The organism is Sphaerisporangium sp. NPDC005288 (genome assembly GCF_040607475.1).
Classification (GTDB): Bacteria; Actinomycetota; Actinomycetes; order Streptosporangiales; family Streptosporangiaceae; genus Sphaerisporangium; species Sphaerisporangium rhizosphaerae.
The window spans coordinates 56,879-112,610 of record NZ_JBEXGT010000030.1; the positions used below are offsets into that span (position 1 = coordinate 56,879).

Annotated in this window: 54 protein-coding genes (1 of these 54 only partly in view); 21 read left to right on the forward strand and 33 right to left on the reverse strand. The window is 71.7% G+C overall.

Going from position 1 to position 55,732, the window contains the following annotated elements; all coding sequences use genetic code 11:
* Nucleotides 1-40: 40 nt before the first annotated feature.
* The 3 genes from ABZU32_RS26150 to ABZU32_RS26160 all read right to left on the reverse strand — a co-directional run bounded on the left by ABZU32_RS26150 (nt 41) and on the right by ABZU32_RS26160 (nt 2,014).
* Nucleotides 41-502, reverse strand: a complete 462-nt coding sequence (locus tag ABZU32_RS26150; RefSeq protein WP_354926027.1) for a hypothetical protein — start codon at nt 500-502, stop codon at nt 41-43.
* Complete coding sequence (locus ABZU32_RS26155) at nt 499-1,410, reverse strand: YegS/Rv2252/BmrU family lipid kinase (RefSeq protein WP_354926029.1); 912 nt, start codon at nt 1,408-1,410, stop codon at nt 499-501. Before ABZU32_RS26155 ends, ABZU32_RS26150 begins: the two co-directional genes overlap by 4 nt.
* A gap of 100 nt (nt 1,411-1,510) precedes the next feature.
* On the reverse strand, nt 1,511-2,014 hold the full coding sequence (locus tag ABZU32_RS26160; protein WP_354926031.1) for a MarR family transcriptional regulator: 504 nt from the start codon (nt 2,012-2,014) through the stop codon (nt 1,511-1,513).
* Nucleotides 2,015-2,132: 118 nt separating this feature from the next.
* On the opposite strand from ABZU32_RS26160, the gene ABZU32_RS26165 reads away from it, so the two are divergent.
* A complete protein-coding gene (locus ABZU32_RS26165) occupies nt 2,133-3,326 on the forward strand; it encodes an FAD-dependent monooxygenase (RefSeq protein WP_354926033.1) in 1,194 nt (397 codons plus the stop codon).
* A 21-nt stretch (nt 3,327-3,347) separates the two neighbouring features.
* On the opposite strand, the gene tatC is transcribed toward ABZU32_RS26165, so the two are convergent.
* From tatC to ABZU32_RS26190, 5 genes are all read right to left on the reverse strand, one after another.
* Nucleotides 3,348-4,133: a twin-arginine translocase subunit TatC gene (gene tatC, locus ABZU32_RS26170; protein ID WP_354926035.1), complete on the reverse strand. Its 786-nt coding sequence runs from the start codon at nt 4,131-4,133 to the stop codon at nt 3,348-3,350.
* 118 nt (nt 4,134-4,251) lie between these two features.
* Entirely contained in the window at nt 4,252-4,635 is a 384-nt protein-coding gene (gene tatA / locus ABZU32_RS26175; RefSeq protein WP_354852802.1) for a Sec-independent protein translocase subunit TatA, read from the reverse strand.
* Nucleotides 4,636-4,701: 66 nt separating this feature from the next.
* Entirely contained in the window at nt 4,702-4,890 is a 189-nt protein-coding gene (locus ABZU32_RS26180) for a hypothetical protein (protein ID WP_354926037.1), read from the reverse strand.
* A 170-nt stretch (nt 4,891-5,060) separates the two neighbouring features.
* On the reverse strand, nt 5,061-6,017 hold the full coding sequence (locus ABZU32_RS26185; RefSeq protein ID WP_354926039.1) for a WYL domain-containing protein: 957 nt from the start codon (nt 6,015-6,017) through the stop codon (nt 5,061-5,063).
* A 79-nt stretch (nt 6,018-6,096) separates the two neighbouring features.
* Nucleotides 6,097-7,041, reverse strand: a complete 945-nt coding sequence (locus tag ABZU32_RS26190; protein ID WP_354926041.1) for a WYL domain-containing protein — start codon at nt 7,039-7,041, stop codon at nt 6,097-6,099.
* Nucleotides 7,042-7,134: 93 nt separating this feature from the next.
* Here ABZU32_RS26190 and ABZU32_RS26195 point away from each other — a divergent pair, with 93 nt between their 5' ends.
* Nucleotides 7,135-8,376, forward strand: coding sequence for a DUF3866 family protein (locus tag ABZU32_RS26195; protein WP_354926109.1), 1,242 nt, complete (start codon nt 7,135-7,137; stop codon nt 8,374-8,376).
* 143 nt (nt 8,377-8,519) lie between these two features.
* On the opposite strand, the gene ABZU32_RS26200 is transcribed toward ABZU32_RS26195, so the two are convergent.
* Together ABZU32_RS26200 and ABZU32_RS26205 are read right to left on the reverse strand one after the other, a co-directional pair.
* Nucleotides 8,520-8,747, reverse strand: coding sequence for a DUF397 domain-containing protein (locus tag ABZU32_RS26200; RefSeq protein ID WP_354926043.1), 228 nt, complete (start codon nt 8,745-8,747; stop codon nt 8,520-8,522).
* A gap of 19 nt (nt 8,748-8,766) precedes the next feature.
* Entirely contained in the window at nt 8,767-9,621 is an 855-nt protein-coding gene (locus ABZU32_RS26205) for a helix-turn-helix transcriptional regulator (protein ID WP_354926045.1), read from the reverse strand.
* A gap of 299 nt (nt 9,622-9,920) precedes the next feature.
* Here ABZU32_RS26205 and ABZU32_RS26210 point away from each other — a divergent pair, with 299 nt between their 5' ends.
* Both ABZU32_RS26210 and ABZU32_RS26215 read left to right on the forward strand, forming a co-directional pair.
* Entirely contained in the window at nt 9,921-10,145 is a 225-nt protein-coding gene (locus tag ABZU32_RS26210; RefSeq protein WP_354926047.1) for a hypothetical protein, read from the forward strand.
* A 311-nt stretch (nt 10,146-10,456) separates the two neighbouring features.
* Entirely contained in the window at nt 10,457-10,843 is a 387-nt protein-coding gene (locus tag ABZU32_RS26215; protein WP_354926049.1) for a hypothetical protein, read from the forward strand.
* 131 nt (nt 10,844-10,974) lie between these two features.
* Here the strand turns inward: ABZU32_RS26215 and ABZU32_RS26220 are convergent, their stop codons facing one another.
* The 10 genes from ABZU32_RS26220 to prcB form a co-directional block, all read right to left on the reverse strand.
* Nucleotides 10,975-11,418: a phage tail protein gene (locus ABZU32_RS26220; RefSeq protein WP_354852793.1), complete on the reverse strand. Its 444-nt coding sequence runs from the start codon at nt 11,416-11,418 to the stop codon at nt 10,975-10,977.
* Nucleotides 11,419-11,525: 107 nt separating this feature from the next.
* On the reverse strand, nt 11,526-13,097 hold the full coding sequence (locus ABZU32_RS26225) for a D-aminoacylase (RefSeq protein WP_354926051.1): 1,572 nt from the start codon (nt 13,095-13,097) through the stop codon (nt 11,526-11,528).
* Complete coding sequence (locus ABZU32_RS26230) at nt 13,097-14,506, reverse strand: alanine racemase (RefSeq protein ID WP_354926053.1); 1,410 nt, start codon at nt 14,504-14,506, stop codon at nt 13,097-13,099. Before ABZU32_RS26230 ends, ABZU32_RS26225 begins: the two co-directional genes overlap by 1 nt.
* A 151-nt stretch (nt 14,507-14,657) precedes the next feature.
* Nucleotides 14,658-15,926, reverse strand: coding sequence for a VCBS repeat-containing protein (locus tag ABZU32_RS26235; protein WP_354926055.1), 1,269 nt, complete (start codon nt 15,924-15,926; stop codon nt 14,658-14,660).
* A gap of 186 nt (nt 15,927-16,112) precedes the next feature.
* Nucleotides 16,113-16,607, reverse strand: a complete 495-nt coding sequence (locus ABZU32_RS26240) for a DUF3291 domain-containing protein (RefSeq protein WP_354926057.1) — start codon at nt 16,605-16,607, stop codon at nt 16,113-16,115.
* Between the two features lie 32 nt (nt 16,608-16,639).
* On the reverse strand, nt 16,640-17,293 hold the full coding sequence (locus ABZU32_RS26245) for a transcriptional regulator (protein WP_354926059.1): 654 nt from the start codon (nt 17,291-17,293) through the stop codon (nt 16,640-16,642).
* 453 nt (nt 17,294-17,746) lie between these two features.
* On the reverse strand, nt 17,747-18,694 hold the full coding sequence (locus ABZU32_RS26250; protein ID WP_354926061.1) for an FKBP-type peptidyl-prolyl cis-trans isomerase: 948 nt from the start codon (nt 18,692-18,694) through the stop codon (nt 17,747-17,749).
* 436 nt (nt 18,695-19,130) lie between these two features.
* Nucleotides 19,131-20,489 carry a Pup--protein ligase gene (gene pafA / locus ABZU32_RS26255; RefSeq protein WP_354926063.1) on the reverse strand — a complete coding sequence of 453 codons (1,359 nt, stop codon included), beginning with the start codon at nt 20,487-20,489 and terminating at the stop codon, nt 19,131-19,133.
* A 208-nt stretch (nt 20,490-20,697) separates the two neighbouring features.
* A complete protein-coding gene (gene prcA, locus ABZU32_RS26260) occupies nt 20,698-21,498 on the reverse strand; it encodes a proteasome subunit alpha (RefSeq protein ID WP_354926111.1) in 801 nt (266 codons plus the stop codon).
* Nucleotides 21,499-21,537: 39 nt separating this feature from the next.
* Nucleotides 21,538-22,356, reverse strand: coding sequence for a proteasome subunit beta (gene prcB / locus ABZU32_RS26265; RefSeq protein WP_354926113.1), 819 nt, complete (start codon nt 22,354-22,356; stop codon nt 21,538-21,540).
* 250 nt (nt 22,357-22,606) lie between these two features.
* On the opposite strand from prcB, the gene ABZU32_RS26270 reads away from it, so the two are divergent.
* From ABZU32_RS26270 to ABZU32_RS26295, 6 genes are all read left to right on the forward strand, one after another.
* A complete protein-coding gene (locus ABZU32_RS26270; protein ID WP_354926065.1) occupies nt 22,607-23,980 on the forward strand; it encodes an extracellular solute-binding protein in 1,374 nt (457 codons plus the stop codon).
* A gap of 116 nt (nt 23,981-24,096) precedes the next feature.
* Entirely contained in the window at nt 24,097-24,981 is an 885-nt protein-coding gene (locus tag ABZU32_RS26275; RefSeq protein WP_354852778.1) for a sugar ABC transporter permease, read from the forward strand.
* Nucleotides 24,978-25,862 (forward strand): carbohydrate ABC transporter permease, encoded by an 885-nt coding sequence (locus ABZU32_RS26280; RefSeq protein WP_354926067.1) that lies wholly within the window; start codon nt 24,978-24,980, stop codon nt 25,860-25,862. Before ABZU32_RS26275 ends, ABZU32_RS26280 begins: the two co-directional genes overlap by 4 nt.
* Nucleotides 25,859-26,935, forward strand: coding sequence for an ABC transporter ATP-binding protein (locus tag ABZU32_RS26285; RefSeq protein WP_354926069.1), 1,077 nt, complete (start codon nt 25,859-25,861; stop codon nt 26,933-26,935). Before ABZU32_RS26280 ends, ABZU32_RS26285 begins: the two co-directional genes overlap by 4 nt.
* On the forward strand, nt 26,932-28,167 hold the full coding sequence (locus ABZU32_RS26290) for a CehA/McbA family metallohydrolase (RefSeq protein ID WP_354926071.1): 1,236 nt from the start codon (nt 26,932-26,934) through the stop codon (nt 28,165-28,167). Before ABZU32_RS26285 ends, ABZU32_RS26290 begins: the two co-directional genes overlap by 4 nt.
* A 49-nt stretch (nt 28,168-28,216) precedes the next feature.
* Nucleotides 28,217-31,294 carry an alpha-mannosidase gene (locus ABZU32_RS26295; protein ID WP_354926073.1) on the forward strand — a complete coding sequence of 1,026 codons (3,078 nt, stop codon included), beginning with the start codon at nt 28,217-28,219 and terminating at the stop codon, nt 31,292-31,294.
* Between the two features lie 72 nt (nt 31,295-31,366).
* Here ABZU32_RS26295 and ABZU32_RS26300 read toward each other — a convergent pair whose 3' ends face one another.
* Complete coding sequence (locus ABZU32_RS26300) at nt 31,367-31,825, reverse strand: MarR family winged helix-turn-helix transcriptional regulator (protein ID WP_354852769.1); 459 nt, start codon at nt 31,823-31,825, stop codon at nt 31,367-31,369.
* Between the two features lie 97 nt (nt 31,826-31,922).
* Between ABZU32_RS26300 and ABZU32_RS26305 the strand changes: the two genes are divergently transcribed.
* Complete coding sequence (locus tag ABZU32_RS26305; RefSeq protein ID WP_354926075.1) at nt 31,923-32,687, forward strand: SDR family NAD(P)-dependent oxidoreductase; 765 nt, start codon at nt 31,923-31,925, stop codon at nt 32,685-32,687.
* Between the two features lie 536 nt (nt 32,688-33,223).
* On the opposite strand, the gene ABZU32_RS26310 is transcribed toward ABZU32_RS26305, so the two are convergent.
* A complete protein-coding gene (locus ABZU32_RS26310; RefSeq protein ID WP_279787070.1) occupies nt 33,224-33,433 on the reverse strand; it encodes a ubiquitin-like protein Pup in 210 nt (69 codons plus the stop codon).
* A gap of 380 nt (nt 33,434-33,813) precedes the next feature.
* Between ABZU32_RS26310 and ABZU32_RS26315 the strand changes: the two genes are divergently transcribed.
* Entirely contained in the window at nt 33,814-34,695 is an 882-nt protein-coding gene (locus ABZU32_RS26315) for a serine/threonine-protein kinase (RefSeq protein WP_354852765.1), read from the forward strand.
* Nucleotides 34,696-34,863: 168 nt separating this feature from the next.
* Here ABZU32_RS26315 and dop read toward each other — a convergent pair whose 3' ends face one another.
* The 3 genes from dop to ABZU32_RS26330 all read right to left on the reverse strand — a co-directional run bounded on the left by dop (nt 34,864) and on the right by ABZU32_RS26330 (nt 39,405).
* Nucleotides 34,864-36,381, reverse strand: coding sequence for a depupylase/deamidase Dop (gene dop / locus ABZU32_RS26320; RefSeq protein ID WP_354852763.1), 1,518 nt, complete (start codon nt 36,379-36,381; stop codon nt 34,864-34,866).
* A 179-nt stretch (nt 36,382-36,560) separates the two neighbouring features.
* Nucleotides 36,561-38,324, reverse strand: a complete 1,764-nt coding sequence (gene arc, locus ABZU32_RS26325; RefSeq protein WP_354852762.1) for a proteasome ATPase — start codon at nt 38,322-38,324, stop codon at nt 36,561-36,563.
* A gap of 220 nt (nt 38,325-38,544) precedes the next feature.
* Nucleotides 38,545-39,405: a tRNA (adenine-N1)-methyltransferase gene (locus ABZU32_RS26330; RefSeq protein ID WP_354926077.1), complete on the reverse strand. Its 861-nt coding sequence runs from the start codon at nt 39,403-39,405 to the stop codon at nt 38,545-38,547.
* Nucleotides 39,406-39,556: 151 nt separating this feature from the next.
* On the opposite strand from ABZU32_RS26330, the gene ABZU32_RS26335 reads away from it, so the two are divergent.
* Entirely contained in the window at nt 39,557-40,687 is a 1,131-nt protein-coding gene (locus ABZU32_RS26335; protein ID WP_354926079.1) for a GNAT family N-acetyltransferase, read from the forward strand.
* A gap of 120 nt (nt 40,688-40,807) precedes the next feature.
* Here the strand turns inward: ABZU32_RS26335 and ABZU32_RS26340 are convergent, their stop codons facing one another.
* The gene (locus ABZU32_RS26340) at nt 40,808-42,040 is read right to left on the reverse strand and encodes an aminotransferase class III-fold pyridoxal phosphate-dependent enzyme (RefSeq protein WP_354852758.1); all 1,233 of its coding nucleotides are present in this window, start codon (nt 42,038-42,040) and stop codon (nt 40,808-40,810) included.
* A 4-nt stretch (nt 42,041-42,044) separates the two neighbouring features.
* A complete protein-coding gene (locus tag ABZU32_RS26345) occupies nt 42,045-43,004 on the reverse strand; it encodes a sugar kinase (RefSeq protein ID WP_354926081.1) in 960 nt (319 codons plus the stop codon).
* 116 nt (nt 43,005-43,120) lie between these two features.
* On the opposite strand from ABZU32_RS26345, the gene ABZU32_RS26350 reads away from it, so the two are divergent.
* Together ABZU32_RS26350 and ABZU32_RS26355 are read left to right on the forward strand one after the other, a co-directional pair.
* Complete coding sequence (locus ABZU32_RS26350; RefSeq protein ID WP_354926083.1) at nt 43,121-43,711, forward strand: TetR/AcrR family transcriptional regulator; 591 nt, start codon at nt 43,121-43,123, stop codon at nt 43,709-43,711.
* A 76-nt stretch (nt 43,712-43,787) separates the two neighbouring features.
* Nucleotides 43,788-44,411, forward strand: a complete 624-nt coding sequence (locus ABZU32_RS26355; RefSeq protein ID WP_354852753.1) for a class II aldolase/adducin family protein — start codon at nt 43,788-43,790, stop codon at nt 44,409-44,411.
* 67 nt (nt 44,412-44,478) lie between these two features.
* Here the strand turns inward: ABZU32_RS26355 and ABZU32_RS26360 are convergent, their stop codons facing one another.
* Together ABZU32_RS26360 and ABZU32_RS26365 are read right to left on the reverse strand one after the other, a co-directional pair.
* Nucleotides 44,479-45,927: an FHA domain-containing protein gene (locus tag ABZU32_RS26360; protein WP_354926085.1), complete on the reverse strand. Its 1,449-nt coding sequence runs from the start codon at nt 45,925-45,927 to the stop codon at nt 44,479-44,481.
* A 334-nt stretch (nt 45,928-46,261) separates the two neighbouring features.
* Nucleotides 46,262-47,398, reverse strand: coding sequence for a site-2 protease family protein (locus tag ABZU32_RS26365; protein ID WP_354926087.1), 1,137 nt, complete (start codon nt 47,396-47,398; stop codon nt 46,262-46,264).
* 113 nt (nt 47,399-47,511) lie between these two features.
* Between ABZU32_RS26365 and ABZU32_RS26370 the strand changes: the two genes are divergently transcribed.
* Nucleotides 47,512-48,372, forward strand: coding sequence for a RecB family exonuclease (locus tag ABZU32_RS26370; RefSeq protein WP_354852748.1), 861 nt, complete (start codon nt 47,512-47,514; stop codon nt 48,370-48,372).
* Between the two features lie 3 nt (nt 48,373-48,375).
* Here ABZU32_RS26370 and ABZU32_RS26375 read toward each other — a convergent pair whose 3' ends face one another.
* Nucleotides 48,376-48,606 carry a hypothetical protein gene (locus ABZU32_RS26375; RefSeq protein WP_354926089.1) on the reverse strand — a complete coding sequence of 77 codons (231 nt, stop codon included), beginning with the start codon at nt 48,604-48,606 and terminating at the stop codon, nt 48,376-48,378.
* Between the two features lie 239 nt (nt 48,607-48,845).
* Here ABZU32_RS26375 and ABZU32_RS26380 point away from each other — a divergent pair, with 239 nt between their 5' ends.
* Both ABZU32_RS26380 and ABZU32_RS26385 read left to right on the forward strand, forming a co-directional pair.
* Nucleotides 48,846-49,670 (forward strand): helix-turn-helix transcriptional regulator, encoded by an 825-nt coding sequence (locus ABZU32_RS26380; RefSeq protein ID WP_354852744.1) that lies wholly within the window; start codon nt 48,846-48,848, stop codon nt 49,668-49,670.
* Nucleotides 49,658-49,873, forward strand: coding sequence for a DUF397 domain-containing protein (locus ABZU32_RS26385; protein ID WP_354852742.1), 216 nt, complete (start codon nt 49,658-49,660; stop codon nt 49,871-49,873). Before ABZU32_RS26380 ends, ABZU32_RS26385 begins: the two co-directional genes overlap by 13 nt.
* A gap of 111 nt (nt 49,874-49,984) precedes the next feature.
* On the opposite strand, the gene ABZU32_RS26390 is transcribed toward ABZU32_RS26385, so the two are convergent.
* A complete protein-coding gene (locus ABZU32_RS26390; RefSeq protein WP_354926091.1) occupies nt 49,985-50,887 on the reverse strand; it encodes a helix-turn-helix transcriptional regulator in 903 nt (300 codons plus the stop codon).
* 196 nt (nt 50,888-51,083) lie between these two features.
* Between ABZU32_RS26390 and ABZU32_RS26395 the strand changes: the two genes are divergently transcribed.
* The 3 genes from ABZU32_RS26395 (at nt 51,084) to ABZU32_RS26405 (ending at nt 53,962) form a co-directional block, all read left to right on the forward strand.
* Nucleotides 51,084-51,893, forward strand: coding sequence for a HAMP domain-containing sensor histidine kinase (locus tag ABZU32_RS26395; protein WP_354926093.1), 810 nt, complete (start codon nt 51,084-51,086; stop codon nt 51,891-51,893).
* 174 nt (nt 51,894-52,067) lie between these two features.
* Complete coding sequence (locus ABZU32_RS26400) at nt 52,068-53,282, forward strand: sensor histidine kinase (protein ID WP_354852737.1); 1,215 nt, start codon at nt 52,068-52,070, stop codon at nt 53,280-53,282.
* The gene (locus ABZU32_RS26405) at nt 53,279-53,962 is read left to right on the forward strand and encodes a response regulator transcription factor (protein WP_354852735.1); all 684 of its coding nucleotides are present in this window, start codon (nt 53,279-53,281) and stop codon (nt 53,960-53,962) included. The genes ABZU32_RS26400 and ABZU32_RS26405 overlap by 4 nt, the downstream gene beginning before the upstream one ends.
* A 47-nt stretch (nt 53,963-54,009) precedes the next feature.
* On the opposite strand, the gene ABZU32_RS26410 is transcribed toward ABZU32_RS26405, so the two are convergent.
* Together ABZU32_RS26410 and ABZU32_RS26415 are read right to left on the reverse strand one after the other, a co-directional pair.
* The gene (locus ABZU32_RS26410; RefSeq protein WP_354852733.1) at nt 54,010-54,597 is read right to left on the reverse strand and encodes a Uma2 family endonuclease; all 588 of its coding nucleotides are present in this window, start codon (nt 54,595-54,597) and stop codon (nt 54,010-54,012) included.
* 155 nt (nt 54,598-54,752) lie between these two features.
* A protein-coding gene (locus tag ABZU32_RS26415; protein WP_354926095.1) for a dipeptide ABC transporter ATP-binding protein crosses the window boundary here: on the reverse strand, nt 54,753-55,732 show its 3' portion. 73 nt of this gene lie beyond the right edge of the window; 980 of the gene's 1,053 nt are visible here — the last part of the coding sequence; its start codon lies beyond the right edge, outside the window — the gene reads right to left on this strand; it ends in the stop codon at nt 54,753-54,755.

Sequence of the window (55,732 nt, forward strand, 5' to 3'; positions counted from 1 at the left end):
CAGCGCCCGCTTGCGCCACGGACTCACCCACAGGCCGTGTTCAGCCGCACTCGGGCAGATGCCAGATCTTCAGCAGGGCCTTCGGCACCTTGAACGGGCAGCCGCCCGAGTCGCCGCGGTAGGACCAGGCGCCGTGGCCGCGCTTGCGCCAGACGTGCGGCCCGTCCTGGTAGCTGATCGGGTCGCCCTTGACGCCGATGGACCCGACCGCCCAGTACACGTCCTTCCCGGCGGTGGCACCCTTGATCTTGCCGTAGTAGACCCTCTTCGGCCCGTCCACCTTCGTACGGACGGCACGCGGATGGTTCGCCTTGTAGTACTGCTTCCAGTACGCGTCGGCGAGCTGATGCCGGATCCTCTCGGTGATCTTGAGGTTGACGGCCTTTCCCGCGGCCTGTGACGCCGAGGACGACGGCGCGGCGCCCGCCGTCGCCGGGAACAACACGGTGACGGTGACCGCCGTCGCCGCGGCGACCGACACTTTGCCTGCCCACTTGATCATGCGTGTCCACTCCCTGGTGGCGAAGAACGGCCCGGGGCGATGACATGGAGAGCCCCCGGGTGGATGGCGCAGGTGAGGGGCAGGGCCGCGACGCGCTCGCCGTCGGCGTAGGCGACGACGTCGGGAGCCTCGATCGTGACCGTGCGGGCCCGGCGCAGGGTGATGGCCGGGTGGCCGAGGTGGGTGCCCCGGTAGACGCGGGGGAAGGCGCGCAGGAAGGCGCCGGTGGGCAGCGGGCCGACGATCAGCACGTCCAGCAGCCCGTCGTCCGGCTCGGCGCCCGGGCACACGCGCATCCCGGCGCCGTAGGAATGGGTGTTGCCGACGGCGACCATCATGGCCTCCTGCTCGAACGGCTCGCCGCCGTCGACGGTGAGCCGGAACGGGATGGGAGCGAAGGACCGCAGCTCCTGGAGGGTGGCCAGCAGGTACTTCGCCATGCCCGCGGGGCGGGTCATCCCGTTGGCCCGCTCGTTGACCTTGGAGTCGAAACCGCAGGCCACCACGCCGGCGAACCACTCCTCGCCGATGGTGCCCGCGTCCACCGTCCGCACCGCGCCCCCGGCGACGATGGCCGCGGCGGCCAGCGGGTCCTTGCGGGGGATCCCGAAGGCGCCGGCGAGGTCGTTGCCGGTGCCGGCCGGGATGATGCCGAGGGGGACGTCGGTGCCGGCGACGGCCTGGACGGCCAGGTGGACCAGACCGTCCCCGCCGAACGCGACCAGCGCCTCCGGCCCCTCGGCGACGGCCGTGCAGGCGCGTTCCAGGGCGTCCTGGGCGGAGGTGCCCACGATCACCGAGACCGGCCGCCCGCCCTCCTTCAACCGCCGCACCACCGGGTCGAGCAGGCGCAGGGAACGGCCGCCGCGCGCCGCCGGATTCACGAGAACGACCAGCTCACCAGCCACACTCGGAACCTATAGGTATAGATCTCGTCAAGCTAGGGTGAAGCGCGGGGAAAGTCCGCGTACCCGCCGCACGGTCCCCGCGCGAGGAACGTCCGGCCGGTCATTCCTCGTCGAGGGCCTCCAGCCGGGCGGTGAGGTCGCTCGCGAAGCGGTCGAGAAGGCGGCCGAAGGCCTGGCGGTCCTGCGCGGACCACTCTGCGAGGGCGTCTCCGAACCACCCGAGGACGGTCTGCAGGTAGCGGCCGACGACGGCGGCCCCCTCGGGGGTCTGCTCGACCAGCCGGGCTCGCTGGTCGAGCGGATCCGGGACCCGGCGGGTCAGGCCGCGCCGCTCCAACTCGTGCAGTTGCCGGGTGACGTGCGGTCCTACGACCTGCATGCGCGTGGCGATCTCGCCGACGCGCAGCGGCCGGGCGGCCATCTGCAGCGTGACCAGGACCGACATCGCGGGCCGGTCCAGGGCGATACCGGCTCCCTCCATGGCGCGTTCGAAGAGCCGGCCGCGGTTCAGCACGTTGCCCAGCTGGATCAGGCGGGGCAGCACCGAGAGCAGGTCGAGGTCACCATCGTTCTCCCCTGCGGTCGACGACCGTGTGTCAGTCATCACACTCCATTAGATACCTAACTTAGGTATATAGTTGCCTCAGTGGTCGGGAACGGGCACTCACCCGTTCCCGAGAAAAGGCTACCTAAGGTAGCTATCCATTATGGAGGAGGAGCGAATGAGCACGACGACGAAGGGCCGGGTGCTGGTCTCCGGCGCGAGCATCGCCGGTCCCGCGCTGGCCTACTGGCTGAACCGGTACGGTTTCGAGGTCACGGTCGTGGAGAAGGCGAGCGCGGTGCGCGGCGGCGGATATCCCATCGACATCCGCGGCACCGCGCTCGAGGTCGTCCGGCGGATGGGCGTGCTTCCCGCCCTCCAGGCGGCTCACGTCGATACCCGCCGGATCACCTTCCTCGCCCCGGACGGCAGCGTGATCGCCGCTGTCGACGCCCAACCCGTGGCGGGCGGAGCCGCGGTCCGGGACCTGGAGGTACGCCGCGGCGACCTCACCGAGATCCTCTACGGCGCCATCCGCGACGAGGTCGAGTTCCTGTTCGACGACACCATCGCCGCCCTCGACGACCGCGCGGACGGCGTCGACGTCACCTTCCGCAGCGGGGAGCAGCGCGTGTTCGACGTGGTCGTCGGCGCCGACGGTCTGCACTCGCACACCAGGGGCCTCGTCTTCGGCCCCGAGGCGCGGTTCCACCGGTATCTCGGTTACTGCTTCGCCGGCTTCACCATGAGCAACGACCTGGGGCTCTCACGCGAGGGCGTCGTGTGGAACACCCCCGGCCGGGGAGCGGCCCTCTATGCCGTCGGCGACGGCGACACGGTGCACGGGTTCCTGAGCTTCAGCCGGCCGGAACCGCCGTTCGAGGCCTTCCGGGACCCCGCCGCGCAACGCGACCTCGTCGCGTCGATCTTCGCCGGCGACCAGTGGGAGGTGCCGCGGCTGGTCACGGCCATGCACGCGGCCGACGATCTCTTCTTCGACGTCGTCAGCCAGATCCGGATGCCCCGGTGGTCCGCCGGCCGGGTCGCCCTCGCCGGCGACGCCGCCCACGCCCCCTCGTTCCTCACCGGACAGGGGTCGAGCCTCGCCCTCGTCGGCGCCTACCTGCTCGCCGGGGAACTGGCCACCGACCGTGACCACACGGCCGCGTTGATCGCCTACGAACAGCGCGCCCGGGCATTCGTCGAGATGAACCAGGCGCTCGTCACCGAAGGCGACGCCACTCTCATCCCCGGTACCGAAGAGGCCTTGGCGCGACGCAACCGGATGCTGCGCGGCCTGACCGTCATGCCCGCCGCGGAGGGACGACCCGCCTACTCGGCGCTCACCCTGCCGGACTTCGTCGACGCCTAGAAGCTCGCTGAGCAGGTGGCCTCAGTCGAGCGGGGTGGAAGCGGTGCCGTCGAGTTCCTCTTCGATCTGCCGCTGGCGTTCGGCCTCGAGCTGGTCCTTCTTGCGGTCGTGGAAGTACATGAACACCTCGGCGATCATGAACATGCCGACCATGGGGACCGCCAGCGCGAGCATGGTGATCGGGTCCTGGCTCGGCGTCGCGACGGCCGCGAAGACGAACATCAGGAACACGACCATGCGCTGGTGCTTGCTCACCAGCTTGAACGGCAGCACGCCGATCATGTTGAGGAACACCATGAGCAGCGGCAGCTCGAACGACAGACCGAAGATCACCAGCATGGCCATCATGAACCCGACGTACTGGTCCATGCTGATGAGCGGGATCACGTTGCCGGGCGCGAAGCCGAGCAGCAGCGCCAGCCCCTTGTCCATCGTGTAGTACGCCAGTGCGGCGCCCGCGGCGAACAGCGGGACGGCCAGGGCCACGAACGCCAGGGAGTAGCGCCGCTCGTTGCGGTACAGGCCCGGCGTCACGAACGCCCAGAGCTGATAGAGCCAGATCGGCGCGCTGACCACCGCGCCGAACATGAGCGCCACCTGCAGGTTGACCATGAAGCCCTCGAACACGCCCTGCACGACCAGGGAGCACTCGCCGTCCTTGAGCTTGTGGGCGGCGGGCAGGCGGCAGTAGGGCCCCGTCATGAAGACCCAGAGACGGTCGAAGAAGACGAAGCCGACCACGGTGCCCAGGGTGAGGCCCAGGATGGCCTTCACCAGGCGGTTGCGAAGCTCACGGAGATGATCCATGAGCGACATGCGGCCCTCGAGATCGGGGACCTGCGGGCCGTCATCGGCCGGGCTTGACCGTTTCAGCAATGCCATCGGGCGTCCTGGTCTCTGCGGTCGGTCAGGGCAAGGGGGCGTGTCAGGCGGAGCCCTGGTCCTTCTGCGCCTGCGAGAGCGGAGCCCCGTTCACCGCGTCGGCCGGACGAGCATCGGCCGGACGTGCGTCGGCCGGGCGGGCCTGGGAGGTGCGCAGGCGGGAGTTCTCCTCTTCCAGCAGGCGCAGGCGGTCCTCGACCGAGGGGGTCGCGGGCGGCAGCGGCTGCGGAGTGGCGACGACCGGCTGGGCGGTGGCCTGCGCGGCGGCCCTGGCGTCGTCCTCCTCGTGCAGCTTGGTGGTCTCCTTCTTGAACAGCCGAAGCGACTGGCCCAGCGCCTTGGCCGTGTCGGGGAGCTTCTTGGCGCCGAAGAGCAGCACCAGGACCAGCCCGATGATGAGCAGTTCGGGTACACCGAAGTTGGACATGTCACACCCTTACGCCGAGCGACGTGCGTTCTCAGCCTCGATCGTACGCTGCCACCACTACTTGATTCACCCCTCAGTGCGCACGGATGCGCCGATGGCGGCCTTGAGCCGTCCTTGGACGGGAGCCAGACGGCCGTTGGCCCGCTCGATTTCACGCGACAGCCCCCGGGCGGCCACCACCACGCGCGCCGAGAGCACGGCCAGCGGGACCAGGCCGGCGACGGCGAGGCCCACCGCGACGAAGATCCAGGTCATGACCGGGCACTCTACCCAAGCCCGCGCGGACGCGCGCGGCGTCCCCGCGAACCGGACGGAGGACGGGGACGGCGGCGTCGTCCCCGCGCAACGGCGGCGCGGGTATCAGGCGGAGGACTACGAGGGCAGGATGCGGGACTCAGGCGACCCCCGGTGTGAACACCAGAGCACTAGCCCGCATTGAAGTAGCGGGCCAGCGCGGCCGAGGCCGCCTCGCGCACCCGGTCGGCCAGCGACACCGGGGAGACGACCCGCCCGCTGTCGCCCAGCCGCAGCGCCAGCCGTACCAGCCAGCCCTGGTCGCGGGCGCGCAGGGTGACCCGCAGGCGGCCCTCCCCCAGCTCGGTGACCTCCTCGCACGGGTAGTACTCGGCGACCCAGCGGCCCACGGGGGTCAGCTCCAGCTCCACCAGCTCGTCGGAGGGCGAGGGCCGGAACACCCCGTCGGTGACGTCGATCGGCTCGGCCTCGGCGGGCGGGGAGGCGGTGACCTCCAGCATCTCGACCCCGATGATGCGGTCGAGCCGGAACAGCCGCATGCCGTCCGCGCGGTAGCACCAGCCCTCCAGATAGGAGCGGCCGTCCACCACGACCAGGCGCGTGGGGTCGACCTCGCGCGGGGTGATCTCGTCACGGCCGGGCACGTAGTAGCGCAGGGACAGGCGCCGGCCCTCCCGCAGGGCCTGCCGGACCGTCGTCGTGGCGTCGGGGGCGGCGTCCAGCTCGAAGGCCACCTGGGTGCTGACCGCGGCGGCGCCCTCGCCGGCCGCCCGCTCGAGCTTGGCGATCACCCGGGCCAGGGCGTCGCCCTCGGCGAACTCGGGCAGCTCGGCCAGCATGCGCAGCGCGACGAGCAGCGCGCTGGCCTCGTCGATGCCGAGCCGCAGGGGCCGTGCGATGGTGTCGGCGTTGTCGATGAGGATCTCGCCGCCGTCCCAGGAGACGTCGATGAGGTCGCCGGGGGTGTGCCCGGGCAGGCCGCACATCCACACGAGTTGCAGGTCGTCGACGAGCTGCTTCTCGGTCAGCCCGAACAGCCGGGCGACCTCGGGCACCTGGGCGCCGGGGTGGGACATGAGGTAGGGCACCAGGGCGAGCAGCCTGGGCAGCCGGTCGGCCGTGCTCACGCGAGCGTTCCCTTCAGGCGGGGCGCGACGGCCGCGCGGGCGTCCTCGGCACCGGGGTGGACCGTTCGTCCGGCCGCGTTCACGCGATGGCTCCCTTCAGGCGGCGGATCACCGCGTCGCGGACGTCCGGCGGGTCGATCACCTCGGCGTCGGCCCCGAACGCCACGACCGAGCCGGCCACCCACTCCGGATCGGCGAACTCCACGGTGACCTCGTCCCAGCCGTCCTCGCCGGGCCGCACGGCGCCGACCTGCCGCAGCCACTGGCAGGTGTCGCGGCGGACGCGGACGGTGGCGGTGCGCTCGGGCAGCAGGCTGTCGCGGTGGCCGACCATCGAGCGGATGTCGACCCCCTCGGGCACGACCACCGCGCCGGAGCGGCCGACCGGCGCGACCGGGCCGCTGATGCGGCTGAGACGGAACACGCGGGGGGCGCCGCGCTCGCGGTCGTGGCCGACGACGTACCAGCGGCCGCGCCGGCTCACCACGCCCCACGGCTCCACCGTGCGGGTGAGCATGACCTCGCTGCCGGCGGCGCGGTAGTCGAAGCGGACGACCCTGCGGTCGCGCACGGCCTCCCACAGGGCGGGGAAGGCGGGGTCGCGGGTGTCGACCCGCAGCTCCAGCGGCCCGGCGGCGGACTCGTCGGTCTGGACGCCGGCGGCGCGCAGCTTGAGCAGGGCGCCGCCGGCCGCCTCGGCCAGGTTGGCCCGCTGCCACACCTGGGCGGCCAGGCCGAGCACGGCGGCCTCGTCGGCCTCCAGCGTGATCTCGGGCAGCTCGTAGGCCTGGCGCATGATGCGGTAGCCGGGCTCGTCCTCCCAGGGGTCGCGGTGGACCTCCACCGGGATGCCGATCTCGCGCAGCTCGTTCTTGTCGCGCTCGAACATGCGCTGGAAGGCCTCGTCGTTGCCGGCGTCGTAGCCGGGCACGGCGTGACGGATCTGCTCCGCACTGAGCGGGCGGCGCGTGGCCAGCAGGCAGATGACCAGGTTCAGCAGCCGCTCGGTCTTCCGCCGAGACATCGGGCCTCCCTTCTCAGGTGACGCTACCCTTGCCCCGTGATCAGATGGCGCAAGGGCGAGGTGGTCGCGGTCCGGCGCGAGTGGCCGGGCGCGATGGAGCTGGACGTGACCCTCCCCGAGGGGAGCTGCCGGGCCCTGGCCTACCCCCCGCTGGTGGGCCGCCCCGAACCGGGTGACACGGTGCTGCTGAACACCACAGCGCTCGCCATGGGCCTCGGTACGGGAGGTTACGCCATGGTAGTGGCCGTGCCGGACCGATTGCCGGAAGATCCGCAAGGTCCCGGCCACCTGGTCAAGGCACGATACACGCCCCTGCAGGCCACGGTGCTCGGCGCCGACGAGCAGGACTCCCCCCACCACGAGACGCTGCGCGAGGCCGACTCCGTGGACGGCATGCCCGTGGTGGTCGCCGACCTGCACTCCGCCCTCCCCGCCATCCTGTGCGGCCTGTACGGCTCCCACCCTGAGCGGGCCCCGGAGACGCGGGCCCCGGCCGCGCGGACGGACGGCCCACGCCCGCGGACGGCCCCGGAGGCGGACGGCCCGCGCCCTGAGGTGGCCCGGGAGGTGGACGGCCCACGCCAGGAGGTCTCCCGGGAGGTGGATGGTTCACGTCAGGAGGTGGCGGACCCGCGTCCAGAGGGGGGCGCCCAAGGAACGGACGGCTCGCGCGAAGACCCCGCGAGTGCCAGGCGCCCGCTCCGGGTCGCCTACGTGATGCTGGACGGCGGCGCGCTGCCGGCGTGGTTCTCCATGTCGGCCGCGCGGCTGCGCGAGCTCGGCTGGCTGTGCGGGGTGGTCACCACCGGCCAGGCCTTCGGCGGCGACGTGGAGGCGGTCACCGTCCACACCGGGCTGCTCGCCGCCAGGCACGTGCTGTCGGCCGACGTCGCGATCGTGACCCAGGGCCCCGGCAACCTGGGCACCGGCACCCGCTGGGGGTTCTCCGGAGTGTCGGCGGGCGAGGCGGTCAACGCGACGGCCGTGCTGGGCGGGCGTCCCGTGGGGGCGCTGCGCGTGAGCGAAGGCGACCTGCGCGCGCGCCACATCGGGGTCTCACACCACTCGCTCACCGCCTACGGCCGGGTGGCGCTGGCCCCCGCCCAGGTCGTGGTGCCCGACCTTCCCGGCGCGTTCGGCGAGCGGGTGCGTCAGCAGGCCGCCGCGCTGGGCGACCGGCACGAGCTGGTGAACGTGCCGGTGGACGGCCTGGCGAAGCTGCTCGAGGACAGCCCGGTCAAGCTGTCCACCATGGGCCGCGGCCTGGACCGCGACCTGGCCGGCTTCCTCGCCTCCGCCGCCGCCGGCCGCCACGCCGCCTCACTGCTCGGCTGATGGGAACTGCCGGGTCGCCTGGTCGGGCGCGCACTCGGCACCCGACACCATCCTGTCCGCCCCGGCGCCCGGGTGATCGCCATCCGGCCCGGCGGCAGGTCACCCTTTCCATGGCGCCCACCTCTGCGGCATGGGCGAGAGACTCAGTCCGCGAAGAAGTCGAACTCGCCGGCTTTGACCCCGGCGAGGAAGGCTTCCCACTCGCCGCGGGTGTAGACGATCACCTCACGGTCCGGACGACGGCTGTGCCGCACCGCGACCCGCCCGCTCCCATCCCCTAACGGCCCCGCCTCGACGCACTGGGCGTCCCCATTGGGACTGTAAGTGCTGATGTGCCAGGCGACACTGGCCAGTTCCTCAGGTGTGGCCATGGAGGGCGTCTCCGTTCATTCAAGCCATGCGGTCCGCCGCAGCGGCGATGAGTTCCGCCGACTCTTCTCGAGTTAGTGCGGCTTTATCCAGATAATCGTATGTCGTAGTGAAATTTCCTACTCCATCCGATTCGACGTACATGCATCCCGCCCCAGTCTCAGTGAAGGCTATGTCCGGATATGGAGCTGGCATGTTGAAGATCATGAAGGGCCCGCGCGGGCTGGCATGAGCGCCAGCACTGAAGGGCAAGACCCGAATCGAGATATGCGGGCGCGTCCCAAGCTTCGTGATGTGCTCAAATTGAGCACGCATCACCGGCGCGCCACCGACGACACGACACAGCAGTGCCTCGTCCAGAATCGCCGCCAGTTGGATGGGCCTCTCTCCAGCGAGCACCCGCTGACGGATCATGCGAAACTGCACCCAACGAGAGATGTAGGCGTTGCCGGCCTCTGGATCGGCCGCCCTGATCACCGCTTCAGCGTACTCAGGCGTCTGAAGGAGGCCCGGGATCACCAACATGTCGAACGAGCGGAGGACCTCAGCCCGGGACTCCAGCCACGCATGGTCGATCACTCTTCCAGAGGCCTCGCCCGCATAGTCGTCCCACCACCCCTTCTGCCAGATGTCACGGCTGAGCCGTTCAAGACCGTCACGGACATCTGGGTCATCGACCCCATAGAGGTTGAGCAACGCGAGCACATCCGGCGCCCGGGCAGGAGTGAGGCCCTGTTCCCACCTGCTGATGGCGGCCTGGTCGCGTTGGACGTAGTCCCCGGCCTCCCGGAGAGTCAACTTGGCCGCTTCACGTAGCTCGCGGAGTTGCTTACCGAGCCACTGAGCACGAAGTGTCGGGCCTTTCCGCGGTGCCACATCGCCTCCTTAGCTGTCCGAATGGGACAACCTAGCTCATTAGCCTATTTCTCAATTTTATTTTCGCTCAATATTGCGCTGAACTCACTCAGCTGTCACTCTACTGCGGAGAGTTCAACTACGCACTGCGATAGCACGAACTCATACAGATACATGGAAGCCGGGACGGGCATGCATGCGATGGCTGTGCCCGTCCCGGCCGGGGTGGAGAAAGGGGTGGTCCGATGGATCAGCGGCCCGATTCCAGCGTGCGCACTGTCTGTCACGACAGGAGTGCAGAACGGGCAGCCGTACCTCGGTTGAGGAGAGAGGAGCGAGCGCGGCTGTTCGCGCTGCTGCGTGACGCGGACGAGGAGTGCGGGGACCACGGCGGGGTGGAGCTGTACGGGGTGGAGTTGCCCGGCGGTTCCGCGGCGACGATCACCGTGAACGGGCGGCCTCACGGAAGCTGGACGAGCTGCGAGCGGGTGGCCGACCGGCTCGGCCTGCACCTGGTCTGGCTCGACCCAGAGCCCGGTCTCTGAGACGGGCGGCCGGGCCCGCGCCCCGGCTGTCGTCGCCACCGCTGCCGCCGTGATCCTCGTGCCCCGGACCCTCGCCCGCCTGTCCAGGACGATCTCTGTCGTGCGATCGGGCACTCCGCCGCGGGAGGCCGGCCTGTTGCGATGGGCCAGGCCGCCTGTCGCAGAGGTTGAGAGACTCATCAGCATCTCTCAGTCTGATCACAGGCGGCGCCGTGGATCCTACGGCCATGACGCAAACAGCGGTTCCTCCACCACCCCGCTGGGCGCGTGTCGCCGGGACGGTGGGCTGGGCGGCTCCCATCTTCGGATTCGTGCCATTGCACATCCCTTGGATGCTCGGCATCCCGTTCCTGGCCCACGAAGCAAGCTTCGACGCCTGGTATCACGGCCGCGGTAACGGCACGGAAAGCTACCCAGAGGACGGAATCCTGGGTATCCCCGCGGGTGCCATGTACCTCGGGGTGCTTACGCTTCTCGCCGTCCTCGGCGGAATCCTGTCACTCGGTCTGATCAGCGGCTGGGGACTGGTCTATCCCCGGTGGATCCCCGTGCTGGGCGGACGCCGGGTGCCCCCATGGTTTCCGCTCACCCCGACCATTCTGGGCTCCGTCCTGCTGGTGGGCTACTCGCTCACCCTGCCCGTGCGAATATCCCTCGTGCCATCGCCGAGGCGAGTACGGACGATCCGTTCACCCTGACCGGCGCCTTCATCGGCCTGCCCCTCTTCCTCGCATGGATGATCGCGTTACCGGTGGCCGGTTGGTCCTACTACCGGCGCATCCGGCGAGTCACTCCGGCCGCCGCCGGCTGACCAGGGTCTGGCCGCGGTTCACTCCACTTCCATCTGCTCGTAGGTGACGACGAGCTTCTCGGTGAGCACGCTCGTGTCACCGGACCTCAAGGAGGTGATCTCCAGGCTCTTCGGCCAGACACCGGCCAGGTTGTACCGCTTGATCGGCGCGCCCTCGACGTCGAAGACGATGATCGCCCCGTTCTTCCGGGCGTCGCCGGCCCGGACGGAGCGGGCCTCCTTCATCCAGGTGTCGAAGCCGTCGTCCGAGGTGAGGGCTCGGGTGAGCGTCATCTCGCCGGGCTTCGGGCGTCCGGGGAGCTTCCTGACGACCACCTTGCCGTCGGGGGTGTTCTCCTTCACCTCGATGACGTCCTGCTCCATCTTGAGCCCGGAGATCTCGTCGATGCGCTTGACGACGATGCCGTCCACCTCCAGGCCGAAGGAGTGACCGGTCGAGCCGTCTGAATCCGGCAATGCCATGCTCGGTCTCCTTTGTCATTGGGATCCCGATCGAGCCTAATATCGCGCTGCTCCTTCTTCCCGGTCTTCGGACATCCGATTAAGTTGCCGTGCGAACGCCGCGGCCATCATCGTCCGCGGCCGGTGGTGCCCTGGGGGGTGCGGCGGAGAGCCCTGCCGGGGAGGGCGCCGGTGGGGTGGCCGTGCTCGATGACGGGGGTGCCGGAGACCAGCACGTGGGAGATGCCCTCCGCCGGGCGGCGGGGGTCGTCGAAGGTCGCGGTGTCGCGGACGGCCTCGGGGTCGAACAGCACCAGGTCGGCGTGGTAGCCGGGGCGGACCAGTCCGCGGCGGTCCAGCTTGAGCCGCCGGGCCGGGCGGCCGGTGAGGTGGGCGACGCACTCCTGCAGCGACAGCACGCCCAGTTCGCGGACGTAGCGGGCGAGGTAGCGGGGGAAGGTGCCCCACGCGCGGGGGTGCGGGCGGGCGCCGGCGAGCAGGCCGTCGCTGCCCCCGGTGTGCGCCGGGTGCCGCATGATCGCCTGGACGTTGGCCTCGTCGCCCGCGTGGAACAGGATCGTGGTGGCGAGGTCGTCGTCGATGAGCAGCCGGCGGAAGTCCTCGAAGTCGCGCACCCGGGTGCCGGCCCGGCCGGCGAGCGCGGCCGTCCCGGTGCCGGAGATCTGGATGACGTCCCAGTCGATCGGCACCCCGTGGCAGCCGTCGCAGCCCTCGACCTCCATGGCGTGCCTGATCCGCGCGGCGGTCGCGGGGTCGCGCAGGCGGGCGAGCGCCCGGACCGGCCCGCCCTCGGAGGCCCAGCCCGGCAGCAGGGAGACCAGCGTGGTGGAGCCCGGCAGGTAAGGATAGGTGTCCAAGGTGAGGTCGCAGCCGCCGGCGATCGCCTCGTCCAGCAGGGCGAGCAGCTCCCCTGCCCGGCCCTTGTTGACCGCGAAGTTCATGGTCGCGTGCGCCAGGTGCAGCGGGCAGCCCGAACGGCGGGAGACCTCGACCATCTCGGCGTAGGCGGCCAGGGCGCCCGCGCCGTAGGAGCGGTGGTGCGGGGCGTAGAACCCGCCGAGCGCGGCGACGACCTCGCACAGCGCGACCAGTTCGCCGGTGCCCGCGTACATGCCGGGGGCGTAGGTGAGTCCGGAGGACATGCCGACCGCGCCCTGCTCCATGGCCTCGGCGACCAGGCGCCGCTGCTCGGCGGTCTCGGCCTCGGTGGCGGGGCGGTCCTCCCAGCCGGTGACGAGCATCCGCACCGACCCCTGCGGGACCAGGTAGCAGGCGTTGACCGCGATGCCCTGGTCGAGGCGGTCGAGGTACTCCCCCACCGTCCGCCAGTTCCAGTCGAAGCCCTCGGGGTCGCCGTTCCATCCGGCGATCTGCCGCCGCACCTGCTCCAGCGTGGTGTCGTCGACCGGGGCGTAGGACAGGCCGTCCTGGCCGAGCACCTCGCAGGTCACACCTTGGCTCACCTTGGCCAGGTGGCCGGGCTCGGCCAGCAGCCGCAGGTCGGAGTGGGCGTGCATGTCGATGAAGCCGGGGGCGAGCACCAGCCCGGCGCCGTCGATCGCCGGCCCGCCGGAGGCGTCGGGGCCGATGGCGGCGATCATGCCGTCGCGGACGGCCACGTGGGCGACGTAGGGGTCGGCGCCGGTGCCGTCGACGACGGTGACGTTCTTGAAGATCATCAGAAGAAGGTCCTCAGCAGGCCGACGACGGCCTCGCCGTCGACGACGGGGATGAGCGTCCACTTGTCCATCGCCGTGCAGGGATGGGACAGGCCGAACCGGACGACGTCGCCGCAGGCCAGGTCGCAGGCGGGGTCGACGGCGAGATGGGTGTGCTGGTCGTTGAGCGCGGTGACACGGGCCCCGTGGAGCGGGCCCTTGCCGCGCACGTGCTGCGGCTCGGGCAGTCCTTCGTCGAAGGGCAGGTCGCGCTTGCCGGCGTCGAGCAGGGCCAGGCCGGGCTCGGGCCGGGAGATGACCCGCGCCCACCCGTGCATGGCGGGGCGGAACGGCTCGCCGGCCGGGGCCCGCTCCCCCCTTCCGGGAGGATCCGCTCCACAGGCACGTCCCGGCCCTGCTTCGGAAGGTTCTGCCGCGCAGGCACGTCCCGGCCCTGATCCGGGGGGTTCCGCCGCGCAGGTACGTCCCGGCCCCGCGCCGGGATGATCGTCGTTCCCGGCGGGACCACTCGTCGTGGAGGCGTCACGGGGCCGGAAGGGGGAGATCGCCCGGTAGAAGCCGTCGTCGTGGATCACGTAGGCGCCCGAGCGCAGCACCAGGCGCGCCTCCAGCCCGCCGAGCACGTCGGCCACCTGGTCGAAGTACGCGCTGCCGCCCGCGGTGACGATGGGCTCGCCGGTCTCGAAGGCCAGGCCGCCGAACAGCTCGGCCAGGCCCCGCAGGTAGCCCCGCACGGCCGCGAGGCCCTCGGGGGAGGCGTCGTGGGCGAAGGAGCCCTCGTAGCCGGCGACGCCGGCCAGGCGCAGCGCCGGGGCGGCGCGCACGGCCTCGGCGACCCGCCGGGCGGCGCTGAGGCCGCGGGCGCCGGTGCGCCCGCCCGGGCCGCCCAGCTCCACGCACACCTCCACCGGCCGCCTCGTCCCGCGCAGGGCGATGTCCATGATCCGGACCGCCTCGACGGAGTCGGCCCAGCAGATGAAGCGGAAGGCCGGGTCGCGGTCGAGCTCGCGCCCGATCCAGGCGAGCCCGGCCGGGTCCACCGGGGCGGCGGCGAGCATGAGCCGTGCCACCCCGAAGGCGCGGGCGACGCGCAGTTGCGGGAAGTTGGCCAGGGTGAGGCCCCAGGCGCCCGCCGCGAGCTGCCGCCGCCACAGCTCGGGGGCCATCGTGCTCTTGCCGTGCGGCATCAGGGTGACCCCCGCCCCGGCCGCCCAGCGGGCCATGACGGCGATGTTGTGCTCCAGGGCGGCGGCGTCGAGCGTCAGCAGCGGCGTGCCGAAGTCCTGGAGGGACGGCCCACCGGCCAGGAACTGCGCCACCGTGCCGCCGGCGCCGGCGGGCAGCGCCTTGTACCGCCAGTCGAGGGGCTCGTCGCGCAGCGCGCGGACCTTCTCCTCGTCGATGCCCATCGCACCCCCCGCGCATTGCGCAGCCGAACCCGTCGTTGGGGCTATGAGACAGCGCGTTCCAGCATCGACGCAACGTGCCGGCCAACGCCACGGACTACCGGGCGGCGAAGACGGACGGGGAAGACCGCCGGGGAAGATCCATGGCCCCAGGTCAGGACGGCTGGCTCCAGCCGAGACCGCTGGTGATCTTGAGCCCGAGCTTCTGCGAGCCCTCTTGCCGGCCGGCGGGAAGGATCTCCAGTTCGCCGATGCCGTAGACACCGGGCAAGCCCACGATGATGTCGGCGCGGGAGTCGCCGCGGACGTTCGCCAGCCGTAAGGTCGTGCCATATCTGGTCTCGTAGGTGTTGTGCCCGTACGTCCGGATCGGCTGTGCGGTCGCGCCGGTGGCGGTTCCGCCGTAGAGCACGGCCCAGTCGTGGTCGCCTTCGGCGGCGATGTGGACGGCCACCTCGGCGCGGCCATCCCCGGTGACATCGCCGAGGCCGACGTTGGCGGGGTAGCCGTCCGCTTGCCGCAATGCCTGTGCCGGGCCGAAGCCGTTGCCCTGGCTGAGCTGGACGAGTACCTGGAACGTCGGGTTCTCACCGTCGGTCGACGTGATACGCACAAGGTCGGCCTTGCCGTCGCCATTGACGTCGCCGACCGCGAGGTCGCGGGCGGCCCGCTCGGTCGGAGTGATCGACCAGGCACGCTCCAGTGAGAGCCCCGAACGGGAGCCGGGCACGACGGTGATCCGCTGCGGCCCGGCGGCGTCGGGCGCGACCGCGCGGTGCTCGGTGGCCACGAGGTCGGCGAGCCGATCGCCGTTCACGTCTCCGACGGCGAGTTCCGCGCCGAACTGCGGGGCGCCGTGGGTGAGGCGTCCGGCCACCCGCAGGCCGTACTTGCCTCCGCGCAGCACGACGATCTGCTTGCTCCCGGTGACGGCCACGTCCCCGTAGCCGTCACCGTCGAAGTCCGCGGCCGCCATGGCGGGTGCGGTGACGGGCCAGGGGATCACCCTGGCCCCCTGGCCACGCAGCCCGGACCGTGAGCCGAAGAAGACCACGAGCTTCTTGCGAGCCGACGTCAGGACGTCGGCGTAGCCGTCCTTGTCGAAGTCACCCGAGGCGAGCACCTGCCCGAGGTTCTCCCTCGCGACGGGACCGGCGAGGGAGACGATGCGCGCCCGGCCGGAGACCTCGGCCGAGCCGCCGGAGTAGACGACCACCCCTCCGGCACCGCTCTTCCCCTTCACTTTCATGAGGGGGAGCCCGGCGATGACGTCGACGCGCCCGTCCCCGTTGACGTCGCCGGCCACAGCCGGTCTGGCAGCCGTGGCCTCGGCGGGGGCGGCCATCCCCGCCACGCCGGCCAGCCCGACCGCGACGGCCGCAACGAGGCCGTTCTTCGCTGCGCCCTTGGCAGTCGCGCTCATGACCATCCCCCTGGACGTCGCTCATGATTCAGACGCTCATCCCGGTCGGGATGTTCACGACATCCGGCAGGATTCATCTCGCGACACATCGTCAGGCGGGTCAGGGGTGATCTGGCGGCGCTCGTTCCACCCGGCATCCTCAGAACATGTCACGGTCATCCTGTCGGCGGGCGGGGCCGGGGTGGGCTACCGAACGAGACCATGCTCGTCGAGATCGACGCTCTCACCGCCGCCGGGCGGCGTCGCGGGCGCTTCGTGGAAGTCGGTGAAGGTGAACGCCTCGGGGCCGGGGCCTTGCGCGCGCAGCAGGTGCAGCTTCGTCATGCCCTCCTCCAAGGTCGGGGTGTACCCCTCGGGGATCCACCACATCACGCTGTACGGCTCGGCCAGACGGGCGAACCATTCGCGGCGGCGGCGCAGGTACTCAAGGTGGGCGGTGCGGTAGACGAAGTTCCACAGCGTCTCGCGCGACTCCCAGACCGAGAAGTTCACCAGCAGCATGTCACCGAAGTCGTGCTGCACGGTGTCGGTGGGGTCCTCGCCGCCCTTGAGCCGCCAGACGAAGCCGGGCGCGGTGTCGGAGATGGCGTTGATGGGTTCCAGGGCGGCGATGAAGTCGGCGAGTTCGGGGGAGTCCTTGGGAGCGAGCATGTGGGCGACGTTGAGCTGGGCCAGATGCATGCGCCTAGGACACCACGCCGGACCCTTCTAAGTCAATCTCCATTGTTTTTAGAGAACGTGACGCAGCACTCCCCCTCCCGGGGGTCCAGCCGCGCTGTCACATGGTCGTCGCCCAGAGCCGACAGCAGGCCCTCGCACAGGGCCAGGTTGAGCGAGCAGACCAGGACCGGACGCTCCTCCGCGATCACGTGGAAGGGGCAGTTGCGCAGGCGGATGACCTCGCCGTCGTGGTAGGGCTCGTAGCCGCGCTCGGTGAGGGCCGCGCGCAGCCCGGACGCCTTGGCCCGCTCCCCCACCCGGCGGGCGGCGGCCTCGGCGGCCTCCTCCCCGCCGAGCGCGTCCACGGCCTCGGCGAGCACGAGCGCCAGCGTCCGGTAGTCACGCGGGGGCAGGCTGACCTGGTGCTCCACCGGGGAACGGCGGTAGACCTTGGCAGGGCGCCCGCCGCCCGGGCCGGCACGCCCGCTCAGCCGGCGGAAACCCGACTCCAGCAGGCCGGCCTCGACGAGCTTGTCCAGGTGGAAGGCGGCCAGGGTGCGGCCCACCTCCGCCGCCCGCGCGGCCTCGTCCCTGCCCACCTCGTGCCCCTGCGCGGACACGTAGTCGTACAGCGCCCGACGCACGGGGTCACGAAGCGCGCCGAGCACGCCGAGGGCATCGGGAAGACCTGGATCGTCACCGCTCACAGGCCGAGTTTAGGACGGCACGGCCGGGCACCCGGACCGGCGGCCGACGCACTCCACTCATAGCGGGGACAGGGCCCGCACCGGCGGGTCCACCGGATCGCGGCCGGGCACACCGGATCGCGGTCGGGCACACGGTGAGCGAGCGCTGGTCCGGGCTGGGCCACGCCCGCGCCTTTACTATGTAGATTCGCTGCAGGTGCGCCGTATCCCCCGGCGCCGGAAACGCCGCACAGCCCGGCGTCGGACGCACTGCACGGCCCGGCTCCGGAAACACCGTACGGCCGCACCGTCGCGCCCGAGAGAGGGCACAGGTGCGGCCGTGGCGGCGATGCGGGGATGCGGGGATGCGGGGATGCGGGGATGCGGGGATGCGGGGATGCGGAAGCCGATACGAAGCGGGCGCGCCCAGGTGAGGCGGTGCGTGGCCCGGCTCGGCCGGTGAGGCGGCCTGGGTCAGTAGGCGCCGAGGACGTCGACGACGAAGACCAGGGTGTCGGTGCCCTTGATCTTGTCGCCGGAGCCGGCCTTGCCGTAGCCCAGGGCCGGCGGGATGGAGACCAGCACCCGGCTGCCCACCGGGACGCCGACCAGGCTCTGGTCCCAGCCCTTGATGACCTTGCCGACGCCGATCGGGAACATCACCGGCTCGCCGCGGCCCCAGCTGCTGTCGAACTCGGTGTCGCTGCCCCAGATCTTGCCGGTGTAGTGGACCAGGATCGTCTGACCGGACTTGACCACCGGGCCGGCGCCCTTGATGACGGTCTTGGCGACCAGGCCCTTCGGCGCGGTGGCGTCGGTCTTGGTGGTCAGCTTGGGCGCCTGGTCGCCGCCCGGGTTCTCCAGCTTGACGCCCGACATCCCCGGGTCCGTGGCGGTGCCGTGGGCGGCCTTGACGGTGGGCACGCCCATCACGTCCACGACGTAGACGCTGGCGATGGAGGTGTCGGCACCCTGCGACTTGGCCTGCTCGACCTGGTCGGGGGTCAGGCTGTCCTTGGCGACGACGGCGAGGAACCGCCCGCCGGGCTTGCTGTCCTGGAACGCCTTGTAGACCACCGAGGGGAGCTTGGGATCGACCTTGATGAGCTGGGGCGCGCCGTCGTCGTAGGTGGAGCCCGACGCGGCGTTGGCCTTGCCGTCCCAGCTGTAGGCGGTGAGGTTGGCGACCACCGAGTCGCCGTCCTTGACCTGCGTGCCCTGGCCTGGCTTGATCGTCTGGGAGGACGACGTCGTGGGCGGCTTGCCCTTGGGGAAGGTGACCTGCGGCTTCTTGCCGAAGTCACCCGCCACCTGTACGCCGCCGGTGGAGGTGCCGGTCTTGGCGGTGACCTCGCCGCCACCACTACCGCAGGCGGCGGCGAACAGCAACGGCACGGCGGCGAGAAGGGCCAGTCGGCGCATGGGTATCCCTCGGAGAGACGTCACGTTCGCGTAACACTACCCGACCCCCATGACCGCCCGAGTCGGCGGCGCTCGATCTTGCCGAAGCATGACCGCGCGTTCGGATTCGCCATTCCGTCGGTGCGCCGCTCACCTGGCACGACGCTCGCCCGGCGCCGGTCTCCGCCCCCCGCGCGAACCTCGCGCGGGCCGCGTTCGGACGACGCCGGAGCCGTGCCCGGCGCACGGGCCCGAAACTTTCACCGGCCGCGCCGTCGCGGCGCGGCCGACGCGTCCGGCGGGCGGCGCGGGCCGGTCGGAACCGCCCACCGACCAGGCCGCCCACCGGAAGGGCCACCGGCCGTCCAGGACCGCCGACCGGAAGGGCCGCCGGCCGTCCAGGACCGCCGGACGGAGGGGACCGCCGGCGGAAACCGGACCGCCGGAGCCCGCCGGGTCACATGCCCGCGATCAGCTTGTCCACCCGCTCGTCCACGCTGCGGAACGGGTCCTTGCACAGGACCGTGCGCTGGGCCTGGTCGTTGAGCTTCAGGTGCACCCAGTCGACGGTGAAGTCGCGGCGCTTCTCCTGCGCCTTGCGGATGAACTCGCCGCGCAGCCGGGCGCGCGTCGTCTGCGGCGGCACCGACTTGGCCTCGAAGATCTTCAGGTCGGACGCCACGCGCTCGACGGCGCCGCGCCGCTGCAGCAGGTAGAACAGCCCCCGCTTGCGGTGGACGTCGTGGTAGGCCAGGTCGAGCTGGGCCACCCTCGGCGAGGACAGCGGCAGGTCGTACTTGGTGCGGTAGCGCTCGATGAGCTGGTACTTGGTCACCCAGTCGATCTCGCGCGACACCAGGTCCAGGTCGCCGGTCTCCACGGCCCTCAGCGTGCGCTCCCACAGCTCCAGCACCCTGCGGGTGATCGCGTCCCCGCCGCGGCGGTCGACGAAGTCGCGGGCCTTTCCGAGGTACTCCTGCTGGATCTCCAGCGAGGACGCCTCGCGGCCGTTGGCCAGGCGCACGCGGCGGCGTCCGGTCATGTCATGCGACACCTCGCGGATCGCCCTTATCGGGTTCTCCAGGCTGAGGTCGCGCATGACCGTGCCGGCCTCCACCATGCGCAGCACCAGGTCGGTCGCCCCGACCTTGAGCAGCATCGTCGCCTCGCTCATGTTGGAGTCGCCGACGATGACGTGCAGGCGGCGGAAGCGCTCGGCGTCGGCGTGCGGCTCGTCGCGGGTGTTGATGATCGGGCGCGACCGGGTGGTGGCGCTCGACACCCCCTCCCAGATGTGCTCGGCGCGCTGGGAGACGCAGTAGACCGCGCCGCGGGGCGTCTGCAGCACCTTGCCCGCCCCGCAGATGATCTGCCGGGTGACCAGGAACGGGATCAGGACGTCGGCGAGCCGGCCGAACTCGCCGTGCCTGCCGACGAGGTAGTTCTCGTGGCAGCCGTAGGAGTTGCCCGCCGAGTCGGTGTTGTTCTTGAACAGGTAGATGTCACCGGCGATGCCCTCCTCGCGCAGCCGCTTCTCGGCGTCGACGAGCAGTCCTTCGAGGATGCGCTCGCCCGCCTTGTCGTGGGTGACCAGCTCCACGACGTTGTCACACTCAGGGGTTGCGTACTCGGGGTGGCTGCCCACGTCGAGGTAGAGGCGGGCGCCGTTGCGGAGGAAGACATTGCTCGATCGGCCCCAGGACACGACTCTGCGGAAGAGGTAGCGCGCCACCTCGTCCGGGGACAGCCTGCGCTGGCCCCTGAACGTGCAGGTGACGCCGTACTCGTTCTCCAAGCCGAAGATGCGACGATCCATCACATCACACTATGTCCCCGAGCCGCCGGAGGGGAGAGATCTTCTCCCCTGTTTCCGGGCGTGGTGTGGCGGATGGCCCCGTTCGGCCGTCCCGGCGGGATCCGCGGCGCGGCGATCTCCGCAAGCTTGACGATCTCGCAGCCCCGCGAGCACGACGTCCCGGCCCCCTCGTTCGGGGACCGGGACGTGAGGCCGCAGGCAGGACGGGTCAGTCGACGGAACCGGTGTCGATCTCGCCCTCGGGGGCGGTGGCCGGGGAGTCGCCCTCGGGCTTGGCGGCCTCGCCGGCTCCCGCCTTGGGCTCGGTGGAGGGCGCCGCGGAGGGCGCGGTGGCCGCGAGGAGACGTTCGAGGCGGCCGCCGGTCAGGCGCTGGAACTTGCGGTGCTCGCGGGTGCGGTCGAGGACCGCCACCTCGAGCTGGGACACCGGCGGGCGCTCGCCGCCGGGCTCGGTCAGGGCGGCCAGACCGGCGTCCAGTGCCTCCGTCAGCGGCATGCCCTGGCGGAAGCGCTCCTTCAGGCGGCCGGCCACGGTGTCGGCCACGCCGCCCATCACCACGAACCCGTGCTCGTCGGTGACCGAGCCGTCGAAGGTGAGGCGATAGATCTGGTCGTCCTCGGGGGCGTCGCCGATCTCGGCGACGACCAGTTCGACCTCGTACGGCTTGCGCGACTCGGTGAACACCATGCCGAGCGACTGGGCGTAGAGGTTGGCCAGGCCGCGCGCGGTGACGTCGCTGCGGTCGTAGGTGTAGCCGTTGATGTCGGCGTAGCGGATGCCGCCCAGGCGCAGGGCCTCGAACTCGTTGTACTTGCCGACCGCGGCGAAGCCGATGCGGTCGTAGATCTCACTGATCTTGTGCAGCGCCCGGGAGGCGTTCGGAGCGACGAACAGAATGCCGTTCTCGTACTGCAGCACCACGACGCTGCGGCCGCGCGCGATGCCCTTCCGCGCGAAATCGGCCTTGTCCCGCATCTCCTGTTCGGGGGACACATATCCAAAGGGCATGGACACCGGTGGTGATCCTCTCGTGGCCGTGGGTGGTGACTAGCGCAGCGGAGCCGTGGGGCCGTCGGGGTCGCTCATGCGGCGGTCCAGCACCTGCCGGACGTACCCCTCGACCTCCTCGTCGGACAGACGGCGGTAGCCGTCCTCGGTGATCACCGCGACCAGCGGCCAGATCTTGCGGGTGACGTCGGGACCACCGGTCGCCGAGTCGTCGTCCGCGGCGTCGTAGAGCGACTCGACGCAGGCCATGACGGTGTCCTCGACCGCGGCGTTCTCGCGGTAGAGCTTCTTCAGCGCGCCGCGCGCGAACAGCGAGCCCGAGCCGATGGAGGCGTAGTTCGTCTGCTCGTACGGGCCGCCGCCCACGTCGTAGGAGAAGATGCGGCCGGTGTCGGAATCTTCGTCGTAGGCCGCGAACAGCGGCACCACGACCATGCCCTGCATGGCCATCGGCAGGTTGGCGCGGATCATCGCGCCGAGCCGGTTGGCCTTGCCGTCGACCGACAGCATGCGGCCTTCGCGCTTCTCGTAGTGCTCCAGTTCCACCAGGTAGAGCCGGGCGAGCTCGATGCCCGTGCTGGCGGTTCCGGCGATGCCCACGCACGAGTAGTCATCGGTGCGGAAGACCTTCTGCATGTCCTTCTGGGAGATGTAGTTGCCGGAGGTGGCCCGGCGGTCGCCCGCCATGACGACGCCTCCCGCGAACGTCGCCGCGACGATGGTCGTGGCGTGCGGGATCTGGTCGCCGACGGAGGCCGCCAGGGACTCGAATCTCCCCGGGAGGAGCCCCGGAGCGTAGGACCCGACGAACTCGGTGAACGACGTCGACCCCGTGTCCAGGAACAGAGGATTGTTCATCCAGCCCCGCTGTGCTGCCACGCGACTCCCTCCAGAGCGCCTTACAACTCCTACGCCGACCCTACTCGTGGTGCTGTGGTGGTTGCACTTCCCACGATCAGCTCACGGCGAACCGCTTCCGCCCATCCAGCCTCATCTTCCACGAAAATAATCTTTACGGACGAGACCGGGCATGAAATTGTCGAGTTGTCGTGACATGAAAACAGGCAGCCCCCCACTCGCCCCCCGTCCCCAAGGGGAGGTCCCTCCGTTGAGACTCGCACGACCCCTCGTTCTCGTGGCCGCCACCGCGCTCTCCCTCACCGCCTGCGCTTCCGGAGGATCCTCCGGAGGCGGCGACGCCACCGTGACGATCACGGCCAACGCCATCTCCGGCGGCAAGAACGCCGCCACCGCCGACTGGACCAAGAACTGGCTGATCCCCAAGTTCGAGGAGGCCCAGAAGGCCAAGGGCAAGACCGTCCACGTGCTGTTCCAGCCGAACGGCGTGGACGACGAGCAGTACAAGACGAAGATCGCCCTGGATCTGAAGTCCGGGGCAGGGGCAGACGTGATCGACCTCGACGGCATCTGGGTGGGCGAGTTCGCGCAGGCCGGGTACATCAAGCCGCTGGCCGAGACCGCCGGGCCCGAGGTGGAGCAGTGGGAGGGGTGGAGCCAGATCCCGAAGGCCGTCCAGGACCTCGGCATCTTCGACGGCAAGAAGTACGGCCTGCCGCAGGGCACCGACGGGCGCGTCCTGTTCTACAACAAGACCCTGTTCGCCAAGGCGGGGCTGCCGGCCGACTGGCAGCCCAAGAGCTGGCAGGAGATCATCGACGCCGGCACGGCGCTGAAGAGGGCCGGCGTCCCGGTGCCCCTGCAGATCAACGCGGGCACCGCGATGGGCGAGGCCACCAGCATGCAGGGCGCGCTGCCGCTGCTGGCGGGCACCGGCACCGAGATCTTCTCCGGCGGCAGGTGGACGGGCGCCTCGCAGGGCCTCAAGGACGTCCTGGGCTTCTACCGGCAGGTCTACACCGCCGGTCTCGGCGACCCCCGGCTGCAGCAGGAGGCCAAGGGCCGCGACAAGTCCTTCCAGATGTTCGCCGAGGGCAAGATCGGCGTCCTGGCGGAGGGCGACTACTTCTGGCGCTCGGTCGTCGAGCCCAAGGCCGGCGTCGCCCCCATGCAGGACCGCGACAAGGTCGTCGGGTACGCGCTGATCCCCGCCGAGCGGCCCGGCGCCGGGGTGCGCGGCCAGGACTTCGTCAGCATGTCCGGCGGCGCGGTGCGGGCGCTCAACCCCAGGTCCAAGAACATCAAGCTCGCCTGGGAGCTGCTGTCGTTCATGCACTCGGCCGAGGCCACCAAGGCCGGCCTGGCCGGGGAGGCGCGCATCACCTCGCGCACCGACGTCAACGACGAGGTGCTGACCCCTGACCCGATGCTCGGCTTCGTCGCCCAGAAGGTCCTGCCGATCACGAGCTACCGTCCGGGCCTCGCCGTCTACCCGGAGGTCTCGGTCGCCCTCCAGGAGGCCACCGCCGCCATCGTCTCCGGCAAGACCGTCGACGAGGCCGCCACCGCCTACCAGCGAAAAGTCGAATCCCTCGTCGGCGGCCCCGCCAACGTGGCCCAGTGACACCGATGGCACGAAGCGTTGCGATGCCACTGGATGCCTTCCATGCGTGAGGTACCCACCGGCGCGTCCTCGCTCCGCGCGAGCGGAGCGAGCGCCAAGAACACAGAGCGAGCGCCATGAGCACAGATGCGGCGGGGTTGGGGAGGGGGAGGGCGGTCGGGTTCGTGTTGCCGGCCGTGGTGCTCATCGGGGTGTTCCTGATCTTCCCGGCACTCTGGACCATCTATCTCGGGCTCACCGACTTCCGGCTGACCGGGCTCGCGGCCGCCGACCCCCGGCTGGTGGGCGTGGACAACTACGCCGAGGCGCTCGGGGACGAGCGGTTCGGCACCTCGCTGTGGCTGACGGTGCAGTTCGTGATCGGCTCGGCGATCATCGGCCAGGCGGGCCTGGGGTTCTCGATCGCCTGGGCGCTGCGCAACCGCACCGGCCCGGTCAAGCGGGTGGTCGAGGGGCTGGTGCTGCTGGCGTGGATCCTGCCCTCCTCGGTGGTGGCGTTCCTGTGGATCGCCCTGCTCGACCGGGACCAGGGCACGCTGAACGCGGTGCTGCACACGCCCGGGTTCGCCTGGCTGCTGGACCACCCGATGCCGTCGATCATCGTCTTCAACGTCTGGCGGGGCACCGCGTTCTCGATGATGCTGTACGGGGCGGCGCTGGAGAACGTGCCGCCCTCTCACCTGGAGACGGCCCGCCTGGCCGGGGCCTCGACGGCGCAGCAGTTGCGCGACGTGGTGTTCCCCCGCATCAGGGGCCACATGCTGACCAACCTGCTGCTGATCAGCCTGTGGACGTTCAACGACTTCACGAGCTTCCAGATCACGGCGGGCGGGCCCGAGGGCCGGTCGGAGATCCTGCCGGTCTACATCTACAACGTGGCCATCAGCGGCGGGCGGCTCGGGTTCGGCGCGGCGGTGTCGTTCCTGGTGCTGATCATCAACCTGGTGCTGGCGCTGGTGTACCTGCGGCTGCTGCGCGGCCGGAGGGGGGTGGCGGCGTGACCGTGGAAGAAGGCCGAAAGACCACCTCGGGCGTCGCCCGCCCGGCGGGGGCGGGCGCCGCACGGGCGCGCCACGCGGTGGCGTCGATCGGGCGGGCGACGTTCCTGGCGGCCGTCGCCGGGTTCTTCGCGCTGCCGCTGCTGTGGCTGGCCACCGCCCCGTTCGACGCCCATCCGACGATCACCGCCTCGGTGCCGGAGTTCACGCTCGGCAACTTCCGGGCGCTGCTCGACAACCCGTACGTGCTGTCCTCGCTCGGCAACTCGGTGCTCCAGGCGGCGGGCAGCGCGGTGCTGGTGGTGGTGCTGGCGGCGCTCGCGGCGTACGCGCTGTCGCGGGTGCGCATCCCCGGCAGGGACGCCTTGCTGTACGTGCTGCTCCTGCTGTCGTCGGTGGTCACCGGCACCGCGGCCATGGTGCCGATCTTCGAGCTGGCCACCCGGCTCAACCTGGTCGACACCCACCTCGGCGTCGTGCTGACACTGTCGGGCGGCCTGCTCCCGGCCGCGATCTTCATTCTGAAGGACTTCATGGACGCCACGCCGACCTCCTACGAGGAGTCGGCCCGGGTGTTCGGGGCGAGCCCGCTGCAGATCCTGTGGCACATCGTGGTGCCGGTCGTCAGGCCAGGGCTGGCGACGATCGCGGTGTGGGCGGTGGCCTCGGTGTGGGGCAGTTTCCTGACGCCGTTCATCCTGTTGCGCGACCCGGAGAAGTCCCCGGGCGCGGTGATCCTCTACACCCTGTACACCGAGGGCGGCTCGCCCCGCCTCGACCTCATCTCGACGTTCTCGCTGCTCTACTCCCTCCCTGTCGTCCTCATGTACGTGTTCGTCAGCCGCAAGTACGGCTTCCGCTTCCACGGAGGGATCAAACGGTGATCTCGCTGCACGGCCTGACCAAGGAGTTCCCCGGCGGGGTCCGGGCGGTCGACGCCCTGGACCTGGAGATCGCCGACGGGGAGTTCTTCGCGCTGCTGGGTCCCTCCGGTTGCGGCAAGACGACGCTGCTGCGCACGATCGCCGGCCTGGAGACCCCCACCTCGGGCAGCGTCACGATCGGCTCGGCGGACGTGACGGCCCTGCCGCCCGGCCGGCGGGACGTGGCCATGGTGTTCCAGGACTACGCCCTGTTCCCGCACATGGATGTCACCGCCAACATCGCCTACCCGCTGCGGATCAAGAAGGTGCCCCGCGCCGAGCGGGAGGACAAGGCGGCGGCGACGGCGGCGCGGCTGAGCCTGTCGGAGCTGCTCGCCCGCCGGCCGGGCCAGCTGTCGGGCGGCCAGCAGCAGCGGGTGGCGCTGGCCCGCGCCATCGCCTGCCATCCCACGGTGTTCCTGTTCGACGAGCCGCTGTCCAACCTGGACGCACGCATGCGCCTGGAGGCCCGGACGTTCCTCAAACGCCTCCAGCGCGAGCTGGCGGTCACCACGGTGTTCGTCACCCACGACCAGAGTGAGGCGCTGGCCATGGCCGACCGCATCGCCGTCATGTCCGCCGGGCGCATCATGCAGGTCGGCACGCCCTCGGAGGTGTTCCAGCGGCCCTCCAGCACGTTCGTGGCCTCCTTCATCGGCTCCACGCCGATGAACCTGCTGCCGGGGGTGGTCCAGGACGGCGCGCTGCGGGTGGCCGGGGCCGTCCTGCCCCTGCCTGAAGGGCTCGCCGAAGGCGAGGAGATCGTCTACGGGCTGCGGCCGGAGTACATGGACCTGTCCTGCTCGGCCCGCGAGGACGCCTTCGCCGGCCGGGTCTCGGTCGTGGAGAATCTGGGCACGTCCTTCCTGGTGACGCTCGAGGTGGGCTCCGGCACCCGCACCGGCACCGGCGAGCACCTGGTGCAGGCGGTGGTCCCCGAGGACGCCGAACCCGCCCCGGGTGCCGCCGCGTGGGCGGTCCCGCGCCATCCGCGCGCCCTGGTGTACCGCGACGGCGGGCTGGTGGCCGCGTGACCGGGCTCGCGCCGATCCGGCTGGACGGCCGCTGGACGCTGGAGGACCGCCTGGTCAAGCAGGTGTGGGGGGTGCCGTTCGAGCTGCCCGCGGCGGCCCGCGCGTTCACCGTGGAACTGTCCTACGACCGCTCGGCCGGCGTCCTCGACCTCGGCTGCGAGGGGCCCGCGCGCTTCCGCGGCTGGTCGGGGGGCGCCCGCTCCCGGTACACGATCGCCCCTTCGTGGGCCACGCCCGGCTACCTGCCCGGCGAGCCGGAGCCGGGCGCCTGGCAGGTGCTGATCGGGCTGTACCGCGTCCCGCTGGACGGCGTGGCCTACCAGGTCACCGTGACCCCGCACGCCGTCCCGCCCGCGCCGCCCGGCCCGCCGGCCGCTCCCCCTCCGGCCCTGGTGGCGCCCGCCTCGGCGCGCCGGGGACTGCCCGTGCTGGACGGGCTGCGCTGGCACGCCGGCGAGCTGCACGCCCACACCGTGCACTCTGACGGCGTCCTCACCATCGACGAGCTGGCCGCGCTCGCCCGGTCGCAGGGCCTGGACTTCCTGGCGGTCACCGACCACAACACCGTCAGCCACCACGCCGAGCTGCCCGCCGCGGCGGCGCGCGCGGGGATCACGCTGGTGCCCGGCCAGGAGGTCACCACCGACCTCGGTCACGCCAACGCCTTCGGCGACATCGGGTGGATCGACTTCCGGCGTCCCGCCGACGCCTGGGCGCGGGAGGTGCACGACCGGGGCGGGCTGCTGTCGGTCAACCATCCCCTCGGCGCCGACTGCGCGTGGCGCCACCCGTTCACCGAGCGGCCCCGCACGGCCGAGGTCTGGCACTCGGGGTGGTGGGACCGCACGTGGGGCGCTCCGCTGTCCTGGGCGCAGGCGTGGCACGACGACCTGGTCTACGTCGGGGGCGGCGACTTCCACCGTCCGGAGGAGAACCACCCGCCCGGCGCGCCGGCCACCTGGGTGCTGGCCGAGCCGGTCGGCGACGGCGCGGGAGGCGCGGCCATCGTGGAGGGCGTCCGCGCCGGCCGGACGGCCGTCTCGGCCGGGCCCGAGGGGCCGCTGCTGCTGCGGCACGGCGGGGAGTTCTGGGTCCTGGACGCCGACGGGCTGGTCCTGTGGGGTCCCGACCATCGCTCGGTCATCCGCGGCGACCGGGTCACGCTGCCCGCCCGTCCCGGGCCGCACCGCCTGGAGACCACGCGCAACGAGGTCATGGCCCTGTGCACCTGACCGCCCGCCCGCCTGTGAGAGCCCGACGTCCCCCGGCCGGAGGCACCTGGTGAACGAGATCGTCGTCGTCCCGCACACCCACTGGGACCGGGAGTGGTACCTGCCGTTCCAGCGCTTCCGCATGGGCCTGGTGCGGATGCTGGACGAGGTGCTCGACACCATGGCCGCCGACCCCGCCTACCGGTTCACCATGGACGGGCAGCTCGCCGCGGTCGAGGACTACCTGGAGATCCGCCCCGAGCGCAGGGACCAGCTCGCCGGGTTCGTCCAGGAGGGCCGCTTCGCCGCCGGGCCGTGGACGATCCTGGCCGACGAGTTCCTGTGCTCGGGAGAGACCCTGATCCGCAACCTGGAGTACGGGCTGCGCGGCGCCGGGGAACTGGGCGGGGCCATGGAGGTCGGGTACCTGCCCGACCAGTTCGGGCACTGCGCGCAGATGCCGCAGATCCTCGCCCTCGCCGGACTGCCGGTCGCCTGCCTGTGGCGCGGGGTGCCCGCCTCGGTCGAGCGCGACGTGTTCGCCTGGGAGGGCATCGACGGCACGGTGATCCCCACCCAGTACATGCCGGGCGGTTACGGCAACGCGGTGGCGCTGTTCACCGGCCCGGAGGAAGGGATGGGCGACCGGCTGGCGGCCTTCACCGGCGTCATGCGCCCCTGGCGCGCCGAGGGGCCGCTGCTGGCCATGTACGGCGCCGACCACTCCGCGCCCGCCGCCGGGATCACCGCGGCCGGGCTGCGCCTGGCCACCCTCGGCGAGTACCTGTCCTCACCTGGTGCCCTGGACGGTGCCGGCGGGCCGGCGCCGGTCGTCCGCGGCGAGCTGCGCTCCCACGCCCGGGCCAACATCCTGCCCGGCGTGATCTCCGCCCGCGTCCACCTCAAGCAGGCCATGGGCCGCGCCGAACGCGTCGTCACCCGCTACGCCGAACCCCTGTCCGCCCTGTGGCTCGGCCACCGCCCCGGCGAACCGCGGGACGAAGGGCACGGCGAAGACGGACAGCGGAGCGAGAGCGGACGGCACGGTCACGGCGGACGGCGGAGCGAGAGCGGACGGGACGGCCACGGCGGACGGCGCGGCGAGGGCGAGCGGACGGCGGCGCGGCGGCTGATCGAGCTGGCCTGGCGCGGGCTGGTCGCCTGCAGCGGCCACGACTCCATCACCGGGTGCGGCGCGGACGAGACCGCCCAGCAGGTCGGCGCGCGCGTCGCCGAGGCCGAGCAGATCGGGCAGGCCGTGGTCGACCTGGTCTCCGCCTCGCTCGCCGCGGGCGCCCGGCGCGACCAGGTCGTGGTCGTCAACCCCTCCCCCTTCGCCCGCACCGCCCTGGTGACGGCCGACCTGCCCGCGGAGCGCTCCGGGCTGGCCGCCGAGGACGGCTCGGCGGTGCCGGTGCAGCGGCTGGCGCAGTCCCCGACGCTGCTCGACGAGTCGGCCATGGATGACTTGGGCGCGCTCCTCGGCCGGATCCACGAGCGGGAGCTGTTCGGCCACGAGATCGTCTCCTGGGCCGCGGGCGACGGGGTGTTCACGGTCGTCGTCGGCCGCCACGCCTCCACCGCCTACCGCCACGCCGACCTCAGGGCCGACATCGAGGCGGCGGTCGCCGCCCGCCCGGGCCCGTGGCTGGTCCGCACGGTCGCCGACCCCGTGGTGACCGTCGCCGCCCAGGCCCGGGTCCCCGCCCTGGGACGCACCGTGCTGACCTCCGCGCCCGCCTCCGCCCCCGTCCCTTCCTCCCCCGGGGCGCCGGGCGGGCACGGGGTGCTGGACAACGGCCTGCTGCGGGTGGCCGCGCAGGACGACGGCACGCTCGCCCTCACCACGCCGTCCGGCCTGACCGTGCGGGGCGTCGGCCGCGTCGTCGACGGCGGGGACGCCGGCGACACCTACAACTACGCCCCGCCCGCGGGCGACCGCCTGACCGGCACGCCCGCGTGGGTCACGGTCACGCCGGTGTGCTCGGGCCCGCTGGTGTCGGTGATGGAGGTGGCGCGCGGCTACCGCTGGCCGGTTCGGCTCACCGGCGGCGCCCGGTCGCCGGAGGAGGCCGAGGTCACCGTGACCACCCGGGTCGAGTTGCGCGCGGGCGAGCCGTACGCCCGGCTGGCCGTCACCTTCGACAACGCCTGCCGCGACCACCGCGTCCGCTGGCACGCTCCCCTGCCCCGCCCGGCCGCCGAGTCGTTCGCCGGCGGCCAATACGCGGTCGTCCGGCGCGGGCTGAGCGCCGAGGGCGGCTGCGGGGAGGAGCCGCTGCCCACCTTCCCCGCCTCGGGCTTCGTCGCCGCCGGCGGCCTGGCCGTGTTCCCCGGCCACGTCACCGAGTACGAGCTGCTGCCCCATGAGGCCGCGCCGCCTCCGGACGCCCCCCGCGCCGCCGCACCCGGCGACTCCGCCGACTCCGGTGACTCCGGTGACTCCGGTGACTCCGCGGGCCCCGGCGGCCCTGGCCCTGGGACCCCCAGTGGCCCCGGCGGCCCGGCCGGAGGGGCGGGTGAGCTGGCGGTGACGTTGCTGCGGGCGGTCGGGTACCTCTCGCGCAACCACAACGCCTACCGGGACGAGCCCGCCGGGCCGCAGATCGCGACGCCCGGCGCCCAGTGCTCCGGGCCGATCACGACCCGGTTCGCGGTGCACCTGTACGAGGGCGGCTGGGACCGGGCCGCCCTGCCCCGCCTCGCCGAGGAGTACCACCTGGACCTGCTGGCGGTCCCGGGCTCCGCCCAGACCGCGCCGGCGGCGCGGACGCCCGAACCGGAGGTGAGCGGCCCGGCACCGCGCTCCCGGCCCGAGGCGAGCGGCGACGCGCCGGAGCCGTGGCAGGAGGCGCGCGGTTCCCGGCCGGAACCCTGGGCGGACACGAGCGGTGCGGGGGCGGAGTCGCGGCTGGAGGTGGGCGGCGATGGCGTGATGATGGGCGCGCTGCGCGAGCGGGACGGCGCACTGGAGGTACGCCTGGTCGCCGAGCATCCCGCGCCCACCGAGGCGGTGATCAGAGGCGCGTTCACCACCGCGTGCCTGGTGGACACCCTCGGCCGCCCGATCGGCCCCCAGCGGCCCGTTCAGGGCCTCCTGCGGCTCCCGCTGCGCCCCTTCGAGATCGCGACGGTCCACCTGACCTGAGGGACACCCAGGGGCGGCCGTCGCCGGCGATCCACGACCGCCGCGGTCCACCTGGCCTGAGAGGCGCCGGGCTCAGTCGTCGCTCGCGACCCGCTGGATGGCACTGGCGAGCCGGGCGAGGTCGATGCCTTCGAGGTGGTCGAAGAAGTGCCGGCGCACGCTGGCCAGGTTGGCCGGCCACGCCTGCTCCAGGCGGGTGAGGCCGGCGTCGGTGAGGACGGCGTTCCACCCGCGGGCGTCGTCGTCGCACCTGACCCGTTCCACCAGGCCCTGATCCGCGAGGCGGGCGACGATGCGCGTCATCCCGCTCAGCGAGAGCTCGCAGGCGGCCGCGAGGTCCCCCATCCGCATCCGCCGCCGCGGCGCCTCCGACAGCCGCATCAGGGTGACGAACTCGACGAGCGGCATCCGTTGCTCGCGCATCATGTCGGCGTCGATGGCGCGCGGCAGCGCGTACATCACGCGGGTCAGCGCCCGGAGCAGTGTCTCCTCGTCGGGAGTGAGCGGCCGAGGCGGCTGGGCTGTGGTCATGAACCGGACTTTACTTGCTTCGCGAAGGAATTACCTGCTATTACTTGCTTGACGAAGCAAGTAAATGTCATGAACCACCCGGCGGGAGGAGCGCTCCATGGGAACGCTTGACGAGAAGACAGTGCTCATCACCGGCACCGCGGGAGGCATGGGCCGCGTCGCGGCGCTGGTCTTCGCGCGAGAGGGCGCCAAGGTCGTCGGCTGCGACATCCAGGCCGAGCCGAACCAGGAGACGGTGGAACTGGTGCGCCGCGCCGGCGGCGAGATGACGGGCATCGCGCCGAGCGATCTCAGCGATCCGCGGCAGGCGCGGCAGGTCGTCGAGGAAGCCGCGGCCGCGTACGGCGGGCTCGACGTGGTCTACAACAACGCGGCCTACATGCGCTTCGGCCCGATGCCCGATTTCTCGGTCGATGACTGGAAGGTGACGATGGCCGGCGAACTGGACATCCCCTTCCTGGTGTCGAAGTTCGCATGGCCCCATCTGGTCCGGCGCGGCGGCGGCGTCATCATCAACGTCGCGTCCATGGCCGGCATGATCGCCGGCCGGGTCCCCCCGATGGTCGCGCACGGTGCGGCGAACGCCGGTGTCATCGGCATGACGCGGCAGTTCGCGCTCGAAGGCGCGCCCCATGGGATCCGTGCGGTGGCGATCAGCCCCGGGCCCGTCCTGAGCCCGGCCAGCGAGCGCGACCTCGGCGACGACCAGGCCGCCAGGGACGCGATAACCGGCAAGACGCTTCTGAGGCGCTTCGCCCGCCCCGAGGAGGTCGTCGAGGTGGCGGCCTTCCTCGCCTCCGACCGGGCGTCGTACATCACGGGCGCCAACATCCCCGTCGACGGCGGTGCGACCGCCTGGTAGCGGGGCGGGCCGTCCTGCGGTCGGGGCGGTGGAGAGAGGGCCGTTCGACAGTGGAGTGGGCGCCTCCGGTGTGCGACGTACGGCCGGGCTGGGCCATTACCTCGCTGCGGGAGGCGCGGTGGAGAGAAGGCCGTTCGGACGTGGTGCGGGTGCCTCCGATGGGCGGCGTACGGCCGGGCTGGGCCGTGCCTCGCTGCGGGCGGGAGGGCGGTGGAGTCAAGGCCGTTCGACCGGGGGCGGACTGGGCGGGAGGTACGGCGCCGCGGCGGCCTCCCGTGATCGGCCGAGGCGCCCCCCGGGGGGCGCTGCGGGGCTCATGATGCCTGAGCGCCCTCCGGGGGCTGCGTACACCTGTCTGGGTGGCGCGGAGTCGACCTCCTCGCCTCTGGGTGAGGCGGGGTCGTCCTTCCGCCGGCGGTGACGCGCCTCGGCGTGCCTCGGCCCGAGGGCGGGGGTCGTCTCCGCGACCCGGGGTGGGCGAGGTCGCCGCGCTCGTCGCCGGGCGGGTGGGGCCGATCAGATCAGATCGGCCGGCCCTACTGGCCGCCCTTCTGCACGTAGCTGCGGACGAACTCCTCGGCGTTCTCCTCGAGGACCTCGTCGATCTCGTCGAGGATCGCGTCGACGTCGTCAGTGAGCTTTTCCTGACGCTCCTGGACGTCCGGAGCCGCCTGTGCCTCGGTCTCCTCGACCTCGGTCTCCTGCCGGCCGGTCTGCTTCTGGCCGCCGGTGTCCTTCGTCGCCATGTGGTACCTCCGCTTGGGGGACGCATCTGATTCATATCTTCCCCGAACCAGACGACATTTCGCGCGGATCGTCCTGTGATCTACGCCAGACGCCTGGAAGAGGACCGTCCCGTCAGACAACCTCCCCGGAACAGGCCGCCGCAAATCTGGTGACTTGCCACCATTTATCCGCCCGATAGCGCCCGCATCGGAGCTTCGAGGGGCCCGTTGCCGGGTTCGCACCGCGGTGGGCGAACGACCGCCACACCCATGCCGGACTGGTGCAAATCTGATCGCCACCCCTTCTCATATGGCATTCTGTGAAGATCCGCCCATAGGCATCCCGCTCCCGAGGAGCGGCCGTGGGGGCTGGGTCACGATGCCGGATATGAACGGGTGAAATGAAAGCGGACCACGCACAGCTGCTCGGAGATCGCTACCGGCTGATCTCGCCGCTGGGCCAAGGTGGCATGGGCATCGTCTGGCGCGCGCACGACAGACGGCTCGCCCGCGACGTGGCGATCAAGGAACTGCGCCCGTCGCAGCACGGGGACCGGTTCGACGTGCACACGGCCAGGCGCCACGCGCTGCGCGAGGCGCGATCGGCCGCGCGGCTCAGCCATCCGGCCATCGTCACCGTCCACGACCTGCTGGAGGAGGACGGCCGGCTCTGGATCGTCATGGAACTGGTGGAGGCGCTGACCCTGCAGGCCACCGCCTGGCACCTTGGCCGCCTGCCGGTGCACTGGACGGCCTGGATCGGCTTCCACCTGCTCAGCGGCCTGCGGCACGCCCACGCGGCCGGCGTCCTGCACCGCGACATCAAGCCCGGGAACGTGCTGCTGACCGGCGAGCGGGTCGTGCTCAGTGACTTCGGCATCGCGGTGCTCCAGGACGAGACCTCCCACACCAACACCATGCCGATCGTCGGGTCCCCCGGGTACATCGCGCCGGAGCGGCTGCACGGCCACCCGGCGACGCAGGCGGCCGACCTGTGGTCCTTCGGGGCCACCCTGTACTTCTCGGTCGAGGGCAGGCCGCCGGCGACCGGCGGCGGGGACGTCCTTTCGACCACGCCGCCCGAGCAGGCGCGGATGCCCCGGCGGGCCGGCGCGCTCCGGACGCTGCTGGAGGGGCTGCTGCGGCCCGACCCGGCGGAGCGGCTCACCAGCGACCAGGCCGCCCTGCTGCTGTCGGAGATCCTGCGCAAGGAGGGCATCGCGGTGCCGCCCATGCGGCTGACCGGCAGCGGCATCTTCCCGCCCGGCGCCTTTACAATGTAGATCGGAACTGGCCCGTCCACCGGGAGGCGTCGCGAAACGGAGCCGCGAGACGACCCGCCCCGGCATGGGCCGCCCCGGCGCGGGCAGGGCTGGCGCGCGGGGCCGGGCTGGGTGGACGGGTCGCGGGCCCGCGGCCGGCGTGGTGGCCGGCCGGCGGCCCGGGCGGGGTCAGCGTTCGCCGGTGAGGGCGCTGACCAGGTCGGCGGCGGTGCGGCAGCGGTCGAGCAGCTCGCCCACGTGGGCCTTGGTGCCACGCAGGGGCTCCAAGGTGGGCACGCGCTGGAGCGACTCGCGGCCCGGGATGTCGAAGATCACCGAATCCCACGAGGCCGCCGCCACCGACTCGCTGTACTGGCGCAGGCACCGGCCGCGGAAGTAGGCGCGGGTGTCGTTGGGCGGCAGCTCGATGGCCCGCTGGACGTCGTCCTCGGTGACCAGCCGCTGCATGCGGTCGCGGGCCACCAGGCGGTTGTACAGGCCCCGCTCGGGGCGGATGTCGGTGTACTGCAGGTCGACCAACTGCAGGCGAGGGTGCGACCAGGGCAGACCGTCGCGCGAGCGGTAGCCCTCGAGGATCTCGAGCTTGGCCACCCAGTCGAGCTCCCTGGACAGCTGCATCGGGTCCTCGGCCAGGCGGGTGAGCACCGACTCCCAGCGGTTGAGCACGTCCTTGGTCATGTCGTCGACGGCCGCGCCGAAGCGGTCCTCGACGTACTTGCGCGCCTGCTCCAGGTACTCCATCTGGAGCTGGACGGCGGTCATCTTGCGCCCGTCGCGCAGGGTGATCTCGTACTTGCAGGTCGGGTCGTGCGAGACGGCCCGCAGCGCCGCCACGGGGCTCTCGACCGACAGGTCGCCGGTGAGGAAACCGTCCTCGATCATCGCCAGCACCAGGGCCGTGGACCCCAGCTTGAGGTAGGTCGAGATCTCGGACATGTTGGCGTCGCCGATGATCACGTGCAGGCGGCGGTACTTCTCGGGGTCGGCGTGCGGCTCGTCGCGGGTGTTGATGATGGGCCGCTTGAGCGTGGTCTCCAGGCCCACCTCGACCTCGAAGAAGTCGGCCCGCTGGCTGATCTGGAAGCCCTCGCCGCGCGAGTCCTGCCCGATGCCGACGCGGCCGGCGCCGCAGACGACCTGGCGGGAGACGAAGAACGGCGTGAGGTGGCGCACGATGTCGGCGAAGGGCGTGGCGCGCCGCATGAGGTAGTTCTCGTGGCAGCCGTAGGAGGCGCCCTTGTTGTCGGTGTTGTTCTTGTACAGCTGGATAGGAGCGTTCCCCGGCATGGCCGAGGCGCGGACGGCGGCGTCGTGCATGACCCGCTCGCCGGCCTTGTCCCAGATCACCGCCGCACGGGGGTTGGTGCACTCGGGAGTGGAGTACTCGGGGTGGGCGTGGTCGACGTAGAGCCTGGCCCCGTTGGTCAGGATGACGTTGGCCAGCCCGAGATCCTCGTCGGTGAGCTGGGTGGGGTCGGCGATCTCGCGGGCCAGGTCGAAGCCGCGGGCGTCGCGAAGTGGATTCTCCTCCTCGAAGTCCCATCGGGCCCTGCGCGCCCGGGCGGCCGAGGCCGCCAGGTAGGCGTTGACCACCTGTGAGGAGGTCACCATCGCGTTCGCGCCCGGCTGCCCGGGTACGGAAATGCCGTACTCGGTCTCGATGCCCATCACCCGCCGTACCGTCACGCTCTCAGCCCTTCATCTGTGCTCTGTCGCACCCGGACCATCACCGTCACGCCGCCTGTAACCACGAGCCTAGACCGTCGCCCGCGCATCCAGACCCTCTGGTGGCTGCCCGCTCCGCCGGGGCGGAAACAGCGACGGCGCGGCTCCGGAGGAACCACGCCGTCGCATGCCGGTGTCAATCAGAGGTACTGGCCGGTGTTGGCGACCGTGTCGATGGACCGCCCGGCTTCCGTGCCCTGCTTCCCGGAGACCAGGGTGCGGATGTAGACGATCCGCTCGCCCTTCTTGCCGGAGATGCGGGCCCAGTCGTCGGGGTTCGTGGTGTTGGGCAGGTCTTCGTTCTCGCTGAACTCGTCGACGCAGGCCGCGAGCAGGTGCGCGATGCGAAGGCCCTTCTGCCCGGTCTCCAGGAACGCCTTGATGGCCATCTTCTTGCCGCGGTCCACGATGTTCTGGATCATGGCCCCGGAGTTGAAGTCCTTGAAGTACAGGACCTCCTTGTCGCCGTTGGCGTAGGTCACCTCGAGGAAGCGGTTCTCCTCGGACTCGGTGTACATCCGCTCGACGACCCGCTGGATCATCCCGCCGACGGTCGCCTCACGGGAGCCGGTGTGCTCGCCGAGATCCTCCTCGTGGAGCGGCAGCTCGGTGGTGATGTACTTCGAGAAGATGTCCTTGGCCGCCTCGGCGTCCGGCCGCTCGATCTTGATCTTGACGTCCAGGCGGCCGGGCCGCAGGATCGCCGGGTCGATCATGTCCTCGCGGTTGGAGGCGCCGATGACGATGACGTTCTCCAGGCCCTCGACGCCGTCGATCTCCGACAGCAGCTGGGGGACGATGGTGTTCTCGACGTCGGAGGAGACGCCCGAGCCGCGGGTGCGGAAGATCGAGTCCATCTCGTCGAAGAACACGATCACCGGGGTGCCCTCGGAGGCCTTCTCACGGGCCCGCTGGAAGACCAGGCGGATGTGCCGCTCGGTCTCGCCGACGTACTTGTTCAGCAGCTCGGGGCCCTTGATGTTGAGGAAGAAGCTCTTGCCGGACTGGCCGGTCTTCTCCGCGACCTGCTTGGCCAGGGAGTTGGCCACGGCCTTGGCGATGAGCGTCTTGCCGCACCCGGGGGGACCGTAGAGCAGCACGCCCTTGGGGGGACGCAGCTTGTGCTCGCGGAACAGGTCGGCGTGCAGGTAGGGCAGTTCGATGGCGTCCCTGATCTGCTCGATCTGCCGGGACAGGCCGCCGATCTCCTCGTAGGAGATGTCGGGGACCTCTTCGAGCACGAGCTCCTCGACCTCGGACTTGGGGATGCGCTCGTAGACGTAGCCGGAGCGGGGTTCCAGCAGCAGCGAGTCGCCGGCCCGGATGGGCTGGTCGAACAGCGACTCGGCGAGGCGGACCACGCGCTCCTCGTCGGCGTGGGAGATGACCAGCGCGCGCTGGCCGTCCTCGAGGAGCTCCTTGAGCATCACGATCTCGCCGACGCTCTCGTAGCCGAGCGCCTCGACCACGTTGAGCGCCTCGTTGAGCATGACCTCCTGGCCGCGCTTGAGCGTGTCGACGTCGACCGCGGGGCTGACGTTCACCCGGAGCTTGCGCCCCCCGGTGAAGACCTCGACGGTGCCGTCGTCACGTGCCTCCAGGAAGACGCCGAAGCCGGACGGCGGCTGAGCCAGCCGGTCGACCTCCTCCTTGAGGGCCACGATCTGGTCCCGGGCCTCCTTGAGCGTGGCCACCAGCCGTTCGTTCTGCCCGGTGACCGCGGCCAGATTGGCCTGCAACTCATGGAGACGTTCCTCGAGGACCCTGGCTTGCCGTGGAGACTCGGCGAGCTTCCGGCGCAACGCGGTGATCTCCTCCTGGAGGAAGGAGACCTGAGTTGTGAGGTCAGCGACCTCCCGTTCGCGCTGGGCGGCTCGAGCCTCAGCGTCATCGCGAGCTGCCACAGTCACCTCCTTCCCAGTCGAGGGCGACTACTCAAGACCCTACCTATCTCGGGGGCATCCGTAACCTGGCCAGGGAGTGTTCGTGTCATTACATCCAGTGTTCAGTGTTAAATGCCTTATAGGCGGCTATTGCTAGTAAGCAGCGTCACACGGGTTTCTGTTCCCATGGTTGGCGAGCCGGCATGATTGCCCGCCGAACCTCATGGTCGGCTTCGGGAGCTCATGTGCCCGACTCCTCCCCGTACGCGCCCTTGGCGGGGCGTCGGCGCCTGGGCGGGGGCGTGACGCCGTCCGCCATGCGACGGGCCGTGACGAGGAAGCCCGTGTGCCCGACCATCCGGTGACCCGGGCGGACGGCGAGACCTTCCACATGCCAGTCGCGGACCAAGGTTTCCCACGAATGCGGCTCAGTGAAACTTCCGTGATCGCGGAGGCTTTCCACCGTACGCGACAACTGTGTTGTTGTCGCTACATAACAGCAGATAACACCACCAGGCGTCAGGGCTTTGGCCGCCGCGTCCACGCACTCCCACGGCGCCAGCATGTCGAGGATCACCCGGTCGACGTCGCTCTCGTCGAGGGAGGCGACCAGATCGCCCACGACCAGCCGCCACTGCTGCATGGGGCCGCCGTAGAACTTCTCGACGTTCTTGCGCGCCACCTCGGCGAAGTCCTCGCGCCGCTCGTAGGAGGTGACCGTGCCGCTCTCGCCCACCGCGCGCAGCAGGAAGCACGTGAGCGCCCCGGAGCCGACGCCGGCCTCCACGACCCGCGCGCCGGGGAAGACGTCGGCCATGGCGACGATCTGCGCGGCGTCCTTGGGATAGACGACGGCCGCGCCGCGCGGCATGGAGACCGCGTAGTCCTGCAGCAGGTGGCGGAAGGCCAGATACGGCGTCCCGCCGGAGGAGCGCACGACCGAGCCCTCGGGAGACCCGATCAGGTCGTCGTGCGGGATGGAGCCTTTGTGCGTGTGGAAGACACCGCCCTCTTTGAGCGTCACGGTGTGGCGCTTGTCCTTGGGGTCGGTTAGTTGTACCTGATCACCGGGCCGGAACGGCCCGTGCCTGCGGAAACCCATGCGCGCAAGGCTATATCCGCCCGCCGCCCGCTCGCGCGGGCGCGCGAGCCCACTGGGGTGACCGGTATCAGGTGGAACGCGACCTCTGGGGTGGCGCATCCCCCTCAGAAATGGATTGGCCCTCCGCGCCCGATCCTGGTAGCTCTTTGCCATGCTTCCCCGGCTTCCCGGGCTTCCCCGGTACCCCCGCGAGACGGTCCAGGCGGGCCCGTACCTGCTGCGCCCGCCCGCCAAGGACGACATCGACGCGATCACGCGGGCCTGCGCGGATCCCGAGATCGCCGCCTACGTCCCGAGCGTCCCGGTCCCCTACACCGCCGACGACGCGCGCGTCTTCGTCACCGAGACCGCCCCCGGGACGTGGGAGGCGGGCGGGGCGTACTTCGCCATCGCCGACCCGGCCACCGGCGACTGGCTCGGCAACGCGCTGCTCAAGCCGCCGTCCGCGGCGGGCAACGCCGAGATCGGCTATATGGTCGCGCCCTGGGCCCGCCGGCGTGGAGTGGCCACCAACGTGACCCGGGCCCTCAGCGAATGGGCCTACCAGCACGGGACGCACCGGGTCGAACTGCTCACCGATCTGGAGAATACCGCGAGCCAGCGCGTCGCGATGGCCGCGGGCTACCGCCGCGAAGGCGTCCTGCGGGAGGCCGCCCCCCGCAAGGACGGCGGCGGCCGCACCGACCTGGTGCTGTACGGGCGCCTGGCCACCGACCCCGGCACCCCCCAGCGGTCTTACCTGCCCGACCTGCCCGGGGGGTCGCTCTCGGACGGCGTGGTGCGGCTCGCGCCGCTCACCCTGGCCGACGTCGACGCCTACCAGGCCATGATGAGCGAGCCGGACGTGCTGGTGCGCAGCGTCCCGCCGCTCGCCCCGCTACGCGAGGAGAGCGTGTACCGCGCCCGGTGCACCGGCATGTGGTGGCTGGCGGGCGAGCGGGCCGAGCTCGGCATCCACGACGCCGCCACCGGGGAGTTCGCCGGCCACATCCAGCTCATGAACGTCAACCAGGCGCTCGGCCAGGCGATGATCGGCTACAGCCTGGCCGGGCGCTTCCGCGGCCGCGGGTTCATGACCAGGGCCGTGGACCTGCTGTGCGAGTGGGCCTTCGCCAGGACCTCCCTGCACCGCATCGTCGCCGGCACCGCGACCGACAACACCCCCTCCCACCGCGTGCTGGAGCGCGCGGGCTTCGAGCGGGAGGCCCTGGTCAGAGCGCTGCTGCCGGGCGCGGACGGCACCCGGCACGACGACCTGCAGTGGGTGCGCCTGCGCGGCTGAGCCCCCCTCCCCCGGCCACGCCGCCCTCCCGCCGTGAGGCGCGGCTCCCCCGGGAAGAGCGAGGCGCGGTCCGGAGCGCGCCTCGTGGCAGGAGGCGCGCTCCGGAGCGGAGGCTTCGGCTCAGTCGGCGCCGAACTTCGCGCGCAACGCGGCGAAGGCGGCGTCGGTGCCGGCCAGCGCCCGGTCGATGTCGGCGTCGGTGTGCGCCGCCGACAGGAACCAGTTGTGCCACGGGTGGAGGTACACCCCCTCCTTCAGGCACGCGCCGGACCAGTACATGCCCTTCTCCAGGGTCGTGTCGCCCTCGAAGGACAGCCACGGGATCTGCACCGGACCGGTCTGCCTGACCACGAACCCGTGGGAGGCCGCCTGCGCCGCCAGCCCCTCACGCAGCCGCGTCCCGGCCCGCTCCATCAGCGCCGGGCCGTCGATGTCGCGCAGCGTCTCGATGGTGGCCTTGGCCGCGGCCATGGCGACGGCGGAGAACCAGAACGACCCGGTGGAGTACAACGTCTGCGCCGGGCCGCGCAGCGCGTCGGTGCCGGTGACCGCCGCGATGGCGTAGCCGTTGGCCATCGCCTTGCTCCACGCGGTCAGGTCGGGGCGCACGCCGAGCGGCTCCCACGAGCCGCGCAGGTCGAGCCGGAAGCCGGCGCGCACGTCGTCGATCACCAGGGCGGCGCCGATGCGGTCGGCCAGGGCGCGCACCCCCCGCGCGAAGGCGGGGTCGACCGGCTCCTGGTCCTCGAAGGAGTCGTGCTTGAACGGCGTGACGATGATCGCGGCCACGTCCCCCTCAGCCTGGGCGGCGGCGGCCTCGGCGCCGGCCAGGTCGTTGTAGGGGTACTCGATCAGGTCGGCGCGCTCGCTCGGGGTCGTGCCGGCCAGGCTGGGGGTGCACCACGGGTCGGCCCCGTGGTAGGCCCCGTGGGCCACCAGCACCTTGGAGCGCCCGGTGGCGGCGCGGGCCACCATGAGCGCCTGGGTGGTGGCGTCGGTGCCGTTCTTGGAGAACATCACCCAGTCGGCCGAGGGGATCAGGTCGACCATCAGCTCGGCGAGCTCCACCATGACCGGGCCCGGCCCGTTCAGGCAGTCCCCCGCGGCCTGCTGGGCGGCCGCCGCCTGCTCGACGCGCGGGTGCCGGTGGCCGAGGATGACCGGCCCCCAGCTGCACATCAGGTCGAGGTACTCGCGCCCGTCGGCGTCCCACTGGCGGCAGCCCTCGCCCCGGACGAAGAACTGGGGGTAGCCGGGGGCGAAGATCGCGGCGTTGAGGTGGCCGTACATGCCGCCGGGGACGACCTTGGCGGCCCGGTCGCGCAGTTCGGCGTCGGACACTCTGTCGGACATGTGCTCAGATCCCTTCGGTGGCGGGCAGCGCCCCGGCGCCCTCGTCGGCGAGGCGCTGGAGGTGGTCGACGGTCAGGCCGTCGAGTCCGGCGTCGGAGCCGAGGCCCCCGGCGACCCGGGCGGCCAGGGCGGTGCCCAGGCGGGCGGCGCCGGTGACCTCGTGCCCGGCGAGCAGGCCGGCGATGAACCCGGCGCAGTAGGCGTCGCCGCATCCGGTGGTGTCCACGACGGGCGTGCGCAGGGCGGGCACGCGGACCGCCCCGCCGGCCGTGGCGACCAGGCTGCCCTCGGCGCCGAGGGTGATCAGCACGCCCGCGGGGCCCTCGGCGAGCAGCATGGCCGCCGCCTCCTCCACCGACGACGCGCCGGTGATCATGAGTGCCTGCTCCTCGTTGGGCAGGAAGTGGTCGACGTGCGGCAGGAAGGCGCGGGCCCCCTGCATCAGGTCGGGCATGTTGGACAGCAGGTCCATCGTGACCAGCGTCCCGCCCCGCCTGGCGGCGGTGAGCAGTTCGAAGAAGGCCGGGTCGTGCAGGCCCCAGGTGACGTCCATGCCGCCGAGGTGGACCACGCGCGCCCCGGTCACCTGGGCGGGGTCGAGGTCGGCGGTGGACAGGGTCAGGTTGGCGCCGGGGACGTGGAAGGAGGGCCGCCCGCCGTCGGGGCGGATGGGCAGGATGGAGGCGGCGGTCTGCTCGCCGGTCTTGCGCACGACGCCCCGCACGTCCACGCCGTGCCGTTCCATGAGCATCAGCAGCAGGTCGCCCAGCTCGTCGTGGCCGACCGCGCCGGCCGAGGCGACCGGCACCCCGAGCTTGGCCAGGTCGACGGCGGTGCCGGCGGCGGCGCCCGCGGCCGTCACCCTGATCTGCTCCAGCAGGTGGGTGTCCTGGCCCCGGGGGATGGACTCCACGGGCCGGGCCAGCACATCGACGATGTGCACCCCCAGCGTGAGGACGGTCATGGCGCTTCCTTCGTCCGATACGGGGATTACGCGGATTGCCGGATAATAGACGGGCGCCCGACTAAAATGTCAAGGCGTGGTCGGGTCACATCGGGACCCGCCGTGAAGGGACGGGCATGCCGAAGATCGTCAATCACCGGGAACGCCGCGAGGAGGTCGTGGACGCCGCCCGCAGGGTCATCCTGCGCGAGGGCATCGACGCGGCGACCACCCGGGCCATCGCCAAGGAGGCCGGCTACTCCAACGGCGTGCTCACCCACTACTTCGCCGACAAGGACGACATCCTGCTGTCGGCGCTCAGGGCCTCCCATCGGCGCATCGTGAGCCGCCTGAAGGACAAGCTCACCGGGCGCTCGGGCCTCGCGGCGCTGCGCGAGGTGCTCCTGGACAACCTGCCCCTGGACGAGGAGCGCGCGCAGGAGACCGCCCTGGAGGTCGGTTTCTGGGGCCGCAGCCTGGCGGGCGGCCGGCTGCTGGAGGTGCAGCGCGAGGAGGCCGGCGAGCTGCGCTATCTGGTGCGCACCCTGCTCGACGCGGCCGCGGCGGCCGGCGAGATCGCCACCGGCGAGGACCTCGACGACGTCGCCGCGCGGCTGCTCGCCCTGGTGGACGGACTGAGCCTGCACCGGCTGCTCTACCCCGACCGCCTGCCGCCCGGTTCCCTCACCCGGCTCATGGGCGCCGAGCTGGACCGCCTGACCCCGTGAGCGCGGGCGGGACCGCGCCACGGCATCTTGACCGCACGCCGGCACGCGGCGGGGACCACGAGGAGAACGGAGCGAGATGAGGCTTGCGCGCGAGCGGGAACGGCTGTGCGACATCGGCCGCCGCATGGTGGAGACCGGGCTCGTGCTCGGCACCTCGGGCAACATCAGCGTCCGCGACGGCGACCTGGTGGCGGTCTCGCCCGGCGGGGTCGCCCTGGACCGGCTCACCCCCGAAAGCTGTCCCGTCCTGGACATGTCGGGCCAGGTGCTGGAGGGCGGCCGCAAGCCCTCCTCGGAGGTGCCGATGCACCTGGCGCTCTACGAGAGCACCGGCGCCGCGGCGATCGTGCACACCCACTCACAGAACGCCGTCGTGGTGTCGGCCACGATGAGCGAGCTGCCGGCGATCCACTACAACGTGATGCTGCTCGGCGGCCCGGTCCGCGTGGCGCCCTACGCGACCTACGGCACCCCCGAGCTCGCCGGCAACGTCCGCGCGGCCCTGGAGGGCCGCCTGGCGGCCCTGATGGCCAACCACGGGGCCGTCGCCGTCGGCGCCGACCTGGAGCAGGCCCTTGAGGCCGCGCGCCTTCTGGAGTGGCTGTGCGCCGTCTACGTCCAGGCCCGGACGATCGGCGAGCCGCGCATCCTGTCCGAGGCCGAACTGGCCGCCGTCGTCGAGCGCGCCGTCCGCGGCTGACCCCCCGGCGACGACTCCGGGCGGCCGTCCCGGTGGGACGGCCGCCCGGACTGGAGCGGGGCGGGCGTCAGTCCGTGCGGTGGGACTCGTAGCGCATGGTGCGCGACACGCCGACGCGGACGGTGGTGCCCGGCAGGATGGGCACCGGCTCGTTCGGCGGGATGTCGTAGAAGTTCGGGTCGCCGGGCGGCTGTACCTGGGTGCCGTTGACCGAGCCGAGGTCGATCAGGTTCACGTCCCAGCCGTCCAGCCGCACCCGCAGGTGGCGGCGGGAGACCGAGCCGTCGGGGCTGGTGACCCTGGCCGGGCGCGCCTCGCCCGAGGTGACCTCCGGCGCCCGCTCGGGGTCGCGTCCGAGCAGGTAGTCGCCGTCCAAGGTCAGCGTCAGGCCGTCGTCCAGCAGCAGCACCCCGAGGGGCGGGCGCTCCCCCTTGTAGGGCACCAGCGTGCGCTGCACCAGGGCGATGCCGCAGACCGCGCAGTAGGGCACGCGCGGGTCGTTGAAGTGGTCGTTCTTGCAGTCGACCCCGTAGACCATGGGCCGGCTGAGCGGCTCGGGCGCCGGGCCGGCCTCGGTGGGCTCCAGGAGGGCGCCGGGGGTGTCAGGCCGGTCCTCACCGCCCTCCAGCAGGTAGGACTCGAAGCCGGGCGCCTCGCCCTCGCCGGGGCCGCCGGGCGCCGCGCCGGGGTCCACGGCGGCCATCTCGGGGTCGGTCAGCAGGGACGGCGACGCCTCGTGCTCGCGCTCGGGGGGCGGCGCGGAGGCGAGGGGGGCCGGCTCGGGCAGGGAGGGCACGGACATCGGCGCCGCGCCCATGCCGTACGGCGCGCCCGCGCCGGGCTCGGGACGGGACGGCTCGGGCTCGGCCAGGCTCGCCCCGCCGGACGGCCCTGACCGGCCGGGCGACGCGGACGCCCCGGAGGAACCGGACAGCCCGGAGGGGCCGGACGCCGTCACCGGGTCGGGACCGGGGAAGGGATCGGCGGCCATCGCCTGGCGCACATTCCCGGACCCCTCGGCGGCCGGGCCGCCGGCGTCCTGCCCATCGGTGAAGGAGCAGATCACGCCGCCACCGGGGATCACGCCCGCGTCCAGCCGGGCCCGCCTGATCGGCGGCCCGGCGTCCGGCAGGCGCAGCTCGACGGCCGACACCGGCCCGGCGACCAGCCGGTCGGTCCAGGTCAGGGCGTCCTTGCCGTCGAGGCGGACCTCGGTGCCCGGCCCGGTGATGGACGCCTGGGCGTCCCCGCTGACCAGCACCGCGATGCCGCCGCCCACCGGGCCGGCGAGGGCGCAGGCGATCGGCTCGGCCGTCATCGAGCGCGCGAGGACCTGGGCGGCGCGCCGGGCCAGGGCCCTGCCGTCGCCGCCGGAGGCCGCGGTCTCGCGCACCGCGGACAGCAGCTCCTCGGCGACGGCGTCGGCCGCGTCGCACACCAGCAGCAGGCCGCCCACATGGGCGATCAACCCGTCGCCGGGAAGCGGACGCACCACCCCCACGCCTTGCTCCGTCACAGAACTCTCCCTCTCCGAAAACGCCACCGGATGGACGGCACCCGCATCGGGTCGCCCACCACCAGCCAAACACTAATCCGGACGACGGCGAACCGTGTCCGGAGGGTGGCGGGCGGGACCGGGTCGATGAGGCTACCGATGGCACCGGACCGTAGCAAAAACCACAGCAGAAGTCCCTCCGCGACCAAGGTGAGCAGACCGAACAAGCTCCGCCTTTCTCCCCGCGGATCGGCTCCTCATGCCACGCCGGAACCGGGCGGAGGCGAAGGCCGAGGAGCGCCGTGCCGGGACGGGCCCGGTCGCGGCGCGGCCCCGGTCGCGGACGAGGAGCGGGTCAGACCCCGCTGAAGACCCGGTTGACGTCGGCGGTGACCAGCACGCCGTAGACGTCCCCGCCCCGCTCGACCAGGAGGTACTCCCCCGAGGGGGTCTCGCGCATGGCGTCGATCAGCGACTCGCCCGCCAGGTCGGCCGGCAGGACCAGCGAGGGTTCCAGGCTGCGCGACAGCGCGCCGACGCTCACCCAGGGCCGCCGCTGCTCGGGCGTGGCGGCGACGGCGGCCTCGTTGACGATGGCCGTGGGGTGCCCATCGTGGTCGACGACGACCATGGCGCCCGCCTGCGCCTCGCGGGCGCGGCGCATGGCCTCGGCCAGCGGCACCTCGGCGGTGACCGCGATGGCGCGCCTTGCCAGCGTGCGGGCCTGGAGGTGGGGCATGCGGGCGCGCACCTTGGCCACCTGCAGCGACTGGCTCGCGCCCATCCAGATGAAGGAGGCCAGCAGCACCGACCACAGCACCTGGCCCCAGTCGGGCTCCTGCTCGGTCACCCAGGAGGAGCCCAGGGTCAGCACCACCAGGGCGACGGCGAGCCCGCGCCCGAACCAGGCGGCGGCCTTGGTGCCGGTGACGGAGTTGCGGGTGAGCTTCCACACACCGGCCCGCAGCATGCGGCCGCCGTCGAGCGGCAGGCCGGGCAGCAGGTTGAACACCCCGACGATGAGGTTGGAGACCCAGAGCTGCAGGATCAGCACGGACGGGATGGTCTCGGCGGGCACGACCAGGCTGACGGCGAACCCGGCGGCGGCCAGGCCCAGCGACACCAGCGGGCCGACGAAGGCGACGAGGAACTCCCGCGACGGCGTCTCGGGCTCGCGCTCGATCTCGGAGACCCCGCCGAGCATGTAGAGCGTGATGCGCCGCACCGGCAGCCCGAAATGGCGGGCCATCACGCAGTGGGCCAGCTCGTGCAGCAGCACCGAGATGTAGAGGAAGACGGCGAAGACGAAGGCGACCAGGTAGGTGGTGAAGGTGGTCCTGCCCGGCAGGTGGTCGGCCACCACGGGCTGGAAGGTGTAGGTGATGAACGCCGCGACGATCAGCCACGTCGGCGACACGTAGATGGGAATGCCGAACGGGCTTCCCATGCGCAGCCCCGGAGACGCAGGCCGTTGCGGGGTCTGGGTGCTCATGATTGTCGTCGTCCCTCCTCGTGCCTCGATGCTACGCGCCTCGCGGCGCGGAAAGACCTGCCCGAAGGGCGTCCCCGGCCTGAAGTGTCGCCCGGCTGACCTACAGTTCCGGCATGAGCATTTCGGAGCCGCCCGCGATCATCGGCAGTCTCTCCCCCTCCCGCGCGGGTGACTTCATGACATGTCCGCTGCTCTACCGCTTCCGGGTGATCGACCGGCTTCCCGAGCGCCCCTCCCCGGCCGCCGTGCGCGGCACGCTGGTCCACGCGGTGCTCGAGCGGCTGTACGACCTGCCGGCCGCCGAACGCGACGTCGCGGCGGCGCAGGCACTGCTCGACCCGCAGTGGACCCGCCTGCTGGAGCAGTCGCCCGAGTACTCCGCCTTGTTCGAGGACGACTCCGAGCACGAGCGCTGGATCGGCCAGGCGCGCCAGATGCTCGAGCGCTATTTCGCCCTGGAGGACCCGCGCCGCCTGGAGCCGGCCGAGCGCGAGCTGTACGTCGAGGCGGTGCTCGACAGCGGGCTGATGCTGCGCGGCTACATCGACCGCGTCGACGTGGCGCCCACCGGTGAGGTGCGGGTGGTCGACTACAAGACCGGCAGCGCGCCGGGCCGCGACTTCGAGGCCAAGGCGCTGTTCCAGATGAAGTTCTACGCGCTGGTGCTGTGGCGGCTGCGCGGCGAGGTGCCCCGGCTGCTGCAGCTGATGTACCTCGGCAACGGCGAGATCGTGCGCTACGCCCCCGACGAGGCCGACCTGCTGGCGACCGAGCGCAAGGTGCAGGCGCTGTGGGAGGCCATCGAGCGCTCGCTGACCACGCGCGAGTGGCGGGCCCGCCGCTCGCGGTTGTGCGACTGGTGCGACTACCAGGCCCTGTGCCCGGAGTTCGGCGGCACTCCCCCGCCGGTGCCCGACCGGCGCCCCGGCGACACCATCAGGGGCGCCCGCCGCGCGGCCACCGACGAACTCTGAAGCTCAGGCGCCGTCGGCGCCCCCCTCCTCGTCGAGGTGGGGCGGGATGCCCAGGGCGGCCTCGTCCGGCCCGCAGTGTTCCGGGCGCCAGGAGACGGCCGGCCCCTCGGCCTGGCGGCGGCGCTCGGCGCCCACCATCTCGCTGACGGTCTCGCGCACGCGCCTGACGGTGTCGAGGTTGGCGTGCCGCTGGGCCTCGGGGATGTCGCGCCGTCCGTAGCCGAAGTGCATCACCGGACCCCCTTCGTCCGCCGTCGCTCTGGACGAGGTCTCCCCACACGCTCACGATGAAGCTGTGGCATGTTCGTCATCGCCTCCGCCGTTCACGCCGCCACCGACCGCTCACCGTTCCCAGAGTGCCGCCGGTCGACTACGTACGGTACTCATTGAGATCCATTGCGTATTCGACACTTTGTGTGTAAAGACTTGTGGAAGGCGTCAGGAGACCAGTAAGAACCGACGAACGGAGCGAGATGCCCGCCCCCCGAGAGCTCGACCCGGCCGCCTCCGCCCAGGCCCTGTTCGGCTACGAGCTGCGGCGTCATCGCACCGCGGCCGGTTGGACGATGGAGCAGCTCGCGCAGAAGATCTGCTTCTCCGTCGCGCTGGTGGGCATGGTGGAGAACGCCCGGCGCTCCCCATCACGCGACTTCGCCGAGCGCTGCGACAAGGCGTTGCAACTGGACGGCGCCCTGCTGCGGCTGTGGCCGTTCATCAACCGCGCCTCGACCCCGTCCTGGTTCCGTCCGTGGCTGGAGGTCGAGCGCGAGGCGGCCACCCTTCGCACCTGGGAGCCGCTGGTGGTCCCGGGGCTGCTGCAGACCGAGGAGTACGCGCGGGCGATCTTGCTGGGTGAGCCCCGCGTGACTCCCGAGGACGTCGAGGAGCAGGTGGCGGCCCGCATGGAGCGCCAGCGCATCTTCGAGCGTCCCGAGCCGCCCATGCTGTGGGCGGTGCTCGACGAGGCGGTGCTGCACCGGCCGATCGGCAGCGCGCAGGTCATGACCGCGCAGCTGCACCGCCTGCTGGAGGCCGGAGCGCTGCCGTGCGTGACGATCCAGGTCGTCCCCCTCAGCGCGTACTCCACCACAGGGCTGGAAGGGGGGTTCATTATCGCCCAGACGCGCGGCCTGCCCGATACCGTTTACCTGGAGTCCGCAGGTCACGGCCAGGTCGTCGAGCGGGCGGCGGAGGTCGAAGAGCTCACCGTTCGGTACGAAGTGATCCGCGCTGAGGCGCTTCCCCAGCGCGCGTCACTCGAGTTGATCAGGGAGACGATTCAGCGATGGACCACCTGAAGGACGAGCTGCGCGAAGCGGCATGGTCGAGATCCCCCTACTCCGGCAGCAGCGGCGGCAACTGCGTCGAGGTGGCCCGCCTGCCCGGCGGCCGCGTCGGCGTGCGCGACAGCAAGCGCCCCGCCGGTCCCCCGCTGGTCTTCGCGGCCAGCGAGTGGACCTTGTTCAGTCACGGCGTGAAGGCGGGGCACTTCGGCGCCTGAGCCCTCCCGTGGTCCGTACGGTCGCCGGCGAGACCGTGCGGATCCCCGAAAGCGGCCGGACCTCACGACGGCCCGCCCGGAAGGCGGGCGCCCGCGTCCGTCCACCGCCGCTCAGGCGGCGCCACCAGGAGACCGGCGATCCTTCCGGGTTTCGGAACCGGCCGGGATGTTGCCCTCTTCGACGTACTTGACCAGCAGTCGCATCGCCTCGGCCGACGGCGTGCCGGGCTCGACGGTGTAGATGAACAGCGTCTGGTCGGGGTCTCCAGGCAGCGACAGCGTGTGGTAGGTCATGACGATGTCCCCGACGATGGGATTGTCGTAGCGCTTGATCCCCCTGACCCTCTCGTGGACGTCGTAGCGCGCCCACAGCCGCCGGAAGTCGGCGCTGTCCTTCGTCAGGCCGTGGATCACCTCGGCCAGCCGGGGGTCGTCCGGGCGGCGGCCGAACTCGAACTTCAGTATGGCGGCGACGTTGGCGGCCACCCCTTCCCAGTCGTCGTGCAGCCTGCGGGCGCGCGGGTCGCAGAAGATGTACCGCGCCATGTTGCGCTCGGCGGCCGGCATGGCGTAGAAGTCGCAGCACAGCGCCCTGAGCAGCCGGTTGGCGGCCAGCACGTCGCAGCAGCGGCCGATCACGAACGCCGGGATGCCGCCCTGTTCCAGGCTCTCCAGCAGTTGGTAGGTCTCCCGGGCGACCCGCTGGGGCCGGCGCGGAGGATGTCCGCGCGCGGGACCCGCCCCCGCCAGGTCGAGCAGATGGGTCCGCTCTGTCTCGTCCAGCCGCAGAGCGCGGGCGATGGCCGCGAGGACCTCTCGCGAGGCGTTGCGGCTGCGGCCCTGTTCCAGGCGGGTGTAGTAGTCGACGCTGACCCCGGCCATGCGGGCCAGCTCTTCGCGCCGCAGCCCCGGGACCCGCCGCCGTCCGGCGGAACGGTCGTCCTGAGGCTGCTCGGGACTCAGCCGGTCACGGCGTGATCGGAGGAACTCCCCCAGTTCCGTAGCATGGGCCATATGTCCAGTATGTCGGGTTTGTTGAATGTCTCCATGCCGGGTCGCGCCTAGCCTGGTACTGGTGGTCCCGGTCTGAAGGGTGCCAGTTCAAACCCCTGTTCTCCGCCCTCCCACGTGCTTTGCTGGAAGAGCATCACCTGACAGGCCCACCAGTGACGCCGGACGTTCACCTCCAGACGGCCGGAAGGAGGACGGCATGACCGATTCGATACTCAAGGCGACGCTCGACCGGCTCGACCGGGCAGGCAGGCAGGCCGATCGGGCCACGGCCCGCGCCGAGCAGGCCATGCGCCAGACCGCGGCCGTGCTTGAGGAACAGCGCCGCTTCGCCATCGACGCCTCGCACGAGCTCCGCACCTGCCTGGCCGGCCTGCGCGCCGAACTGGAGGAGGCGCGCATGCACCCCGACCAGACCGACCTGGGCGAGCTGCTGGAGCGGACGCTGGCCGGCGTCGGCCGCCTGCAGGCCGCCATCGGCGACCTGCTCCTGCTCGCCACCACCGAGCAGGGGGAGCCGCGCGAGTCCGAGCGGGTCGACCTCGGCGAACTGGCCGCCGAGGCGGCGCCGGAAGGCGCCGATGTGGTCTGCGTCCCGGGCCATGGGGTCACCGTCGAGGCGGTGCGGCCGGACCTGGCGCAGGCTCTGGCCATCCTGCTCGGCCGGGCGCGGCGGGGCGAGGGCGACGGCACGGTGGTGCGCGTGCGGGTGCGCCGCGACGGCGACTGCGCCGAACTCACGGTGACCGGCGACGGGGCGGCCGCGGAACACGAGCGGATGGAGCGCCTCACGCGGCTGGACACCTTCCCCCGGGGCGACCAGGCCGGCCTGAGCCTGGCGGTCGCGCGGGGCATCGCCCACGCCCACCACGGCACGCTGTGGGCCTACCTGCGGCCGTCGGGCGCGAGGAGCTTCGTGCTGCGCCTGCCCGTGGCCGCGTCCGGCGACGGTGACACCGCCGACCTGGAGCGGGTCGCGCACGCCCCCCGCCCCTTTCGCGCCGCCTGAACCGACCGGCCGGCCGGCCCGCGCGCCGGCGTCGCGATCAGCGGCCGGCGGCCTGCCCGGACCCACCGGACCCGAGCCGCCGCCCGCCGCCCGGCCGGTGGTCCTTCCCCGGGATGAGGACGATATCCATCCTCAGCAGGGTGGCGAATAGCACGGAAGTCCTAAATTGAGAGGGTGCGCACGACCCCCGGCAGCCCGCGAGCCTGGCTCAGAGCCCATCCTCTGATCGGCGACTCGGCCCTCGCTCTTCTCATCACCGCGCTGTCGGCCGCCACGGTCGTGGTCAACGCCGCCGGCGCCCCCACCGCCGGGGTCGGCCCCACTAGGTCCCCGGACGCGCTCAGCCTCGTCCTGATCACGCTCACCTGCGCGGCCGTGGCGCCGCGCAGGCGCTGGCCGCTCGTGCTGCTGTGCCTGGCCGAGCTGCCGCAGGTCGCGCTGGCCGCGCTGGACTACGACGCCGGGCTCACCGGGCTGGTGTCGCTCATCCTGCTCTACACCGTGGCCGCCTATCGGGGGCTGGCGCTGAGCCTGGTGGCCGCCGCGGTCGTCTCCCTCTCCCATCTCACCTCGATGCTCCTCGGCGCGGACACCGGCGGCTGGGGGCAGCAGACGTTCGTCGTGGTCGTGGCGCTGACGGTGTGGGTGGTGGGCCGCTCGATCCGGCTGCGCCGGGCCTACCTCGCCGAGCTCGTCGACCGGGCCGAGCGGCTGGAGCGGGCCCGGGAGGCCGACACCCGCGCCGCCCGCGCCGAGGAGCGCTCGCGCATCGCCCGCGAACTGCACGACGTGGTGGCCCACCACGTGAGCGTGATGACCGTCCAGGCCGCGGCGGCCCGCAAGGTGCTGGACACCCGTCCGGAGGCCGCCAAGGACGCCCTGGTCGCCATCGAGGAGATGGGCAGGACCGCCATGCGCGAGATGCGGGGCATCGTGGGCGTGCTGCGCACCGACGGCGAGGCCGGGGAGCGCGCGCCCCAGCCCGGCATGGGCGACCTGCCCGGGCTGGTCGACCAGATGCGCGAGGCGGGGCTGCGGGCGCAGCTGTGGGTCGAGGGCGAGCGGCGAGCGCTGCCGCCGGGCATCGACCTGGCCGCCTACCGCCTGGTCCAGGAGGCCCTCACCAACAGCCTGCGGCATGCCGGGCCGGCGGCGCGGGCATGGGTGACCGTCCGCCACGACCCGGGCGAGCTGCTGGTACGGGTGGAGGACGACGGGACGGGCGTCAACGGGGCGAGCCCGCGGGGGCCGGACGACCGGCAGGGACACGGTCTGGTGGGCATACGCGAACGAGTCTCACTCTATGGTGGAATCCTGCGAATCGGCCCGCGCCAGGGGGGCGGATTCGAGGTACGGGCCCGTTTCCCCCTCAAGGACTCACACACATGACAATCAGGGTGCTGCTGGTCGACGACCAACCGCTGCTGCGCACCGGCTTCCGGCTGATCCTCGAGGCCGAGCCCGACATCACGGTCGTCGGCGAGGCGGGCAACGGGTCGACGGCCCAGGACCAGTCGCGGGCGCTGCTGCCCGACGTGGTCCTCATGGACATCCGCATGCCGGGAGTCGACGGCATCGACGCCACCCGGCGCATCGTCCGGGACGCCGCGCCGGGCGCCCACGTGCCCCGCGTGCTGGTGCTGACGACCTTCGACCTGGACGAGTACATCGTCGAGGCCCTGCGCGCCGGCGCCAGCGGCTTCCTGCTGAAGGACGTGCCCCCCGAGGAGCTGGTGCAGGCGATCCGGGTGGTGGCGGCCGGGGACGCCATCGTCGCGCCGAGCGTGACCCGGCGGCTGCTGGACAAGTTCGCCACCCGGCTGCCCTCGGCCCACCAGCAGGCCACCCCCGCCCGCGTGCACCGGCTGACCGAGCGCGAGCTGGAGGTGCTGCGCCTGATCGCCCGGGGCATGTCCAACGCCGAGATCGCCGCCGAGCTCGTGGTCAGCGAGACCACCGTCAAGACCCATGTGGGCAACGTGCTGACCAAGCTGGCGCTCCGCGACCGGGTGCAGGCCGTGGTCCTGGCCTACGAGACCGGCCTGATCACCCCCGGCGCCATCCCCTGATCACCGACGTGACCGCCGGCTTCCGCCTCACCCGGTCCCGCCCCGCGTCACAGTGACGTCAGCGCCTCGAACGACACCTCCACCGAGACCGGATCATCGAAGGACAGACGCCGGGTGTGCCCGCACCTCAGCTCGTATCTCCCTTCGGACAGCCGATGCTCCTCGATGAGTTCCACCTCCTCGCCCGCCTGGTCGAGGAAGACCAGGAGATAGACCGGAATCCCGGCCGCGGCATAGGCGGCCTTCTTGTCGACGGTGTCGGTGCGGTACGAACTCTCCGGCGAGACGATCTCCACCACGAGCAGGGCGTCCGTCGCGTACAGGCGCCGGTCGCCCGGCAGGCAACGGAACACCGTGACATCGGGGCGCCGGAGGTTGAGGGGAAGGTCGCTGATGCGGACGTCGACGTCGGTCTCCACCATCAGGCAGGGCTCCGGCTTGCGAGCCTGCTCCAGCGTCGCGGCCAGCCGTCTTCCCACCCGGTTGTGCATGCGTGAAGGACTCTCGCACTTGACGATATGACCGTCGATCACCTCGATCGTGCGGCAGAAGTCCTCAGGCAACGCCTTGTAGTCCTCCGCCGTGATCTGGTCGGGAATCCAGCGGTACCAGTCACCGGGCACGCGACTCGTCATGGCCATACCTTAACGACCACCCTTCGCCCCTCCACGTCCACATCCACTCCGCGTGATGACATGGACACTCTAAGAAGTCGCCAAGGGTGCGTGCGGCGGAACGGGGGATCTCATCTGGGAGATGAGCCCCCGCGGCCGCGGCGATCGGGTAGGGCCTACTCCGCGGCCGGGCCGGGCGCGGCGGGGACGGCGTCCGCGGGGGGCGCGTCGTTCGGGGAGGGGACGTTCTCCGGGAAGTGGCAGGCGGCCTGGTGGCCGGGGGCCAGCAGCGTGAGAGGCGGCTCCACGGTCTTGCAGATCTCCTGGGCCTTCCAGCAGCGCGTGTGGAACCGGCAGGCCGGCGGCGGGTTGATCGGGCTCGGCACGTCGCCCTGCAGGCGGATGCGCTCGCGCCCCCCGCGCCCCTTGACGTCCGGCACCGGCACGGCCGACAGCAGCGCCGTGGTGTAGGGGTGCATGGGCGTCTCGTACAGGCCCTTGCGGTCGGCGATCTCGACGATCTTGCCGAGGTACATGACCGCCACCCGGTCGCTGATGTGCCGGACCACCGACAGGTCGTGGGCGATGACCACGTAGGTGAGGTCCAGCTCGTTCTGCAGGTCCTCCAGCAGGTTGACCACCTGGGCCTGGATGGACACGTCCAGAGCGGACACCGGCTCGTCGGCGATGATGAGCTTGGGCTTGAGCGCGAGCGTCCGGGCGATGCCGATGCGCTGCCGCTGGCCGCCGGAGAACTCGTGCGGGTAGCGGTTGTAGTGCTCGGGGTTGAGCCCGACCAGCTCCAGGATCTCCTGGACGGCCTTCCTGGTGCCGTGCTCGGTCTTGACGCCCTGGATGCGGAACGGCGCGCCCACGATCGCGCCGACCGTGTGGCGCGGGTTGAGCGAGCTGTAGGGATCCTGGAAGATCATCTGCATGTCGCGGCGGAGCGGCCGGAGGGCGCCCTGCGACATGTGGCTGATGTCCCTGCCCTCGAATACGATCTTCCCGCCGGTGGGCTCGAGCAGCCGGGTGATCAGCCGCCCGGTCGTGGTCTTGCCACAGCCGGACTCGCCCACCAGGCCGAGGGTCTCGCCCTTGCGCACGTCGAACGACAGGCCGTCGACGGCCTTGACCGCCCCCACCTGGCGCTTGA

Coding starts and splice junctions, on each gene's coding strand:
- ABZU32_RS26200 (WP_354926043.1), bottom strand. CDS start 8,747: ATGGCCACACCTGAGGAACTGGCCAGTGTCGCCTGGCACATCAGCACT.
- ABZU32_RS26385 (WP_354852742.1), top strand. CDS start 49,658: ATGGACCACCTGAAGGACGAGCTGCGCGAAGCGGCATGGTCGAGATCC.
- ABZU32_RS26275 (WP_354852778.1), top strand. CDS start 24,097: ATGAGCACAGATGCGGCGGGGTTGGGGAGGGGGAGGGCGGTCGGGTTC.
- ABZU32_RS26330 (WP_354926077.1), bottom strand. CDS start 39,405: ATGGGTTTCCGCAGGCACGGGCCGTTCCGGCCCGGTGATCAGGTACAA.
- tatA (WP_354852802.1), bottom strand. CDS start 4,635: ATGTCCAACTTCGGTGTACCCGAACTGCTCATCATCGGGCTGGTCCTG.
- ABZU32_RS26195 (WP_354926109.1), top strand. CDS start 7,135: ATGGAGCTGGACGTGACCCTCCCCGAGGGGAGCTGCCGGGCCCTGGCC.
- ABZU32_RS26345 (WP_354926081.1), bottom strand. CDS start 43,004: ATGACCGTCCTCACGCTGGGGGTGCACATCGTCGATGTGCTGGCCCGG.
- prcA (WP_354926111.1), bottom strand. CDS start 21,498: ATGCCCTTTGGATATGTGTCCCCCGAACAGGAGATGCGGGACAAGGCC.
- ABZU32_RS26250 (WP_354926061.1), bottom strand. CDS start 18,694: ATGCGCCGACTGGCCCTTCTCGCCGCCGTGCCGTTGCTGTTCGCCGCC.
- ABZU32_RS26300 (WP_354852769.1), bottom strand. CDS start 31,825: ATGACCACAGCCCAGCCGCCTCGGCCGCTCACTCCCGACGAGGAGACA.
- ABZU32_RS26180 (WP_354926037.1), bottom strand. CDS start 4,890: ATGACCTGGATCTTCGTCGCGGTGGGCCTCGCCGTCGCCGGCCTGGTC.
- ABZU32_RS26190 (WP_354926041.1), bottom strand. CDS start 7,041: ATGTCTCGGCGGAAGACCGAGCGGCTGCTGAACCTGGTCATCTGCCTG.
- ABZU32_RS26410 (WP_354852733.1), bottom strand. CDS start 54,597: ATGACGAGTCGCGTGCCCGGTGACTGGTACCGCTGGATTCCCGACCAG.
- prcB (WP_354926113.1), bottom strand. CDS start 22,356: ATGAACAATCCTCTGTTCCTGGACACGGGGTCGACGTCGTTCACCGAG.
- tatC (WP_354926035.1), bottom strand. CDS start 4,133: ATGGATCATCTCCGTGAGCTTCGCAACCGCCTGGTGAAGGCCATCCTG.
- ABZU32_RS26365 (WP_354926087.1), bottom strand. CDS start 47,398: ATGAGCACCCAGACCCCGCAACGGCCTGCGTCTCCGGGGCTGCGCATG.
- ABZU32_RS26395 (WP_354926093.1), top strand. CDS start 51,084: ATGACCGATTCGATACTCAAGGCGACGCTCGACCGGCTCGACCGGGCA.
- ABZU32_RS26350 (WP_354926083.1), top strand. CDS start 43,121: ATGCCGAAGATCGTCAATCACCGGGAACGCCGCGAGGAGGTCGTGGAC.
- ABZU32_RS26165 (WP_354926033.1), top strand. CDS start 2,133: ATGAGCACGACGACGAAGGGCCGGGTGCTGGTCTCCGGCGCGAGCATC.
- ABZU32_RS26160 (WP_354926031.1), bottom strand. CDS start 2,014: ATGACTGACACACGGTCGTCGACCGCAGGGGAGAACGATGGTGACCTC.
- ABZU32_RS26405 (WP_354852735.1), top strand. CDS start 53,279: ATGACAATCAGGGTGCTGCTGGTCGACGACCAACCGCTGCTGCGCACC.
- ABZU32_RS26230 (WP_354926053.1), bottom strand. CDS start 14,506: ATGGGCATCGACGAGGAGAAGGTCCGCGCGCTGCGCGACGAGCCCCTC.
- ABZU32_RS26380 (WP_354852744.1), top strand. CDS start 48,846: ATGCCCGCCCCCCGAGAGCTCGACCCGGCCGCCTCCGCCCAGGCCCTG.
- ABZU32_RS26340 (WP_354852758.1), bottom strand. CDS start 42,040: ATGTCCGACAGAGTGTCCGACGCCGAACTGCGCGACCGGGCCGCCAAG.
- ABZU32_RS26355 (WP_354852753.1), top strand. CDS start 43,788: ATGAGGCTTGCGCGCGAGCGGGAACGGCTGTGCGACATCGGCCGCCGC.
- ABZU32_RS26240 (WP_354926057.1), bottom strand. CDS start 16,607: ATGCATCTGGCCCAGCTCAACGTCGCCCACATGCTCGCTCCCAAGGAC.
- ABZU32_RS26235 (WP_354926055.1), bottom strand. CDS start 15,926: ATGAGCGCGACTGCCAAGGGCGCAGCGAAGAACGGCCTCGTTGCGGCC.
- pafA (WP_354926063.1), bottom strand. CDS start 20,489: ATGGATCGTCGCATCTTCGGCTTGGAGAACGAGTACGGCGTCACCTGC.
- ABZU32_RS26225 (WP_354926051.1), bottom strand. CDS start 13,097: ATGATCTTCAAGAACGTCACCGTCGTCGACGGCACCGGCGCCGACCCC.
- ABZU32_RS26390 (WP_354926091.1), bottom strand. CDS start 50,887: ATGGCCCATGCTACGGAACTGGGGGAGTTCCTCCGATCACGCCGTGAC.
- ABZU32_RS26315 (WP_354852765.1), top strand. CDS start 33,814: ATGAAAGCGGACCACGCACAGCTGCTCGGAGATCGCTACCGGCTGATC.
- ABZU32_RS26220 (WP_354852793.1), bottom strand. CDS start 11,418: ATGGCATTGCCGGATTCAGACGGCTCGACCGGTCACTCCTTCGGCCTG.
- ABZU32_RS26310 (WP_279787070.1), bottom strand. CDS start 33,433: ATGGCGACGAAGGACACCGGCGGCCAGAAGCAGACCGGCCGGCAGGAG.
- ABZU32_RS26335 (WP_354926079.1), top strand. CDS start 39,557: ATGCTTCCCCGGCTTCCCGGGCTTCCCCGGTACCCCCGCGAGACGGTC.
- ABZU32_RS26305 (WP_354926075.1), top strand. CDS start 31,923: ATGGGAACGCTTGACGAGAAGACAGTGCTCATCACCGGCACCGCGGGA.
- ABZU32_RS26370 (WP_354852748.1), top strand. CDS start 47,512: ATGAGCATTTCGGAGCCGCCCGCGATCATCGGCAGTCTCTCCCCCTCC.
- ABZU32_RS26150 (WP_354926027.1), bottom strand. CDS start 502: ATGATCAAGTGGGCAGGCAAAGTGTCGGTCGCCGCGGCGACGGCGGTC.